This window comes from Rhodoblastus acidophilus (assembly GCF_009720655.1).
Classification (GTDB): domain Bacteria; phylum Pseudomonadota; class Alphaproteobacteria; order Rhizobiales; family Beijerinckiaceae; genus Rhodoblastus; species Rhodoblastus acidophilus_A.
The window spans coordinates 109,381-150,965 of sequence record NZ_WNKS01000008.1 but is presented as its reverse complement, the minus strand read 5'-3'; the positions used below and the strand labels follow the sequence as shown (position 1 = coordinate 150,965).

Annotated in this window: 42 protein-coding genes, 1 tRNA gene and 1 pseudogene (1 of these 44 running past the window's edge); 28 read left to right on the top strand and 16 right to left on the bottom strand. The window is 64.6% G+C overall.

What is annotated here, in order from left to right:
* The first annotated feature begins 11 nt into the window (after window positions 1-11).
* Entirely contained in the window at window positions 12-173 is a 162-nt protein-coding gene (locus tag GJ654_RS11335; protein WP_342394933.1) for a TonB family protein, read from the top strand.
* A gap of 412 nt (window positions 174-585) precedes the next feature.
* On the opposite strand, the gene GJ654_RS21210 is transcribed toward GJ654_RS11335, so the two are convergent.
* On the bottom strand, window positions 586-915 hold the full coding sequence (locus GJ654_RS21210; RefSeq protein ID WP_196305517.1) for a transposase: 330 nt from the start codon (window positions 913-915) through the stop codon (window positions 586-588).
* Between the two features lie 150 nt (window positions 916-1,065).
* On the opposite strand from GJ654_RS21210, the gene GJ654_RS11325 reads away from it, so the two are divergent.
* From GJ654_RS11325 to GJ654_RS11260, 14 genes are all read left to right on the top strand, one after another.
* Window positions 1,066-1,662: a MotA/TolQ/ExbB proton channel family protein gene (locus GJ654_RS11325; protein ID WP_155446260.1), complete on the top strand. Its 597-nt coding sequence runs from the start codon at window positions 1,066-1,068 to the stop codon at window positions 1,660-1,662.
* Window positions 1,631-1,966 (top strand): DUF2149 domain-containing protein, encoded by a 336-nt coding sequence (locus GJ654_RS11320; RefSeq protein WP_155446259.1) that lies wholly within the window; start codon window positions 1,631-1,633, stop codon window positions 1,964-1,966. Before GJ654_RS11325 ends, GJ654_RS11320 begins: the two co-directional genes overlap by 32 nt.
* Complete coding sequence (locus tag GJ654_RS11315; protein WP_155446258.1) at window positions 1,953-5,861, top strand: cobaltochelatase subunit CobN; 3,909 nt, start codon at window positions 1,953-1,955, stop codon at window positions 5,859-5,861. The genes GJ654_RS11320 and GJ654_RS11315 overlap by 14 nt, the downstream gene beginning before the upstream one ends.
* 91 nt (window positions 5,862-5,952) lie before the next feature.
* Window positions 5,953-8,250 (top strand): TonB-dependent receptor, encoded by a 2,298-nt coding sequence (locus tag GJ654_RS11310; protein ID WP_155446257.1) that lies wholly within the window; start codon window positions 5,953-5,955, stop codon window positions 8,248-8,250.
* A gap of 222 nt (window positions 8,251-8,472) precedes the next feature.
* Window positions 8,473-9,585: a phosphoribosyltransferase domain-containing protein gene (locus GJ654_RS11305; protein WP_210350824.1), complete on the top strand. Its 1,113-nt coding sequence runs from the start codon at window positions 8,473-8,475 to the stop codon at window positions 9,583-9,585.
* Window positions 9,582-10,340: a hypothetical protein gene (locus GJ654_RS11300; protein WP_155446255.1), complete on the top strand. Its 759-nt coding sequence runs from the start codon at window positions 9,582-9,584 to the stop codon at window positions 10,338-10,340. Before GJ654_RS11305 ends, GJ654_RS11300 begins: the two co-directional genes overlap by 4 nt.
* Window positions 10,341-10,344: 4 nt before the next feature.
* Window positions 10,345-11,436 (top strand): cysteine protease StiP family protein, encoded by a 1,092-nt coding sequence (locus GJ654_RS11295; protein ID WP_155446254.1) that lies wholly within the window; start codon window positions 10,345-10,347, stop codon window positions 11,434-11,436.
* 24 nt (window positions 11,437-11,460) lie between these two features.
* Window positions 11,461-12,399 carry an HpcH/HpaI aldolase/citrate lyase family protein gene (locus GJ654_RS11290; protein WP_155446253.1) on the top strand — a complete coding sequence of 313 codons (939 nt, stop codon included), beginning with the start codon at window positions 11,461-11,463 and terminating at the stop codon, window positions 12,397-12,399.
* 251 nt (window positions 12,400-12,650) lie between these two features.
* The gene (locus GJ654_RS11285; protein WP_155446252.1) at window positions 12,651-13,238 is read left to right on the top strand and encodes a TerD family protein; all 588 of its coding nucleotides are present in this window, start codon (window positions 12,651-12,653) and stop codon (window positions 13,236-13,238) included.
* Between the two features lie 13 nt (window positions 13,239-13,251).
* Window positions 13,252-14,424: a TerD family protein gene (locus tag GJ654_RS11280; protein ID WP_210350823.1), complete on the top strand. Its 1,173-nt coding sequence runs from the start codon at window positions 13,252-13,254 to the stop codon at window positions 14,422-14,424.
* Window positions 14,425-14,440: 16 nt separating this feature from the next.
* Complete coding sequence (locus tag GJ654_RS11275; protein WP_155446251.1) at window positions 14,441-14,902, top strand: tellurite resistance TerB family protein; 462 nt, start codon at window positions 14,441-14,443, stop codon at window positions 14,900-14,902.
* 99 nt (window positions 14,903-15,001) lie between these two features.
* A complete protein-coding gene (locus GJ654_RS11270) occupies window positions 15,002-15,580 on the top strand; it encodes a TerD family protein (RefSeq protein WP_155446250.1) in 579 nt (192 codons plus the stop codon).
* A 206-nt stretch (window positions 15,581-15,786) separates the two neighbouring features.
* Window positions 15,787-16,500 carry a TerC family protein gene (locus GJ654_RS11265; RefSeq protein ID WP_155446249.1) on the top strand — a complete coding sequence of 238 codons (714 nt, stop codon included), beginning with the start codon at window positions 15,787-15,789 and terminating at the stop codon, window positions 16,498-16,500.
* 241 nt (window positions 16,501-16,741) lie between these two features.
* Window positions 16,742-17,527, top strand: coding sequence for an undecaprenyl-diphosphate phosphatase (locus tag GJ654_RS11260; protein ID WP_264586215.1), 786 nt, complete (start codon window positions 16,742-16,744; stop codon window positions 17,525-17,527).
* Window positions 17,528-17,617: 90 nt separating this feature from the next.
* Here the strand turns inward: GJ654_RS11260 and GJ654_RS21460 are convergent.
* A pseudogene (locus GJ654_RS21460) lies at window positions 17,618-17,734 on the bottom strand (hypothetical protein); the annotation flags it as partial.
* A gap of 378 nt (window positions 17,735-18,112) precedes the next feature.
* On the opposite strand from GJ654_RS21460, the gene fldA reads away from it, so the two are divergent.
* Window positions 18,113-18,595, top strand: a complete 483-nt coding sequence (gene fldA / locus GJ654_RS11250; protein WP_155446247.1) for a flavodoxin FldA — start codon at window positions 18,113-18,115, stop codon at window positions 18,593-18,595.
* Window positions 18,574-18,999, top strand: a complete 426-nt coding sequence (locus GJ654_RS11245; protein ID WP_155446246.1) for a DUF2023 family protein — start codon at window positions 18,574-18,576, stop codon at window positions 18,997-18,999. The genes fldA and GJ654_RS11245 overlap by 22 nt, the downstream gene beginning before the upstream one ends.
* A 64-nt stretch (window positions 19,000-19,063) precedes the next feature.
* Here the strand turns inward: GJ654_RS11245 and GJ654_RS11240 are convergent, their stop codons facing one another.
* The 3 genes from GJ654_RS11240 to GJ654_RS11230 are packed head-to-tail and all read right to left on the bottom strand — an operon-like array spanning window position 19,064 to window position 21,885.
* The gene (locus GJ654_RS11240; protein ID WP_155446245.1) at window positions 19,064-19,285 is read right to left on the bottom strand and encodes a FeoC-like transcriptional regulator; all 222 of its coding nucleotides are present in this window, start codon (window positions 19,283-19,285) and stop codon (window positions 19,064-19,066) included.
* Window positions 19,286-19,291: 6 nt separating this feature from the next.
* Window positions 19,292-21,643, bottom strand: a complete 2,352-nt coding sequence (gene feoB / locus GJ654_RS11235; RefSeq protein WP_155446244.1) for a Fe(2+) transporter permease subunit FeoB — start codon at window positions 21,641-21,643, stop codon at window positions 19,292-19,294.
* Window positions 21,644-21,645: 2 nt separating this feature from the next.
* A complete protein-coding gene (locus tag GJ654_RS11230; protein WP_155446243.1) occupies window positions 21,646-21,885 on the bottom strand; it encodes a FeoA family protein in 240 nt (79 codons plus the stop codon).
* A 210-nt stretch (window positions 21,886-22,095) separates the two neighbouring features.
* Between GJ654_RS11230 and GJ654_RS11225 the strand changes: the two genes are divergently transcribed.
* Window positions 22,096-23,382 (top strand): DUF2325 domain-containing protein, encoded by a 1,287-nt coding sequence (locus GJ654_RS11225; protein ID WP_155446242.1) that lies wholly within the window; start codon window positions 22,096-22,098, stop codon window positions 23,380-23,382.
* A gap of 235 nt (window positions 23,383-23,617) precedes the next feature.
* Here GJ654_RS11225 and GJ654_RS11220 read toward each other — a convergent pair whose 3' ends face one another.
* The 7 genes from GJ654_RS11220 to GJ654_RS11190 all read right to left on the bottom strand — a co-directional run bounded on the left by GJ654_RS11220 (window position 23,618) and on the right by GJ654_RS11190 (window position 28,176).
* Complete coding sequence (locus GJ654_RS11220; RefSeq protein ID WP_155446241.1) at window positions 23,618-25,714, bottom strand: heavy metal translocating P-type ATPase; 2,097 nt, start codon at window positions 25,712-25,714, stop codon at window positions 23,618-23,620.
* Window positions 25,711-26,040, bottom strand: coding sequence for a YtxH domain-containing protein (locus GJ654_RS11215; RefSeq protein WP_155446240.1), 330 nt, complete (start codon window positions 26,038-26,040; stop codon window positions 25,711-25,713). Before GJ654_RS11215 ends, GJ654_RS11220 begins: the two co-directional genes overlap by 4 nt.
* The gene (locus GJ654_RS11210; RefSeq protein WP_155446239.1) at window positions 26,033-26,362 is read right to left on the bottom strand and encodes a hypothetical protein; all 330 of its coding nucleotides are present in this window, start codon (window positions 26,360-26,362) and stop codon (window positions 26,033-26,035) included. Before GJ654_RS11210 ends, GJ654_RS11215 begins: the two co-directional genes overlap by 8 nt.
* Window positions 26,349-26,642, bottom strand: a complete 294-nt coding sequence (locus tag GJ654_RS11205) for a hypothetical protein (RefSeq protein WP_196305516.1) — start codon at window positions 26,640-26,642, stop codon at window positions 26,349-26,351. Before GJ654_RS11205 ends, GJ654_RS11210 begins: the two co-directional genes overlap by 14 nt.
* A 20-nt stretch (window positions 26,643-26,662) precedes the next feature.
* On the bottom strand, window positions 26,663-26,980 hold the full coding sequence (locus GJ654_RS11200; RefSeq protein ID WP_264586206.1) for a heavy-metal-associated domain-containing protein: 318 nt from the start codon (window positions 26,978-26,980) through the stop codon (window positions 26,663-26,665).
* Window positions 26,981-26,989: 9 nt separating this feature from the next.
* Window positions 26,990-27,463, bottom strand: a complete 474-nt coding sequence (locus tag GJ654_RS11195; RefSeq protein ID WP_246664699.1) for a hypothetical protein — start codon at window positions 27,461-27,463, stop codon at window positions 26,990-26,992.
* Window positions 27,464-27,906: 443 nt separating this feature from the next.
* Window positions 27,907-28,176, bottom strand: coding sequence for a hypothetical protein (locus GJ654_RS11190; RefSeq protein WP_155446238.1), 270 nt, complete (start codon window positions 28,174-28,176; stop codon window positions 27,907-27,909).
* Between the two features lie 52 nt (window positions 28,177-28,228).
* Between GJ654_RS11190 and GJ654_RS11185 the strand changes: the two genes are divergently transcribed.
* The 8 genes from GJ654_RS11185 (at window position 28,229) to GJ654_RS11150 (ending at window position 37,016) form a co-directional block, all read left to right on the top strand.
* A complete protein-coding gene (locus GJ654_RS11185) occupies window positions 28,229-28,408 on the top strand; it encodes a TonB family protein (RefSeq protein ID WP_155446237.1) in 180 nt (59 codons plus the stop codon).
* Window positions 28,409-28,476: 68 nt separating this feature from the next.
* Window positions 28,477-30,111 carry a HAMP domain-containing sensor histidine kinase gene (locus tag GJ654_RS11180; protein WP_155446236.1) on the top strand — a complete coding sequence of 545 codons (1,635 nt, stop codon included), beginning with the start codon at window positions 28,477-28,479 and terminating at the stop codon, window positions 30,109-30,111.
* Entirely contained in the window at window positions 30,108-30,788 is a 681-nt protein-coding gene (locus GJ654_RS11175; protein ID WP_155446235.1) for a response regulator transcription factor, read from the top strand. The genes GJ654_RS11180 and GJ654_RS11175 overlap by 4 nt, the downstream gene beginning before the upstream one ends.
* A 194-nt stretch (window positions 30,789-30,982) precedes the next feature.
* Window positions 30,983-32,893 carry a methanol/ethanol family PQQ-dependent dehydrogenase gene (locus tag GJ654_RS11170; RefSeq protein WP_246664698.1) on the top strand — a complete coding sequence of 637 codons (1,911 nt, stop codon included), beginning with the start codon at window positions 30,983-30,985 and terminating at the stop codon, window positions 32,891-32,893.
* 150 nt (window positions 32,894-33,043) lie between these two features.
* Window positions 33,044-33,721 (top strand): pentapeptide repeat-containing protein, encoded by a 678-nt coding sequence (locus GJ654_RS11165; RefSeq protein WP_155446234.1) that lies wholly within the window; start codon window positions 33,044-33,046, stop codon window positions 33,719-33,721.
* Between the two features lie 65 nt (window positions 33,722-33,786).
* Complete coding sequence (locus GJ654_RS11160) at window positions 33,787-34,122, top strand: hypothetical protein (protein WP_155446233.1); 336 nt, start codon at window positions 33,787-33,789, stop codon at window positions 34,120-34,122.
* Window positions 34,095-34,913, top strand: coding sequence for a DUF1194 domain-containing protein (locus GJ654_RS11155; protein WP_155446232.1), 819 nt, complete (start codon window positions 34,095-34,097; stop codon window positions 34,911-34,913). The genes GJ654_RS11160 and GJ654_RS11155 overlap by 28 nt, the downstream gene beginning before the upstream one ends.
* Window positions 34,914-34,916: 3 nt before the next feature.
* Window positions 34,917-37,016: a 4Fe-4S binding protein gene (locus GJ654_RS11150; protein WP_155446231.1), complete on the top strand. Its 2,100-nt coding sequence runs from the start codon at window positions 34,917-34,919 to the stop codon at window positions 37,014-37,016.
* Window positions 37,017-37,421: 405 nt separating this feature from the next.
* On the opposite strand, the gene GJ654_RS11145 is transcribed toward GJ654_RS11150, so the two are convergent.
* Window positions 37,422-37,643 (bottom strand): hypothetical protein, encoded by a 222-nt coding sequence (locus GJ654_RS11145; protein WP_155446230.1) that lies wholly within the window; start codon window positions 37,641-37,643, stop codon window positions 37,422-37,424.
* Between the two features lie 96 nt (window positions 37,644-37,739).
* Window positions 37,740-37,816, bottom strand: a tRNA-Arg gene (locus GJ654_RS11140).
* A 105-nt stretch (window positions 37,817-37,921) separates the two neighbouring features.
* Between GJ654_RS11140 and GJ654_RS11135 the strand changes: the two genes are divergently transcribed.
* Window positions 37,922-38,713, top strand: coding sequence for a hypothetical protein (locus GJ654_RS11135; protein WP_155446229.1), 792 nt, complete (start codon window positions 37,922-37,924; stop codon window positions 38,711-38,713).
* A gap of 29 nt (window positions 38,714-38,742) precedes the next feature.
* Window positions 38,743-40,200, top strand: a complete 1,458-nt coding sequence (locus tag GJ654_RS11130; RefSeq protein WP_155446228.1) for a M48 family metalloprotease — start codon at window positions 38,743-38,745, stop codon at window positions 40,198-40,200.
* 45 nt (window positions 40,201-40,245) lie between these two features.
* Here GJ654_RS11130 and GJ654_RS11125 read toward each other — a convergent pair whose 3' ends face one another.
* Together GJ654_RS11125 and GJ654_RS11120 are read right to left on the bottom strand one after the other, a co-directional pair.
* Window positions 40,246-40,644, bottom strand: a complete 399-nt coding sequence (locus tag GJ654_RS11125) for a BLUF domain-containing protein (RefSeq protein ID WP_155446227.1) — start codon at window positions 40,642-40,644, stop codon at window positions 40,246-40,248.
* Between the two features lie 177 nt (window positions 40,645-40,821).
* A protein-coding gene (locus tag GJ654_RS11120; protein WP_155446226.1) for an ammonium transporter crosses the window boundary here: on the bottom strand, window positions 40,822-41,585 show its 3' portion. 781 nt of this gene lie beyond the right edge of the window; 764 of the gene's 1,545 nt are visible here — the last part of the coding sequence; its start codon lies off the right edge, out of view; it ends in the stop codon at window positions 40,822-40,824.

Sequence of the window (41,585 nt, the reverse complement as noted above, 5' to 3'; positions counted from 1 at the left end):
TGGCCTTCACCATTGGTCCGTCCGGTCGCGTCGTCAGCCAGGCGATCACGCGCTCGTCCGGCCACGCGGCGCTCGACGCCGCCGCGCGCGCCATCCTCAGCGCCGTCCAGGCGCCGCCGCCGCCGGGGGGGCGGTTCTCGACGAACACGATCATCAGGTTTCACCTGGACTGACCGCGACCGATCATTTGAACGGTTCTCGCGTCCGGCGACTGCGGCCACGGGCTTCCGGCGCGCTGTCGTCTTGACGGCCAAAGCCCTGTCCGGGTTGGTTGAGACGAGCCTTCATCTGCGGAAGACACACGCCCGCGGCTTTCTCTTTTCGCAGCGCTCAGCCTGAGCTCGGCGGCGTCTCCATCACCCACGCCTTGATCGTCGCGTCGCTGATCGGCGCGCTGTTCGCCGCGTCGCTCGCGGCGTCGGCCCTGCGGGATCTTTGGAAGGCTTCCGATTTCCTGGCGGCATGGAGATGAGCGGACCTAGCGCAAATCACTTAGGCGAGCTGTCGATCTCGATGCATGCTAATGCGTTTCCAGACCCAAATCTTTCGCACCAGCATGCGAGCGAGCCACGAACTCTCGGGGGCTCAATTTCGCGCCGCCCATCGGACAACGACCGTTGCGCCGAAGATCAAAAGCTTTCGGATGTCGCGCTGACCCATTTTGGATGTTTTTCCAAGACTCTGCTTGCCTCCGGTTGAATTCTGGCGGGGCGTCAACCCTGTCCACGCGGCGAAGTCCCGCCCATTCCTGAAGCTTTCCATCGGAGGGGCAAACGCCAAGATCGCCATTGCGCAGATGGGTCCAATGCCCGGCATGCTCATCAAGCGCGCATCATTCTCATTTTCCGCTGCATGCATATTGATTTCCTTCTCCAGGGCGTCAATTTTTTCTCGCAACTCGTCAATTTGTTTCACCTGCATCCGGCCCAAATTTCGGACAGCGCTTGGAAATGTCGTGTCGGGACCCGTCATCGTCGGAAAAGCGGAGCCTTGACATGATGAAAGTATGATGAAAGTCTCTAACCGTCATATCGCCGAGACGTGCCGGTCCGAGGGATATTCAGGATGAATTTGGTCCGCTGGCTTGAGGGGTTTTTGTTCCAAATCTCATCCGGCCTTTATGCCCCCGTCGTCGTGCTGGTGTCGGCGCTGGCGCTTTACACGACCTGGGCGTTTGGCGCCTTCATGGTCGATGCGCTGCTGCGCTGGCGGCGGGGCTCTGACGATCAGGCGGCTTTCGCCGCCGCGCTCGCGCGTGAACAGGAGGCGGGTGGCGCCGACCTTGAAGCGCGGGTCGAAAAGCTCTTGCGCCTGCATGAAATCCGGGCGGCTTCGTGTCTGGATCGCGTGCGCTTCATCATCAAGGTCGGGCCTGCGCTCGGCCTGATGGGCACGCTCATCCCGATGGGGGTCTCGCTCGCCTCGCTCGCCGAAGGCAATATTCCCAAAATGGCCGGCAGCATGGTCACCGCCTTCACCGCCACCGTGGCGGGACTGGCCTGCGGCGTCCTCGCCTATGTGATCGCGCTGCTGCGGGAGAAGTGGGTGCGGACCGACCTGCTCGAAATGGAGTTTTTGGCGGAAACCCGCATGAGCGCCGCGATCGAACACGTGCGACTGGAGAGGCGCCATGCGCTATCTGAAGCGCCGGCGGCGGCTTGAGGCCGAGGCGCCGCTGGAGGATCCGCTGTCCGGCGTCGCCAATCTGTTCGACGCCAGCGTTGTCTTCATCGTCTCGATGATGATCGCGCTGTTCGTCGCGCACAACATGCTCGACCTCATGAACCCCAAGGCGGAACTCACCATCACAAAGAAAACCGCCGATGGCGGCCTTGAGATCGTCTCGCGAAATGGCAAGGAAATAAAAGTCCAGAAGGTGACGGACCAGAAACTCGGCGGAACCGGGGAAAAGCTCGGCGCCGCCTATCGCCTTCAGGACGGCCGCGTGGTCTATGTTCCGGATTGACGGGTTGCGGCTGCTGCTCGCCGCGTTTTTCGTCAGCCTCGGCCTGAACTTGCCTCCGGTTGTCGCCGAACCCCTTCAGGTGCATGTCGCCCTGGTGGTCGGGGATACGGAGTCCGCCGCCGCCATCGAGGCCGTGCAGACCCTTCGCGCCGATCCCCATCTCAAGGGTTTCGCCTTTCACGTCGTCACGCCCCGGGCCTTGGCCAAGGGCGCGACTGAATCGCTGGCTTTGGCGCGCGTCGTTTTCGTCCAGACGGTCGGGCGCAATCTGTCAATGACGGTCGCGCCTTTCGTCCCCGACATCGTCGCTCGGGGCGGCGTGGTTTACGCGGTTGGCCCGAGTTGGGACGACGACATGGCGCGCGCGGGGTTCAGCCGCGACGAGGTTTTGAGCTATTTCATGCGCGCGGGCGGGCCTCAGAACATGGCCAATATGGCGCGCCTCGCGCTCAAGCAGCGCTTTGGCCTCGACCTTGCCGTCGCGCCGCCGCGCGACCTGCCGGAAATCGGTGGGCTCGATCTCGCTTCCGGCGACATCGTCGCGGATTTCGACGCCCTGCGCGCCCGCATGCCGGCCGACAAGCGCGACCGTCCCTGGATCGGCCTCGCCTTCTATCGCTCCAATGCGCTGTCTGGTCAGTTGGCGACGGTCCGCGCCCTGGCCGCCGCGCTGGACGCGCGCGGCTATAACGCGGCGCCGTTCTTCGGCTTTCCCAACGAGCCGACACTCGAAAAATTCGCCTTCGATCGCGCGGGACGCCCGGTTTTCGCGGCGATCGGCGCGCTGTCGCTGAAAATCTCCAACAATCCGGGGACCCTCGGCCCGTTGCTGGATCGGATCGACGCGCCGGTCGTCAATCTGATCACGCTGAATTCGCAATCTGAAGCGCAATGGCTGGCGTCGCCGCAGGGGCTCGATACGGTTGAGCGGGCCTGGCAGGTCGGCAATGCCGAATATGGCGGCTTGACCGCGCCGACCGTGGTCGCCGCCAAGGAGGTTTGGCGCGATCCGGAGACAGGCCTTGAGGGCGTGCGTGAAAAACCCATCGCCGAACGTTTTTTGCGCGCGGCCGATCGGCTGGCGGCGCTCGCCCGGCTGCGCGCCCTGCCGAACGCGGACAAGCGCATCGCTCTGCTCTATTACAATTACCCGCCGGGCAAGGCGACGATCGGCGCCTCCTATCTCAACGTTCTCCCGCAGTCGCTGCTCGCCCTCGCGGGCCATTTGCGCGACAACGGGTTTCGCATCGACGATTTGCCCGAAGCGGAAAAACTCATCGAACTGATCCGGGACGGCGGCGGCAATATCGCGCGCTGGTCGCCGGGAAGCCTCGACGCCCTGGTCCGCGCCGGCGTCAAATCTGGCTTCGTTCAGCTTCTGCCGGTCGAGACTTACGAAAAATGGTTGGAGCAGGAGGCGCCCAAAACCCTGCGCGATGCGATGAACGCCAAATGGGGCGAGCCGCAAAACTCCAAGGTGATGGTGTGGCGCGATCCCGAGGGCCGCGCCTTCTTCGTGTTCCCCGCCTTTCGCTTTGGCAATTTGCTGCTGGCGCCGCAGCCGTCGCGCGGCTGGGAGCAGAATGTCGAAAGCCTCTATCACGACGTCACCCTGCCGCCGCATCATCAATATCTGGCCTTCTATCTGTGGCTGCGGCGCGCGTTTCAGGCCGACGCCATGATCCATTTGGGAACGCACGCGACCCATGAATGGCTGAGCGGTAAGGAAGTCGGTCTTTCCGGTGGCGATCCCGGCGAAATCGTGGTCGGGGCGACGCCGCAATTCTATCCCTATATCGTCGACGATGTCGGCGAGGCCATCCAGGCCAAGCGGCGCGGCATGGCGACCATCGTCAGTCACATGATCCCGCCGCTCGACAAGGCCGGCGTCGCTCCGCAGCTCAAGGAAATCACGCAGCTTCTGTCCGATCATCGCGTGGCCCAGGAAAAAAGCCCCCTGGTCGCCGCCGGTTTGCTCGACCGCATTGAGGACCGAGCGCGCGCGCTGGGGCTCTTGAAAGACCTCGGCGTCGTGTCGCTTCGCGCGCAAAAAGATTCGGTGGAGAAACTCGACGATCACATCCGCGAAATCTCCGAACGCGCCACGCCGTTCGGCCTGCACACATTTGGCCGCGCCCCCGACGAGGCGGCGATGCGAAAGAGCGCCGAAGCCATCGCCGCGCCATTGCAAGACTCCGAAACCATTTCGCGGCTGATCGCCGCCATGCGGCAATCGGCCAAGGACGAGCTGGATCATCTGGTGAGAGGCCTGTCCGGGCGCCATGTCCCGGCTGGCCCCGGCAACGATCCCGCACGCACGCCGGAGTCGCTGCCGACCGGGCGCAATCTCTACGGCTTCGACCCGACGCGCTTGCCGACGCCGGCCGCCTGGGCGATCGGCGAAAAGCTCGCTTCCGACCTCGTCCGCGATTTTCATGCGCGCAAAAGCGCGTGGCCCGACAAATATGTCTTCAATCTCTGGGGCGTCGAAAGCTCCCGGCATGAGGGCGTGATGGAGGCGCAGATCATGACCCTGCTCGGCGTGCGCCCGCAGTGGGACGCGCGCGGCAAGATCAAGGGCTTGGAGCCGATCCCGCGCGCCGTCCTGGGGCGTCCGCGGGTCGATGTCGCCGTCATCCCGTCCGGCCTTTATCGCGACATGTTCCCGGTCGCGATGAAATGGCTCGACGAGGCCGTGACGCTTTCGCGCGTGCAGGACGAAGCCGACAATGCGATCCGCCGGCATTTTGAAACAACCCGCGCCGAACTTTTGGCGCAGGGCATTGGGTCGGAGCGTGCGGAAAAGCTCGCGGGGGTGCGGCTGTTTTCCGTGCCTTCCGGCGCCTATGGCGCCAATCTCGACAAGGCCATTCCTTTGTCGAACACCTATGGCGAGGGCAAGGAGGCCGACGCAAAACTGTCCGACCTCTATTTCCTGCGCATGCATCACGCCTTCGGTCAGGGGCTTTGGGGCGACAGCGTCGCGGATCGCCCCGATCTCGGCGTCGATCTGCTCAAAGGCGCGCTGCGCGGCGCGCAGGGCGTGATCCACAGCCGCTCTTCGAAGATTTACGGCGCCTTGGACGGCGACGACTTTTATCAATATCTCGGCGGAACCGCGCTGGCGGCGCGAGCCGTCAACGGCGCCACCCCCGAGGTGCTGGTCACCGACATGGCCGATCCCAAGGCGGCGCGCACCGAGACGCTGGAGCATTATCTCGGCCGCGAAATGCGGGCGCGCTATCTCAATCCAAAATGGATCGAGGCGATGATGAAGGAAGGCTACGCCGGCGCCGCCTTCGTCACCCGCATGGTTGAAAATCTCTACGGCTGGCAGGTCACCACGCCCGAGGCGGTGGGCGACGAGAAGTGGCAGGAAATTTACGAGACCTGGGTGAAGGACCGCAACAAGCTCGACATCGCCCAAAAATTTCGCGACGCCAAAAACCTGCCCGCCTACCAAGCGCTGGTCGATCGCATGCTGGTCGCGGTCAACAAGGGGTTCTGGCGCGCGTCTGTTGAAACCGTTGCGGACCTTGATCGGCTCAATCGCGCCTTGATCGCCGAGGCGGGCGCCGCTTGCGACAAAAACACCTGCTCGTCGCCCGAAATCACCGCGCTGGCGGAACAGCGGGATCGCAAGGCGGCGGAGCCGAAGGAGGCCGCGCCCTCCGCGACGCAGATCGCCGCCAATGTCGCGCGCGCCGCGGCTGAAGCGCCGGCGCCGAACGCGCCAACCGCCGCTGCGAAAGGCGAAATTTCCGGCTATCTCATGGAAGAGAAAACCGGCGCCGGTGAAGGCCAGACGCCGCCAGAAACGCCCCTGGCCGGCTGGATCCTGCTGATCGCGGCCTTGGGCGGCGGAGTGCGGCGTATCGTCGGCGCGCTGTTCTGAATCCTGACGCGGATCTATGCGAACGGAGAGCTTGACCCACGCCATGACGATATGATCATTTTATAAGGATATCATATTGTGGAGAGGCGTCGTGGTGTGTCGAGCTTTCATCCGGATCTGTCTGACGACCACCGCCTTGACCGCGCTGACGACCGTCGTCGCGGCGGAAACCGTGCAGCTCGAAGAGGTCACCGTCACCGCAACGCGAGAAGAGGTTCCGCAAAACCGGGCGCCGGCGGCGATGACCGTGATCACGCGCGAAAAGATGCAGAACCGGCCGGAGGGACGCATTGGCGACGTTCTCTCGGGGACGCCCGGCCTGTTCATGCGCGGCAGCGCCTTCGAGGGCAACCGGCCCGGCAATTCCGTGGGCACGATCAACATGCGCGGCATTCCCGGGTCGGCGCGCACCTTGTTCCTGGTCGATGGCGTCCCCTTCAATTCTCCACTCTCCGGCACGCTGGACTATGCGTTGCTGCCGATCACAAGCGTGGAGCGGATCGAAGTCGCGCCGGGACCGTTTTCATCCCTCTACGGATCGCAAGCGATTGGCGGCGTCATCAACCTGATCACGGTGGCGCCGACCAAGCGCGAAATATCCGCCTCGGGCGCTTTCGGCGCCGGCAGCGCCCGTTCGGAGCGCGTCACCCTGTCCTACCGCGATCATTTCAACAGCGGCCTTGGCGTCGCCTTTGACGGCGCCGCCACCAATTCCTCCGGTTTTCGCGACGAGGGCGCGACGATCACGACCTCGCAGGCGACCGCGCCCGTGGGCAAGACCGTCACGCCCGTCACGGGCGTCACCGCCGTCCAGACGTCGACGGGCTCCAAAGCCTATTTGCTGGGCGATCGCGGCGAGAGGCCCTGGTGGACCAGCAACGCCGGACTTCGGCTCTATTATGACGTCTCCGCCGACACACGCGTGTCCGCGGGCCTCGTTTATGGCGAGAGCGCCAACGGCTATGGCGATCCGCGCAGCGCCGCCGTGAACGCGGCGGGCGCTCCCATCTATAACGGCTGGATCAAATATGCGGTCAATGGCGCGACGCGCTATTCCAACCTCAACGGTGCGACCAACCCCTTCCTCAATTTTGCTCCCGGCGGCGAAAGACAGATCATGACTTTTCTGCGCGGCGAGACGCGGGTCGAAGACGTCAAGATCAATGCCGGCGTCAGCTACACCTACACCAACGCCTGGTATCTCTCGCCGACCGCCGCCTCGGTCATGACGCCGACAGGAACCGGCTTCGTCTATGCCGGCGGGGGAACCTACACCCCCGGTCCCGCCAATCGCCTGCTGGCGACGCTTCAGGGCGAGCGCGCCTTGACGTCCTGGGATTCGCTCATTGTCGGCTTGCAGGCGCAACGCGACTGGTTTGATCGCAACGTGGAGGACGTCGCCAATTACAAGGATGTCGACAGCGGCACGGGCGCGATCAGCTATCATTCGCAGGGATGGGCCAACACTTTGTCCGCCTTCGCGCAGAACAAGACCGATTTCGGCGACAAGGTCAGCCTCTATCTTGGCGCGCGTTACGATTATTGGACCACGGCCGGATCGACCTGGCAGGCGGCGACCGCCGTTCAGTCGAGCCTGCCGTCATTTGCGATTTCATATGCGCCGCGGAGCGCCGGCGCGCTGTCGCCCAAGGCGTCGCTCGTCTATCTGCCGGTCGAGGACATCACGCTGCGCGCCTCCGCCGGGCGCGCCTTCCGCGCGCCCGATCTGTTGCAGCTCTATTCCCGCTCGCAGACCACGCTGGTCAGCTACACCGACGCTGCGCCCAATCTCATGCCCGAACGCTCCGCCTCCTGGGAATCGGGCGGCGACTGGCGGATTCCCGCCTTCGGCACAAAACTGCGCGCGACCTATTTCGAGAATTATCTCACCGATTTCATCTACACCCAGGCGGTCTCGGTGAACCAGAATTTGCGCCGAAACGCCGGCGCGGCGACCGTGCGCGGCGTCGAGTTCGGGTTCGAACAGAAAGTGCTCGAAAGCTGGGGCGTCTACGGCAATGTCACCCGCAACGTCTCGAAAATGACCGCCAACAGCGCCGTGGCCGCAGATGTCGGCAAGCAGCTCACCTTCACCCCCAATTGGATGACCGGTTTCGGCGTCACCTATGCCGACGGACCCGTCAAGGGCTACCTCGGCGGGCGCTATATGTCGAAGGTTTACGCCGACGATCAGAATCGCGACACGGCGGTCGGCATTTTCGGCGCCTATGATCCCTATCTGGTTTTCGACGCCAAGGTCTCCTACGCCTTCAAGGACCAGGGGCTGACCGTCAGCCTGACCGGGACGAACCTGACGGATCAGCGCTATTACGCCTATTATCTCCAGCCGGGACGAACCATCTGGGCCGAGGTCGCCTGTCGTTATTGAAGGCGATGAGGCCCGCTCCTTGCCGTTCGAAACCGCCCGGTCCAAGCCGCCACCGCGCATTCCCGATAAGGACGCCGTTTGCTTAAGGTCTTCCTTGTTGCATGATGCGGCGCTCCGGCGCCTCCTCCGAGCGGTCGATCCATGTCCCATGTCGTAAACCAAATGACTCCGCATGATTGTGTCAGCAGCCGTTCCCTGAAACTCGGGGACAGTAACCCGATCATGACTGCCGACTTGCCCACGGGTCGCATCGAGGCTTTCATTTCGCGCTCAACCCGGCGGCCGGAGGATCTCTTTGGCTTCGCGCAGCGGCGGAACCCCAAACGCGCATTCCTGTTCGTTTCGCGCGTGCTCGGCCGCCACATTCCCGTGGCGCCGTCCCTGATGCGGAAGACCTACGAGGCATTGGCGAAACAAATTCCCGCCGACCTGCCCGGCCCAATTCTCGTTGTCGGCATGGCTGAAACAGCCGTCGGTCTCGGCGGAGGCGTCCACGACGCTTATGTCGCCGCCACTGGGCGCGGCGACGTCGTTTTCCTCGCGACAACGCGATGCCAGCTCGAAAGCCCCGTTCTCGCGCGTTTCAGCGAAGACCACAGCCACGCCACAAGCCACCTGATTCACCGGCCGACATCGCCAGGGATCGCGGATCTCATGAAAAAAGCGCGCTCGCTCATTCTGGTTGACGATGAGATCACGACGGGGCGCACCATCGTCAACCTGCGCGCGGCGCTGATTGAAGCGGGTCTCGCCCGGGTGGAGCGGATCATATTGGCGACGCTGACGGACTGGTCGGATGGCGATGCGGCGCGCTCAACGCCTGAACCATGCATGAGCGTGTCGCTGCTCTCCGGCAGCTACAAGTGGACGCCCGATCCTGCGGCGCCGCTCCCCGAGATGCCGCATGTCGACGTCACAGGGCGTAGCCCGCACACGCCCGATCCCGGGCGCGATTGGGGTCGCCTCGGCGTCCTGAAGCAATCGTTCGCGATCGACGCGCGAACCCGTGCGCAAGAACGCATCCTCGTGCTGGGAACAGGCGAATATGTCTTGCCGCCGTTTTTCCTGGCCGAGGCGCTGGAAAGGGCGGGAGCGTGCGTGCGATTTTCCGCCGTCACGCGATCGCCGATCGCGGTCGGCCATGCCATCGAGTCCGCCTTCGCCCTCCGGGACAATTACGGCCTCGGCATTCCCAACTTTCTCTACAATGTCGACCCAAGCCGTTACGACCGAATCATCTTGTGCGCCGAGACGCCCCGCGCCAGCATCGACCCGGGCCTGGTGCGGTTCCTGGGCGCCCGGCTGGAAATCCGCGCCGAAGGGCGATTGCAATGACGCGCCCCCTTGTCTTCGTCGACCTCGACGACACGCTGTTCCAGACCCGCCAAAAATGCCCGGACGGAGAAGCCCCGCATCTCACGCGGGCCACGACGGCGCGCAACGACAACCATTCTTTCATGACCCGCCCGCAAAAAGCTTTTGTCGAATGGTTGCTGCGCGGCGCCGATGTGGTTCCGGTCACCGCGCGCGGCTCGGAGGCGTTTAAGGCGGTTCATCTTCCCTTCCGATGCGGCGCCGTCCTGGCCAATGGCGGCGTCCTGCTCACCCCCAATGGCGCGCCGGACCCGGAATGGCGCGCCGAGATCGCGCGCGACCTCGCCTCGATGACATCCGGATTGCAGGACCTTCTCGAACGCGGCCGGGACGCGGCTCGCGCGCTCGGACTCGATGTCCGCTCCTGGCTTGTCGTCGAGAATGAACTGCCGATCTACGCCGTCTTCAAGGACAACGCGGACCCGTTTGGCGCCGGGCTCGCCGGCCTCGAAAACGTCCTGCGGGCTGAGCCGGGATGGACCGTCCACCGCAACGCCAACAATCTCGCCTTCATTCCCGGCGTCGTCTCCAAGGCGCGCGCGGTCGCCCACCTGATCGCAAGAGCCAGGCGCGACGCGCCCGGGCGGCCGATTCTCGGTTTCGGCGACAGCGACACCGATTTCGCCTTTCTGTCGCTCTGCGACCTCTGGGGGGCGCCGCCGAACAGCCAAATCGCGAAAACGCTTGGCAAATCACTCAATCTCGCGCCAAAATGAACCTATGATAACCGCCACGTCGCCCGTTGCGCTGCATGGCACCTTTGATGCGGCGGACATCACATTCCTGCTCAAGCCCGTCCTGGTCGACTCGACGGACGTGATGGAGAAGGAGCGTTTGATTCAATCCGGCGCGCGTCACTATTCGGAGATGATCAGCTTCGAAAAGCCGCCGACCCTTGCCTACGAGGCCATTTTCGCGGACGCTCTCGACCGGGGCGCTGAACGCATGGGGCGCGAGATCGCCTCTCTCGCCGTCGCCCTTCAGAGGATTTCGCCAAAAATCGTCACGCTGGTGAGCCTCGTGCGCGCCGGCGCGCCGATCGGCGTGCTTCTCGCCCGAGCGCTGAAGCGTATCGGAGTCGATGTCGCCCATTTCGGCGTGTCGATCGTCCGCGACCGTGGTCTCGATCACAACGCGCTCGACTTCATCCTTGCGCGACGTCCCGCCTCCAGCGTCTTTTTCGTCGATGGCTGGACCGGCAAGGGCGCCATTGCCAGCGAACTTGAACGCACGCTGGCTCGCCGGGCCGAGGTCGAACCGCGCCTCGTCGTGCTCGCCGATCCCTGCGGCGGCGCTTGGCTGGCCGCCAGCGGGGAGGACTGGCTGATCCCCTCTGGCATCCTCGGCGCGACCGTGTCCGGCCTCATCAGCCGATCGATCCTGAACGACGATGTCGTTGGGCCAGGCGATTTCCACGGCTGCATAGTCTGGAGCCATTTGCGCGGATACGACCGAACGCGCCCCTTCATCGAAACCGTGGAGACGCATGTCGAAGCGGCGTTGGCGACCACGCCAGCCGCCGAATGGACAAGCGCGCATCGGCAAGAACGCGCGGCCGCGTCCAGCGACGTGATCGACGCGATAGCGGCGCGTCACGGCGTCACAAATCGCAACCGCATCAAACCCGGCATCGCCGAAGCGACACGCGCCATCCTGCGCCGTGTTCCAGAGCGCATTTTCGTCGACGACCCGGCGGACCCCGACCTCGCCGCTCTGGTCCATCTGGCGCGCTCTGCTAAGGTCCCGCTGGACCGACTGCCCGGCGACGTCGCGCCCTATCGCGCGGTCACCCTCATCAGGCCAATCGCCTGAATTCGCAATTTCTGGGAATTCGACGTGACCCCTTCGCCCCATGCCCTCGGCGCCACGCTCTACATGCCGGTCACCCGGCCCGACATCTTCGATATCGCCGTCGGCCGCAAAATTCCCGAGTTGCGCTCCCTCGTGCTTTGCCTGGAGGATGCGCTCGCCGAACATGACATCGCCAGGGGATTGCGCAACCTCGCCGACCTGCTCGCGCGGCTCGACAGCCATGGCCGCACGCGCGGCGACCGCCCCCTCCTGTTCGTAAGGCCGCGCTCCGTGGCGATGGCGGCCGAAATCGCCGCCGCGCCGCACATTGAACGAGTCGACGGCTTCGTGGCGGCGAAATGCCGACCCGGCCATCTCGACCCGTGGTTTCGCGCCGTGGATCACACCGAACTCCTTCTCATGCCAACGCTGGAAACGGACGAATTCTTCGACGTCCAGGAAACGAAGTTTTTTTTGCGCGAGCTTCGGGCGATCGCGCGCGACCGCGTCCTGGCCTTGCGCATCGGCGGCAACGACCTTATGGCGCGGCTCGGACTGCGCCGCGCGCGCGGCCTCACGCTCTATGACAGCGCGCTCGGTCCCGTCCTCTCAAGCCTCGCCATCCGCGGCGTCGCCGAGGGGTTTGCGCTCACCGCGCCGGTCTTCGACATCCTCGACGATCCCGACTCATTCGCCGCGGAGTTGCGCCGGGACGCCTGCCACGGCTTCGTCGGCAAGACCGCCATTCACCCTTGCCAGATCGCGGCCATCCATCGCGCCTTCCAGCCTGAGCAAAGCGAAGTCGAGATCGCGCGCGCGATTCTCTCGCCCGGAGCGCCAGCGGTCTTTCGAATGAATGGCGCGATGTGCGAACCTGCCACGCACGCCCGTTGGGCGCGCAACGTTCTTGCGCGTTTCGATACTCTTGGCGCGCGCGACGCGGGGACCGCCCCCGACTGCGAGATTTTGCGCCTTGACGGATGACGCTTTCCGAGAGAAGCCTCTTGAAAATGAAGAAGAAAATTAGGAGTTCGCTCACCTGCGCCCGCGGGCCCGCCTTGTCCTGCGCCGCAACCATCCGATTGGTTCCCGCGGGCTCTCGCAAAACTGCCGACACAACTCTATCTTAATGTCCCGGGACGATTACTGCCGTCGAACAGTCCATGCGTTTCAAGGAAGCCGCCGAAGCGCCGCATCTTGGCGGTCGCGAAAGCGACAAAAATCAAAGGGCGCCTATGTCTATTTCGCTTGCCAAAGGCCAGAGTGTCGATCTGCGCAAACAAACCAACAGCCTCACCCGGGTCAAGATGGGCCTGGGCTGGGACGCCGCGAAATCCGGCGGCGGCTTTCTCAAGAGCCTGTTCGGCGGCGCGCCGGAGGGCATCGACCTCGACGCCTCCTGCATCGTGTTCGACGCCGGCAAGCAACCCGTTGACCTCGTGTGGTTTCGCAACCTCCGTTCCAAGGACGGCGCCATCCAGCACTCCGGCGACAATCTCACCGGTGAGGGAGAGGGCGACGATGAAACCATTTCGGTCGATCTCGCCTCTCTGCCCGCCGAAGTCGTTTCACTTGTGTTCACCGTGAACAGCTTTCGCGGCCAGACGTTCAACGAGGTCGAAAACGCGTTCTGCCGTCTCGTCGACGCCGCCAATGGCAAGGAGTTGGTCCGCTTCAACCTGGCGGAAAAGGGCGCGCACTCCGGCGTCGTCATGGCTGTGTTGAGTCGCAGCGCCGACTCCTGGACCATGAAAGCGGTGGGGACGCCGGCCAACGGCCAGACGGCTCAGCAATTGTTGCCGTTCGCCGCCGCCGCACTCTGAGCGGGCGACTTTCGTGCCAAACCTGCAAAAAGGGGAAAACGCGCCCCTGCCCACGACGACGCCGATCGTGCGCATTCAGATCGGTAGAGGGTCGATCGTCGGAGACATCGACATCTCAGCCTATCTGCTTGGCGAAACCGGAAAAGTGTCGGGCGACCCCGACATGGTGTTTTACGGCCAGCGCCAGTCGGGCGACGGCGCGGTCCGTTTGACCTCGTCGAACGACAGCGAGACCGTGTTTTCACTGAACCTCGCCTCGGCCGCCGCCCGGGTTCAGCGAATCGCCTTCGCCGCGACCCTGCCGGGCGAAGGCGTTGCGCGCCCGACCTTCGCCAACGCCGCCTCTGTCGCCTTCGAAATCGAGGGCGCCGATCCCATCCGTTTCCCGGTTCCGACCGAGGGCGCCATCGAAACCTCGATGATCCTCGGCGAGATTTACCGTCGCAACGGCGTCTGGAAGGTTCGCGCGGTCGGACAGGGGTTTTCGGGCGGATTGAAACCGCTCGCGGAAAGTTTTGGCGTCGTCGTCGCCGAGGATCCGGCTCCGACACCCGCGCCGCCCCCACCGCCGCCGCCTTCAGCCGTTTCGTTGTCGAAGGTCACGTTGACGAAGGCGCAGCCGAAAATCGACCTGACCAAGAAAGGCGACAGTTTCGGCGAGATCAGGATCAACCTCAACTGGAGCGCGGCGCCGGTCAAGACCGGGTTTTTCGGCCGCCCCCGGTCGGTGGATCTCGATCTCGGCTGCCTCTACGAATTGCGGGACGGACACAGGGGAGGGATCCAGGCGCTGGGCGACAGTTTCGGCGCCTTCAATTTCGAACCCTACATCGAATTGTCCGGCGACGACCGCTCCGGCGCGGTCGCGGAGGGCGAATGGCTTCGCATCAATGGCGCGCGCTGGGGCGAAATCCGCCGCCTTTTGATCTACGCCTTTATTTACGAAGGCGCGCCGAACTGGGCGGCGACGGACGGTCGGATCACGCTTTACACGCCCGGCGCCGCGCCGGTCGAAGTCCCGCTTGAGGAAGGCGATTCGCGCAAGAACATGTGCGCGGTGGCGCTGATCGAAAATGTCGACGGCCAGATGCGGGTGTCACGCGAGGTCAGATATTTCAACGGCCATGCCGAAATGGACAGAAGCTTTCATTGGGGCCTGCGATGGGTCGCTGGCGCGAAAGACTAACAGGAAGGACCATCAAATGTTTGAAGACTGGATCAAGGCCGCCAAGGACAAGGCTTCCGAGGCGAGCAATGCGCTCAAGACCGAGATCGGCAAGTTCAAGAACCGGGAGTTCATGGAGGCGACCGTGGCCGGTTGCGCGCTGGTCGCCGCCGCCGACGGAACCATTTCTTCGGACGAAAAGAAGAAGATGGTCGGGTTCATCCAGACCTCCGACGAACTGAAGGTCTTCAAGCTTGAGGACGTCATCGGCTTTTTCAATCAGGTGACGTCGAAATTCGACTTCGACGCCGACATCGGCAAGGTCGAGGCGATGAAGATCGTCGGCCGCCTCAGGAACAATCCGGCGGCGGCTCGCACCATGGTGCGCGTCTGCTGCATCATCGGCGCGTCCGACGGCAATTTCGACGAGGGCGAGAAAGCGGTCGTGCGCGCGATCTGCGGCGAACTCGGCCTCACCGCGAGCGAATTCGGCTTGTGACTCCCTAATCCGGAGTCAGGTCCGCACGATTCCGGTCCTCCATACGCACACTCCATCGGGCCCGAGCGGACGGGTTCGACTCTGAAGGAATTGACACCCATGGCCATCAGCCTTTCGAAGGGCGGCAACGTCTCCCTCACCAAGACCGATCCCAATCTCAAAAAAGTTCTGTTCGGCCTCGGCTGGGATCCGCGCGCGACGGACGGCGCCGAATTCGATCTGGACGCCTCCGTCTTCCTGCTCGGCGAAAGCGGAAAAGTCCGTTCCGAAAAGGATTTTATTTTCTACAACAACAAGGTGTCGGCGGATGGCTCGGTCGAGCACGCCGGCGACAACCTTTCCGGCGCGGGCGAAGGCGACGACGAGGTGGTCAAGGTCAACCTGCCCGCCATTCCCGCCGACGTTTCCAAGGTCGTGTTCACGGTGACGATTCACGAGGCGCCCGCCCGCAAGCAGAGTTTTGGTCAGGTCGGCGGCGCCTTCATCCGTCTGGTCAACCAGGACACGAACGTCGAAGTCGCCCGCTACGACCTGTCCGAAGATTATTCGACGGAGACGGCCATGATTTTTGGCGAACTCTATCGCAACGGCGCGGAATGGAAGTTTCGCGCGGTGGGCCAGGGTTACGCCGGTGGCCTCGCGGCGATGTGCAGTCAGTTCGGCATTAACGTCGCCTGAACCACCAATCGTTTCTCCGGGCGGCGCGAGCCGCCCGGGCTTTTGTCGAAATTGACCCGAGAAGGCGGAGCAAAGCGCCGGCGGGAGCCCACGCGCGACGTTAAACTGGTAGCGTCGCCATCGAGCAAAGCTCAATGCTGTTCCCGCAGGGTTATATCACAGCCAGCCCATCTGGCATGGCTCCCGCCGACGTCTAAGGACACCACATGGACTATTTCAGCACCGCGTTCCTGATCTCGCTCCTGCAGATTATCTGGATCGATATTCTGCTTTCGGGCGACAACGCCGTGGTGATCGCCATGGCGTGCCGCTCGCTTCCGCCCAAGCAGCAAAAAACGGGCATCGCTCTCGGCGCCGCGACGGCCGTGATCCTGCGCATCGTCTTCGCGTCGATCATCACCTATCTGCTCGCGGTCCCGTATCTTCGCATCGTCGGCGGTCTGATGCTGCTCTGGATCGCCATCAAGCTGGTCAAGGCCGAGGAAGACGACGAAAACCACATCCAGTCGAAGGAAACACTGTTCGGAGCCGTGCGCACGATTGCGCTGGCCGACATTGTGATGAGCCTCGACAACGTCGTCGCCATCGCCGGCGCGGCCAAAGGGAACATCCCCCTGTTCGCGATCGGCCTCCTGATATCGATCCCCTTTGTCGTCGTCGGCGCCTCGCTGATTACGAACTTGATCCAGCGTTTCCCCGTCCTCATCTGGTTCGGCGGCGGATTGCTCGGCTGGATCGCCGGCGAGATGATCATCACAGACCCCTATGTCGCCAATCTCGCGCACACATTCCTCGACGCGCACGCCCATGGCGACGCCGTTCATTACGCCGCCGCGGGCGTCGGAGCGGTGATCGTCGTCGCCGCCGGCTTCATCCTGACGAAAATGGGCGCCGCCGCGAAGGCGCCCGACTCCGCCTGAACCCGCCAGGCGATCCGAACAACGCCACGAAGGACGGCTCCTTGAGAGCCGTCCCTTGCTCAGAGCCAAAAGTCTCGGTCTTCCGGTGGGCGGTCCGCCGGGCTCCCGTCGACGCATCCATCCGCGTCGAAAAGCACGCGTTCGCAAGGTTAATGCTCATTCGGCTCATGAATTTTCGCTGGGCGCGCGGCGGTTCACTGGCGTGGCCAGGCCCACTCACCCATGAAAGCCTCACACCTTGATCGAAATCCTCAACGTCGTCCTCCTCGGCCTCATCGAGGGCATCACGGAATTTCTGCCGATTTCCAGCACGGGCCACCTCCTGATCGCCGAACACTGGCTCGGCCATCGGTCGGATCTTTTCAACATTGTCATCCAGGCCGGCGCGATGATCGCCGTGACCCTGGTGTACCGCCAGCGCCTTTTCGCGCTCGCCACCCACCTCCGACAACCGGAAAACCGCGCTTATGCCTTGAAACTGTCGGTCGCCTTCCTGATCACGGCCTTGCTCGGTCTCGTCGCCAAAAAACTCGGTTTTTCCCTACCGGAATCGACAGCGCCGGTCGCGTGGGCGCTGATCATCGGCGGCGTCTGGATCCTGGGCGCGGAATGGTGGGCGGGGCGTCAGCCCCCGCGCGCAAAGGTCACCTGGGCGGCGGCCGTGATCGTTGGCGTCGCCCAGGTCGTCGCCGGTATTTTTCCGGGTACGTCGCGATCCGGCGCGACGATCTTCGCCGCGATGGTCGCGGGAACGACCGATCGCGCCGCCGCCACGGAATTCGCGTTTCTGGTCGGCATTCCCACCATGTTCGCCGCGAGCGCTTACGAGCTTTACGGCCAGCGCGCGCATGGCGCGGGCGGCGAGGACTGGACGCTGCTCGCCATAGCCTTCTTGGCGTCGACCGTCGTGGCGTTCGTAGCGATCAAGTGGCTGCTCGGCTTCATCCAATCGCACAGCTTCACGGTGTTCGCGTGGTATCGCATCGCACTGGGCGGGGCGCTCCTGGCGCTTCCAGCCAACTGGTGATCGAGAGGGCGCAGCGCACACGCGTGTCGCGACGCCTCCCCACGTCACTCCGTTTTGTCCCGCGGCAAGACGCCGCGCCTTGCGCCTCAGCCATCGATCAGCCTTGTCGGCGGCCGAAAAATCCAGCGCCAGGATCGACAGTCCGAGGGGAACCATCCAGAACCCGAGCACGGGCAGAAACCCGAAAATTCCGAAAATCACCGGAATGACGCCGATCGGAGCGCGCAGCCATCGCCAGCGCCATGTTGGTCTTGGTGAAGATGCGGAAGGCGGGCAGGGCGATCAGGCCCCTTTTCGAGACCGTCCTGATTTCCGAGGGGTTGCGGACCCGCATGACGACCTCGGTGAGGACTGCTGCTCAAATCTAGAATATTTCTAAATTGACGGTTTCAATTTGTACGATGAAGCAGGATTGGTATTTTCTGCGGAATAGCGTCGCACTCGATCGTATTCTGTCCATGTATCGAGCGATAAAGACTACGCTACGCTCACCCTAAGCTGCTTCTGCAATCCAGGGCGGCGAGCACATTTCTGATCATGATCTTGGACTAGCTTCTAGAAAAGCTAGAATACAAGGAAGGCGACATGAAAATAAATATCGTTTTTGGTTCCGACGGCGGCGCGACGCGTGGCGTCGCGTCAAAAATCGCCGCCAAGTGTCAGGGGCGGACCATCGACATCAAGAAGGCCTCCGTCACCGATTTCGAAAACTGCGACTTGCTGGTGCTGGGTTCGCCCACCTATGGCGACGGAACCCTGCAAACGGATTGGGAAGACAATATCGACAAGCTGCGCGCCGCCAATCTCAAGGGCAAGAAGGTCGCCCTGTTCGGAACCGGCGACCAGCAGAACTATCCGACCTCCTTCCTCGACGCCGTGGGCATTCTCTACGATGAGGTCTCGGCGCTCGGCGCCCATGTCGTCGGCTTCACCGACACCAAGGGCTTCGACTATGTCCAGTCCACCGCCGAACGCGACGGCCAGTTCGTCGGTCTGGCCCTCGACCTCGACACCCAATCCGGCATGACCGAAAAGCGAGTGACCGCATGGCTGAACCAGTTGCTCTGATCGCGGCGGCCGAAGCGCCCCAGCCGTTCGCGCCGCCCTGCGCGGTCGAGGGAGACGCGTTCCTGCGTCTTCTGCATCATCATGTCTACGAATATGGGCGCGGAGTCCGCGCCCTGTTTCTGATGACGCTGACCCGCACGGAATTGACGCGCGCGCTCGATCGGATGGCGAAACTCGGCATCGACCATTTCGTCCAGGAGGTGTGCCCCGCCAAGGCCAACCTGTTCTTCGGCCGGCGCGCTTTCGTCGATGTGGCGCGGTCGCTGGCGACGCGCTCGCTCAATCTGCTGACGCCGGAAGAGGATTTTATGCTCGGCGCGCTGCTCGGCTATGATCGCGAGCAGCAATGTTTGCGCTATCTCGCGCGCCGTCAACGCGTCGCGCTGGCGACCGCCGCGGAGTGACTTTACCCCCGCGCGACGGCGTCGGGCGCGCGGGGTCGCGACAAAATCGACGCGACCCCGATCATTACGTCACCCATTCATAGACGTCGTCGGACCGGCTAGCGCAGCTGCAGCCGGCCTTGCACGCCTTTCCTTGCAGCAGCGTCACCCGCCCCTTGGCGACCCAATGCTGCATGACCTGCCGCGCCGCGTCGGGTGTGGATTCAAAATGCCGCGCAATGTCGCAGAGTGTGGCGCGCCGCCTGTCCATCAGATAGGCCTTGGCGGCGGTCAGCGTCATCGTCATGGGACCTCACTCCGCCGGAGCCGCCGCGAGCGCGCGCATGCGCTTGCGCCCCGCCACGATCATCAAGCCGATCGCGAGACCTGCGAACCCGACGCAGGCCGCAAGCGTGTTCGACGAAGACGCGGGATCGCGCGCGAAGGTCGCGATCTGGAAGAACGCCACCGCCGACGTGTAGCCGAGCAGCGTGCTCCAGCCCGCCGCGAAGGCTGTCCAGGCGAGCCCCGCCTCGTGCCGGATCGCGCCCAAAGCCGCCACGCAAGGCGTGTAGAGCAGGATGAACAGCATGTAGGCGAAGGCGCCGGCGAGGCCGTCGAACCGGTTGGTCATCGCGCCGAATACGCCTCCCTGCACCTTCAGTTCCGCGGCGGCCGCCTCCGCGTCGCCGGTGTAGGAGACGTTCAGCCCCAGCGGATCGGTGAGCGAAGAGCCGATCTCGCCGAATTTGGCGGGAATGGTGGCGACGGCTTCCCAAAGCTTGGCGACAACGCCGCCGCTCTCCTTCGGAGCCTCGGCGGACGCGCCCTCGGCCTGCGCCTTGGCGGCCGCGTCTGCCGCGCCCATTTCGGCGTAGAGCGAGTTCAGCGTTCCGACCACGGCCTCCTTGGCGAAAATGCCGGTGAACAGGCCAACGGCGGCCGGCCAGTTCTCGTCGGTGACGCCCAGCGGCCGGAAAATCGGCGTGACGGCTTGGCTCGCAACCGCGAGCACGGAATCGCGCGTGTTTTCCTTGCCGAACGAGCCGTCCGTTCCCAACGCGTTGAAGAAGCTGAGCGCGGCGACGATGGGCACGATCACCTGTCCCGCGCGGAAAATGAATTCGCGCAGCCGTCGCCACGCTTGCAGCAGCACGGTGTGCGGCGTGGGCAGGTGATAGGGCGGCAATTCCATCACGAAGGGGGAGGTTGCGCCCTTCAGCACGGTGGCCTTCAGCAACAAGCCGGTCGCCACCGCGAAGCCGATGCCCAGCATGTAAAGCGCGAACACCACATTCTGGCCGTTCTGGGTGAAAAACGCGGCGGCGAACAGGGCGTAAACCGGCAGGCGCGCGCCGCACGACATGAACGGCGCCATCATCATGGTGAGAATGCGATCGCGACGATTTTCCAGCGTCCGCGTCGCCATGATCGCCGGCACGTTGCAGCCGAAGCCGACGATCAGCGGCACGAAGCTCTTTCCGGGAAGGCCGATGGCGCGCATGGCGCGGTCCATCACAAAAGCCGCGCGCGCCATGTAGCCGGAGTCCTCAAGGAAGGAGAGGAACAGGAACAGCGAGCCGATGATGGGAATGAAGGTCGCGACCGTTTTAATGCCGCCGCCGATGCCGGTGGCGACGAAAACGGTCAGCCATTCCGGCGCGTTGACGCTTTTCAGCCCCTCGCCGACGCCGTCCACGAACAAAGCCTCCGCCGTCAGGCCGAAAAACTCGATGAAGGCGCCGCCCACCTTGATGGTGAACAGGAACATCAGATACATGGCGAACAGGAAGACGGGCACGCCGAGAAAGCGGTTCAAGACCACCCTGTCGATGCGCCGGGTCAGTTTCAGCGAAATCTTGCGGGGCTGGTGGAAGCAGGCGGCGATGATGTCGCCGATGAAGCGATAGCGGCCGTCGGCGATGATGATGTCGGCCTCGTCGCCGCAGGCGGTCTCAATCTCATGCCCATGCCGCTCGATCTCGCCCTTCAGGCCGCGACCGGCCAAGGCTTCGGCAAAACCGTCGCCTTCCAGAAGTTTCAGCGCCACCCAGCCGGGATCGACGCCGCGGGCGGCCGCGGCCTCCGCGACCATGGGCAGGAGCGCCGCCCGCGCCGCCTCCACCGCCGGGGCGTGGGTCAAATGAACCGAGGGAACCGCCGGCTTGTGGCAGGCGCTGGCGATGGTGGCCTTCAGTTCGGCCATGCCCCTGCGCCGGCTGGCGACAATCGAAACCACCGGGCAGTCCAGCATCCGCGACAGCGCCTTGACGTCGATGCGGATGCCGGTCTTTTCCGCGATGTCCACCATGTTGACGGCGACCACGACGGGAACCCGCATCTCCAGCAGTTGCGTGGTCAGATAGAGGTTGCGTTCGAGATTGGCGGCGTCGAGGATGTTGACGACGACCTTCGCCTCGCCCGACAGGATGAAGTCGCGCGCAACGCGCTCGTCCTCTGAGCCTTTCGACAGGCCGCCGATCATGTAGATGCCGGGCAGGTCCACCAGGTCGAACTTTTCGTCGCCCAGCGCGTAGGAGCCGACCTTCTTCTCGACAGTGACGCCGGGCCAGTTGCCAACCTGCTGCGTGGAGCCGGTGAGCGCGTTGAACAAGGTGGTCTTCCCGCAATTGGGATTGCCGACGACGGCGACGACATGCGTCATGCTCAGAGCCTTTCCGCCAGCAGGATCGCCGCTTCGCGTCGGCGCAGCGTCAGGGTGAAATTGCGAACGGAAAGCTCAAGGGGATCGCCCAACGGCGCCACGCGGGTCACGGCGAACACGGTTCCCGGCGTCAGCCCCATCGCCAACAGGCGCTGGCGGTACTCGCGTTCGCCCTTCACGAAACCGGTGATGCGGGCGGAGTCGCCGGGCTTCATCGTCTGCAAGCAAATATCGTTCTGCATTTTCAGTCCGCCGGAAATGGTTGGAAGTAGCGGGACAAGGACCCGCGCATGAAATCCATAAGGCCTGACTATTCATTGGGGAGTCGCGCCGGTCAATACGAGCGCGCGGAATTTAGATTGATTCCAACCATGGCCGTTTGCCTTGCAACGAATCGCGGCCCGAAGTGTCGTTTCGTCATCGCGCCAATGAATTGAGGAGACATCACGGCCATGCGGAAGGATGTGACGATCGCGCCGGCGGCGCTGGCGCTGGCCACCTCCGCGATGACGCCGATCCTGGCCAATCTGATCCGCCCGCCCGCCGAAAGCCCCGCCGCCGACCATCGCGCCGAGGGACGGCGTCTCGCCATCTGGGAGGTGCGCGGCGCTTCTTGGTGCTCGATTGTGGGGACGTGCATGTCGCTTGGCGAATTGCGGCGCATTGCGAAAAAATGCCGCGTGGTCGACAACCCCTGGCGCATGAGCGATTACGACATCCACGGCACGCTCACCGCGCGAATGAGCACGGACAATGCGGCGGCCCGCGCGGTAACCAAACACCTCGACGCCAAGTTCGAAGGCGCGATCCGCAAGGCGCACGCGCTGGAAAAAGCCGAGGATTTCGTCGCCTATTGGGAGGCCGCCGTCGACGCGGGCCTCGCGCCCGGCGCCTACTGGGCGATGGTCACCCATCCCAAGTTGCCGCTCGAGGTCGAATCCCGCGTCTACGGCGAAATCCACATGATGTCGCACATGTCCGGCGCGTCCAATCGCGGCGACGCCCGCGCCATCGCGGAGGCGCGCCGAGAGAAGGGCGAACTGGCCCGGCGGCTGTCGGCGCGGATCGGCGAGCGCGACGCGCGCCTGCGCGAAGCCGAGGTGGAGATTGCGCGACTGCGCGCGCGCCTCGCCACAATGGAGACATTGGAACGCGAAAGCGCCCGTTTGCGGCGGCTGGCCGACCACGACGGCCTGGCCTCCGAATTGCGCGACCAAGCGAGCGAACTTGACCTTCTCCGGCAGGAGAATGCGCTGCTGAAGCGCGAGGCCACAGGTTTCGAACTGCAGTGCGAACATTTGCGCGCTCGGCTGCATGTCGCGCAGAGCATGGCGCGCGCCGACCCTCCGCCGGAATCGACCGCGGATGACGCAAGGGACGGCGCCCTGGACGATGCGGCGGGCGCCGACGAGCCGACCGATCTGTGCGGACGTTGCCTGCTGTACGTCGGCGGGCGTCCGCGAACGGTGTGCAAATTGCGTCAGCTTATCGCCGGCCGCAATGGGCAGCTCCTGCATCACGACGGTGGGTTGGAAAACGCCTCCGCCCGGCTCGGCGAACTTGTGCGCCAGGCGGACGCCGTGTTCTTCCCCGTCGATTGCGTCAGCCACAGCGCGGCGGAGGCGGTGAAGAAAATCTGCCAGACCGAGGGCAAGCCCATGCGTCCCTTGCGCACGGCGAGCGCCACCGCTTTTCTGCGCGCCCTGGACGCCGCCGTCGCCCAGACAAACGCGCCATAAGCGAAGGTTCGCTCTGGAACCTTCGCGGGTTTCCGCGAGATCGCTTCGCGATCCGCGCAAACAAATCGTATTCCGCTCGCGCGGAAATCCGCCCTTTGCCTGGAGGATTTCCGCGCTGTTCCGTTGTCGCTGATCGCGAAGCGATCGTGCGTAAACCGTATCACCCGGAAATCTTTGAAGCGCTTGCGGATTGGCCGCCGTCTGGCGAGCCGTTCGCGGGCGAACCGGCGCGGAATCAGGCGCGCCGCTTGCCCGCTTTCGGCCCCGACCCGCGAAACGCGTTGAGCAATATGCCAATGGTCGTTCCATTGTGCAGCACGGCGGTGGCCACCGGAGACAACGCGCCGAGCGCGGCCAGCCCGAGAATGGCGGTGTTGAGCCCGACCGTCAGCTTGTAGTTGGTCGCGATCCGCGCCATCGCCGCATTGGCGAGATCGCGCGCGTCGGCCACGCGGGCGATCGAATCCTCCAGCAACACCACGTCGGCGGTGAGCCGCGCGATGTCGGCGCCTTTCTGCATGGCGACGCCGACATGGGCGCCGGCCAAGGCGGGCGCGTCGTTGATGCCGTCGCCGACAAAGGCGATTTTTGCCCCCTTCGCGTTGAGATCGGCGACGATCCCGGCCTTGTCCTCGGGCGTCAGTTCGGCGTGGAACCCGTCGAGGCCGAGCTGTTCCGCCAGCTCCGCCGCGCGGTCGCGGTGATCGCCGCTCAGCATCAGCACGCGCTTGACGCCCGCGCGCCGCAGCCGCGCGATCGTCGCCGCCGCGCTCGCGCGCAAAGAATCCTTCAGCGCCAGAATGCCCAGCAGTCGCCCGCCAAAGCCGATGAACAGCAGCGTCTTGCCGCCGAGATAAAGCCGCTCCACCACCTCGGCATGCGCGGAAACGTCGATGCCCTCGTGGTCCTCAACGAAATGGCGCGAGCCCACCACGATGCGCTGGCCGTTGACCTCGCTGGCCACGCCATGCGCGACGATGAACTGGACTTCCGTGTGGTCGAAATGGTGGTTCTTGTCCGTCGCCTGCGCGGCGTTGACCACTGCCAGCGCCAGCGGATGGAAATAGTGCTCCTCGACCGAAGCGGCCAGACAAATCAGGTCTTCGGCGCTATAGGCGGAATCGAAGGCGATGGAGTCGGTGACCTCCAGATGCCCGGTGGTCAGCGTCCCGGTCTTGTCGAAAATGAACGTGTCGGCCTGGGCGAGGCGCTCCAGCGCGGTCGCGCCCTTGACCAGAATGCCGGATTGTCCGGCATTGTACATGGCCGACTTGAACGCCACGGGCGTCGCCAGTTTGAGCGCGCAAGAGTAATCGGCTTGCAGCACGGAAGCCGCCGAACGCCAGTCGCCCGTCAGCACGGCGGAGACGCCGGCGAGTTTCAGCACGGTCGGCACCAGCCGGTCGGCGAGGCGGGCCGCGTCGAGTTGCGCCTCGCTCTTGGCGGTCAGCGATTGCTCGACATAATCGGCGATGCGCGCCGCCGCCGTGTGCCGCCCGACCTGCTCGGCATAGATGGTGAGGCGGCCATCCTCCATGCTCGTGCCAGACAGGACTTTCGCGCCGCGCGTCTTGATCACCGACACGCTCTCGCCGGTCATGGCGGCTTCGTTGATGACGCCCTCGCCGGACATCACCGTGCCGTCGACGGGAATGACCGCGCCCGCGCCGACCACGACGGAATCGCCCACGCAAACGTCGCCGGCGGGAATTTGAACCTCATCGCCGCCGCGCAGGACCCAAATAAGATCGCTGCTCGGGCGCAAAAGATGTTTCAACAGATCGTCGGAGCGGCGCGCGATCGAATGCTCCATATATTCGCCGAGCGCGAGCATGAAGGTGGTGGCGTTGGCGGCGAGAAAGTCCGAGCGCGTCAGCGAAATGGCGACCGCCATGGACTCCAGCACATGGCTGGTGACGCCGTTGTCGCGGTAATCGGCCACGCCCGCGCGCAGCATCGGCGCCGCCGCCGCGAGGCTGATGGGCAGGCGCGCGGGCATGGGCAGCACGCTGGCGCCGACCAGCACGGCGAGCGAGGAGGCCACGGCGCCCGCGCCGTCGTCGGCCCGCGGCTTGGCCTCGACCTCGTCCCAGCGCATGTCGGCCAGCGTCGCGACAATGGTCATGACGCTGGTGCGGCTGGCGTCGAAGGCGATGACCAGCGAGGCCGCGCGCGCATTGACCCGGACCGAGGTCACGCCGTCGATCAACCGCGCCATGCTCTCCAGCGCGACGGGGTCGGGCGCGTGGAGATTGCGCGGATAGCTCAGGCGGACGCGACCGGGCAGCCGGTGAACGACTTTTAACGCGCGAAGCCAGGGCTGCGCGATCATGCCGCGCCCTGTTCCGCCTCGACTTCCGCGGCGAGATCGGCCATCTGCTCCTTCATCTCGGCCAACCCGCCCATCACGCTGGAATAGGCCTGGATCGCGCCCTTGAACAACTTGCCGCGGATTTGCTCGTCCGACAGCACATAGGCCGCGATCCCGCCCACCGCGAGGCCGAGCAGGAACTGCTCGTTGCGGCCCTTGGGCAGCAGGTTGTTCAGGCTGTTGAAAACGCCCTGGTTGGCCGGAGGCGCCATATTGGCCTGGCCCGCCAGCAGATTTTCCAGCCGGCGGCGCTTGAGGCCTTTGCTCTTCTTCTTTTTCTTAGCCAATTTCAGCCTCCTGTTGCATTTGCGGGGGTTCGGCCGCGAGCAGGGTCTCGACCGCCATCACGCCAGCGACGCCGCCGGCGATGGCGAGCGCGGCGCTCAAATAATCCTGCCGGCGCAGACTGTCGGCGGTGGCGACGCCGGCGGCGAGGGCGAAGCCGCCCTGCAACGCCAGCCGCGCGACCGCGCGATTGGGCGGCGCCCCGGCGGCGCGATTCTGGATCGCGGTGAGCAAACCCGTGGCGACCAGGCCGCGCGTAAAATTATTGGAGAGTTCCGCTGGCGCGAGCGGACTGCCGCGCCCTTTCAGCTTACGCTTCTTCATTCTTGCTTGTCCCGTTGGAGGAGGTGGGCGCGGTGGCGGCGCCATCCTCGGGCGGCGCGGCTTCGCCGGTGAGTTTCGCGCGCAGGCTGGCGCTGGATTTTTCTACCGCGCTCAGTCCGGACACGGTCGCGTCGCGCAAGCCCTCGCCGGCCTTGTCAAGGCCGCTGCGGGCCTTGTGCGCCAGGTCGGTCAGCTTTTCGGGCGCCTCGGCCTTCTTGAGCGCCCTGACGCCCACGGCCCCGGCCACGATGCCGGCGGCGAAAGTGAGAAGCCTCCACATGATCAACTCCTTTTAGAAATTTACGCGCCCGCCGCATCGAGCAGGAGGCGCCGCAAATGTTGGCTTTCAGCCGTGATTTCCCCCGAAAGGAAACCGCTCCAGGCGGAGGGCGGGATCGCGCGGGCGTCGTATTCGATGGTGCACGACCGGGCCAGGGCGTTGACGCCGATCGACCGAATGCCTTCGACCGCGCCGAGCGCCTCGCCGAAACGCTTGGCCTCCGCGATCAATTCATGAGGAAGCGGCCCGCTCATTTTCAGACGGATGCGGCCCGGGATGTGATGGGCCATGCTGAGCTGGCGGAGGAAGCCGAGCAGCGGCGACGCGACGTCGGACACGGGCGCCCCCTATCGGAACGCACGCCGCCAGTGAAAGGCGGCGTGCGTCAGCATCAGGAAGACGGACAGATAGCCCGCCTGCGCATGGAGCTTTCGGCTGGAGCGCAACGCGGCGATCGAAACCGCCATGGCCGCGAGCGAGCCGACCTTGGCGACGCGATTGATCTCCCGTTTCGCCCGCGCGTTCAGCACGGGCGCGCTCTCGCGACGCGCCGACGTCGCGGTGGGCGCGTGCGGTTCGGCGGACGGAGGCGTGATGGCGGCGACAATCGCGGCGACCGCCGCGCGGATGCGCGACTCCATCTCCGTGTCGGCGGGATCGAAGCGCAACAGCAGAGAGCCGGTCGCCGGATTGCTTTCGACATCGACGAACGCGCGCAAGCTTTCTTGCATGCGCGCATGCAACTCAAGATTGCGCAGCATGGGGTGGCGCAGCCGCATCCGTCCGGGCAGGACGGATGCAAACAAACTTGCCTGTTTCAATGGAGAGCTTCCCGAAACGCGACTTCAAAATAACAGTCGATCTTTAAAGTTAGAACGATTCTGTCGTCTTGAAGTTTGATCCAAGTCAATTGCGGCGGCGTATCCTTGCGTAACCGATTGTTTCTGAATTCATGTCTGTCCAAGGCGTCGCCGTTGCCAAGCATCGTGCTACAATCCCAGTTGCCGCCGCGTCGAACAGTCGTCGCGACCCGCGAGATCATGGGCCATGCGGAAACTTGACCACAAGCGGATCAATGCAGTTTAGACTCTTTCGAAGATGCAACGGCGGATCTTCGCCATATCGCTTTCATCGCCTCGAATGCCACAACCTGAACGCGATCTAGGCCCGGCATCATGTCTTGCCGGACGCGGACGCTGAACGGATCGAAGAGGCCCCGGCCCGCCCATCCCAGAGCTGCGCTGCGGAACGGGAAGCGACGCGCTCAGGACAGATGCGAAATCAGGATTTTGGCTCCGATGGCGAACAAGCCGGCGCCGCCCTTCGACGCGGCGAGGCCGTAATAGAGGTTGACGGCGGTCCAGAGCTGATCCTGGATGATTTCCTTGTCTTCCAGTAGCGCGAATTCGCCGCCATAGCCTTCGACCTTCAGCGCGGTCGTCTCGTCGATACGGTTCCAGCCAGGCTGGGCGTGCAGCGTCATGCCGAACGGTATGGTGTTGCGGTCGAGCAGCTTGCAACGGAACTCCGCCACGACGCCCGGAAACGCGCCCTGACTTCGTGACTCTTAGGCCAGCACATTCAAGATGGAGTTGGCCTTCACCATTGGTCCGTCCGGTCGCGTCGTCAGCCAGGCGATCACGCGCTCGTCCGGCCACGCGGCGCTCGACGCCGCCGCGCGCGCCATCCTCAGCGCCGTCCAGGCGCCGCCGCCGCCGGGGGGGCGGTTCTCGACGTACACGATCATCAGGTTTCACCTGGACTGACGGCGATCGCTTCGGCCTCTGCGTCCCCGGTCTTGACAGCGCAGTTCCTATGCGGGCTGTTGACGGCCATGGCCTCCAAGCTCAAGTCTCATCAGGCGGCGCCCTCCTGGTCCAGCGAAGCCCGGCATGATCTCGGCGGCATCTCGCTCACCCATGCAGTGATCCTCGCGTCTCTCATCGGCGCGGCGTTTGCCTCGGCGCTCGCCTATTCGACGTTCCAGGACCTGTGGAAGGCCGCCAATTTCCTGGCGCGGGCGGAGCGGTCTTACGAACAATTGTCCGTCGTCACGCTGATCGAAGCGGATGTGAACGCCTTGCTTCTCAATGAAGCCGCGCGCGAAAACCTGCCGGAATGGACAGTTCTGTCGCAGGCCAGCGCCGAGAAGGTCGAAAGGACGCTCACGCTCTATCTTGCCGGCATCAACCAGGAAACCGAACTCCTCGACGAAAAGGGGAGGCAGGCGGAGGAGGTCGCCCGCGCTCTCGAATTGCGCGATTTGTTCCAGTCCGTTCAGGCCAATCTGGCCTTCCTCGCCAATCAGCCGGCGGACCCGCGCCTCGCCCGCGACGGCAGGAATTTGGTTGCCCGGCGCATCGCCGCCGATGTCGTCGCCTTGAGGAGCCGCGCCGCCGCGATCGTCGAAGAGGAGCGCAAGGAGGTGGCCGCGACGAACGCCGAAATGGGCGCGCTGCGCGGCGCGTTTCTGCGCCATGCGGGAACCGCCGCCCTGCTGCTGCTTGCCGGCGTGCTCGCTGCGTTCCGCGCGGTGCGCAACGGCTTTTCCACCCCCTTGCTGGCGCTTGCCCGCGGCGCCGAGACGCTCGCCGAAGGCGACCGCGCGGTGCAGGTCGCGCCGCGCGGCATTCGCGAATTGGGCCAGTTGGCGCGGCAGTTCAACAAGATGGCGGCTCGCATCCTGTCCCAGCAGAGCGAGCTGGAGGACGCCAACAGGCGACTGGAAGCCACGGTCGCCCGGCGCACCCGCGAGTTGGAGGCCAAGACGGACCAACTCGCGCAGGTCGACCGCTCCCGAAAACTGTTTTTCGCCAAGGTCAGTCATGAATTGCGCACGCCCGCCACCGTCCTGCTCGGCGAGGCCGGCCTGGCGCTGCGCCATCGTTCGCCCGATGTCCAGATGCTGCGCGAGGCGTTGCGCCAAATCCGCGCCAACGGCGAGGTCATGCAGCGGCGGCTCGACGACATGCTGCTTTTGGCTCAATCCGAGGAGGGCCGTCTGGCGCTGCGTATCGCGCCGTTTGACCTTGCGCGCGCGTTGCGCGAGGCGCTTGACCTCGCCGGCGCTTTTGCCCGCGCGTGCGGCGTGGTTTTGAAAGCCGCGGGGCTGGACGACGATCTGAGTGTTTCGGGGGATGAGAGCTGGCTGCGGCAAGGGGTTCTCGCCCTGATCGACAATGCCGTGAAATTTTCGCCCGAACGCGGTGAAGTGACGGTGGCGCTGGCGCGGGAAGGGGGGCGCGCACTGCTGAGCGTGAGCGACCAGGGGCCGGGCGCGCCCGGCGCCGCGCTTGAGCGCCTGTTCGATCCCTATTATCAAAGCGAGGAGGGGCTGCGGCGCGGCGGCTCGGGCCTTGGCCTCGCGGTGGCGCGCTGGATCGCCGAACAGCATGGCGGCGCCATAGCCGCGGAAAATCGTCCGGAGGGCGGATTGAAGGTGACGCTGATTCTGCCGGCCTCGGCATGAAGGTTCTGCTGATCGAGGATGACGCGGGCGTCGGACGCCTGCTGGTGAAATCACTGGAAAGCGAGGGGCTTCAGGTCGACTGGCGCCGGGTGGGCCGCAACGCCGTGGATGCCCTGCGCGAGGGCGGCTACGCCCTAACCATCCTCGACCTCATGCTGCCCGACATGGACGGCGTGGCGGTGGCGCGGCAAATCCGCATCGCCGGCCACGACCTCCCCGTGCTGATGCTCACCGCGCGCGCCAGCCTGGACGACAAGCTCGAAGGCTTTCGCTCCGGCGCCGACGATTTTCTCACCAAACCGTTTCACGTCGAGGAATTGATCGCCCGCATCCGTGTTCTTCTGCGGCGAAATATTCCGGCGCGGGGGCCGTCGCCGGTGCTCGCCTTCGGCACGCTGACCGTGGACGAGCGGGCGCGAGAAGCTTGCGTCGATGGACGCGCGCTGGCCTTGACCCGCCGCGAGTTCGACCTGCTCGAATGTCTGGCGCGCAACGCCAACCGCGCCCTGTCGCGCGAGGCGATCATCGCCCAGACGTGGGGCGATTCCAGCGATGTCACGCCCAACGCTGTCGACGTCTATATCGGCTATCTCCGCAAGAAATTGGCGGAAAAGCCGGGCGCGCCGAAAATCGCAACCCTGCGTGGGGTCGGCTATCGCCTCGCGCGGGAAGCCTGATACGATTTCCGCGCGATTTCGTTTTCGCGGATCGCGAAGCGATCTTGCGGAAACCGTATGAGACGGCGCCAAAGTACAGGCGTTTCTGAGAGCGCTCTCATCCTCCTCTCAGGACATTCTCATCCGAACCGCCCTAGCCTGATTTCAACACGGTCCAACGAAACCGGCGTTGAAATCGCAAGGGAGGAAATTTCATGGATTCAAGGCTCCACGCGTTTGGAGCGCGTCGTCGCGCGCGCCTGCTGGCGACCGCCTCGATGCTTGCGCTCGGCCTGACCTTCGCCTTCTCCGGCCCCGCCGCGCGGGCGGAGCGCGGCGAAAAGCCGGTGACCTGGGAGGACATAGCCAACGACGACAAATCCACCTCCGACGTGTTGAGCTATGGTCTCGGCCTCCACGCCAACCGCTTTTCGACGCTGGACAAGATCAATGTCGACACGGTCGGCAAGCTCAAGGCGAAATGGGCGTTTTCCTTCGGCGATGAGCGCCAGCGCGGCCAGGAGGGCCAAGCGCTCGTTCATGACGGCGTGATCTACATCACCGGCTCCTATTCGCGCATGTTCGCGCTGGACGCCAAAACCGGCAAGCGGCTGTGGGCCTATTCGCATCGCCTCGCCGAGGACATCCGGCCCTGCTGCGACGTGGTCAACCGCGGCGCCGCCATCTATGGCGACAAGATCTACATGGGCACGCTCGACGCCGGTATCGTCGCGCTCAACCGCAAGACCGGCAAGGTCGCCTGGCAGAAGAAGTTCGAGGACCACACCGCCGGCTACACCATGACCGGCGCCCCCGCTATCATCAAGGACCAGAAAACCGGCCGGGTCATGCTGATCCACGGCTCCTCGGGCGACGAATTCGGCGTGGTCGGCCGCCTTTACGCGCGCGATCCCGACACCGGCGAGGAAATCTGGATGCGTCCGCTGGTCGAAGGCCATATGGGCCGGCTGAATGGTCAGGAGTCGACGCCGACCGGCGATCCCAAGGCGCCGTCTTGGCCCAACAATCCCGACGGAACCAAGAAGGACAGCTGGAACCACGGCGGCGGCGCGCCTTGGCAGACCGCGACCTTCGACGTCAAGTCCAACACGATCGTTATCGGCACCGGCAATCCCGCGCCGTGGAACTATCACTACCGCTCTGGTCCGAACGGCGACTGGAAGCCCTATGACAGCCTGTACACATCGGGCCAGGTCTACATTGAGCCCTCGACCGGCGAGCCCGTGGGTTTCTTCCAGCACACGCCGAACGACGCCTGGGATTTCTCCGGCAACAATTCGGTGCTGCTGTTCGATCTGGAAAAGAACGGCAAGAAGACCCGCGCCGCTGCGCATGCCGACCGTAACGGCTTCTTTTTCGTCACCGATCTCGACAAGCTGACGGCGCGCGACGGCCGCATTTCCAAACAGGCGGGCGGCGCCATCGGTATCTATCCTTTCGTGCGCGACATTTCCTGGGCTTCGGGCTGGGACCTCGCGACGGGACGGCCGAAGGAGAATAACGACCGCCCGCCGGCGCCAGCCGAGGGCGAAAAGCAGGGAACGCCCGTCCATGTGACGCCGAACTTCCTTGGCGGCACCAACTGGATGCCCATGTCCTACAATCCCAACACCAAGCTGTTCTACATTCCGTCGAACGACTGGACCGAGGATTACTGGACCGAGAACATCACCTACAAGAAGGGCGCGGCCTATCTCGGCCAGGGTTTTCGCATCAAGCGCAAGTTCGAGGATCACGTCGGCGCCCTGCGCGCCATAGACCCGGCCACCGGAAAGATCGTCTGGGAAGCGCTGGAGCAATTCCCGCTCTGGGCGGGGACGCTGACCACCAAGGGCAATCTGGTGTTCACTGGCACGTCCGACGGTTTCGTCAAAGCTTTTGACGCACGTAATGGCAAGGAGTTGTGGAAGTTCCAGACCGGTTCGGGCGTGGTGTCGATCCCGGTCACCTGGGAAGAGGACGGCAAGCAATATCTTGGCATCGCCTCCGGGTACGGCGGCGCGGTGCCGCTGTGGGGCGGCGACATGGCCGATCTAACCAAGCAGGTCAGCCAGGGCGGTTCGTTCTGGGTGTTCGAACTGCCGCCCGAGATGGCCGCCAAGTAAATCATCGCAGATGGACCGGCTCACGTTCCTTCAGAGCCGGTCTTTGCTCCCGTCGCCTCCCATCCCATTCCGGGCGGCGGCGAGAGTGGGCCAGCGAGACGTCCATGCGCCCTGGGCGCGCCATCCTTACTCCCAAGAAGGACCTCGTTCATGTCACATGGCGGTCAAACCTGCAGAGCGACCGGTTCTCGCTGGCCCCTTTTTTTCTCGCTGTTCGCCGCGGCGCTGACCTCCGGGTTCGGCGCTCCGGCGCACGCTTATGATGTCATCGTCAACAAGGATCCCCGGCCCGATCCCTGGGTGGAGAACGGCTGCGCGATCGCGCCGAAAACTCAATGTCCCGGCGTCGACCTGCGCCATGTCGATTTGAAGGACGCCAATCTGTCCGGCGCCAATCTGGCGCGCGCCAATCTGGCGCGCGCCGACCTGCGCCACGCCAATCTCACCGGCGCCAATCTCGAAGGGGCCAATCTCGAAGGCGCGAAGCTCTGGACCGCCTTCATGCAAGCGTCGAAAGCGAAGGGCGCCAATCTGCGCGGCGCCGATCTGTCGTTCGCGCGGATCGCGCGCGCCGATTTCACCGGCGCCGATCTGACTGCGGCCTCGCTCGAACACGCGCGCGCGAATACAGCCAATTTCTTCCAGGCCCGGCTCGTCAACGCCGACTTGCAGGAAGCGCAGCTCTATGATGCCAATCTCGCGGAGGTCGACATGACCGGCGCTCTGAAGCGCTACGCCATTTTCCAGGACGCGGTGATGGATGGCTGCATCGGCTGCCCGCAGGACTGGCAGCGCGGCCCGCGCGCCTGGGAGCTCGGCAAGAAGTGAGGCCGGCGCGGTCGGTCCTGGCGCTGGCCTTGTGCTGCGCCGCTGGCTCGGGCCTCGCGTAGACGGTGACGGACACACTGCTCGCTTGCCGCGCCGTCGTCTCGATCGTCGAGCGACTGGCGTGCTACGACGCGCTCGCGCTCAAACAGGCGCCGCCGCGTTTCCAGGGCAGCCACAATGCGGTCACTGAGCTTTTTACCCTCGACCGCCCGCACCGTCTGCGCTTCCGCTCCGATGGCGTGATCTTTGTCCTCTATCTGATGAACGCCGCCGGCGAGGTCATCCAGAACCTGCACATCGGCGGCGCCGGAGAGGACGATTATCTGATCGACAAGCCCGGCGCCTATCAACTGAGAATCAATGGAGCGGAAGCATGGCGCATCTGGCTCGATCCCGAATGATCGGCGGACTGGCGTTGGCCACGGCTTTGGTCTTGGCCGCCTCGGCGCGGGCCGAAAAGTTCGACACGGCGCTGATCCTCGCCGTCGATGTCTCCGGCTCGATGGACGACGCCCGCTATCGCGTGCAGTTCGAGGGCGTCGCACGCGCGCTGGAGGACCCTTCGGTCGTGCAGTCGCTGCTCGGCGGTCCGCATCATCGCGCGGCGGTTTCCATGCTGGCCTGGTCCGACAGCGCCCATGAGGTGATGGCGTGGCAGGTCATCGCCGACACACGGGACGCGCGCCGCGTCGCCGGGCTGATCCGCGCCATGCCCCGCGTCTCCGGCGAATTCACCTGCCTCGCCACCATGCTGCGGGAGGCGCGCGAGGGGCTGGTCCGCAGCGTTCCCGGGGAGGCTTCGGCAATCGTCATCGACGTGTCCGGCGACGGTCCCGACAACTGCGCCGGTGCGCGCGCAACCGAGGACGAGCGCGACAAGACCGTCGCGGGCGGGGTGACCATCAACGGTCTACCCATTCGCACCGAGAACGAATTCATTGGGACCGGCGCCTATCGGGCGCCGGGTTTCGGCATGGAAGAGTTGCGCAACGAGCCGCATATGGCGGGAGCCACCATCGAGGATTGGTACAAGCAGCATGTGATCGGCGGCCCCGGCGCCTTCCATGTCGTCGCCAATGGCTATGCCGATTTCGAGCGCGCGTTCCGGCGTAAATTCCTGCGGGAGATCGCCTCCCGGCGCGACGGCGCGCATCGGCTTTCGATGAAGGCCGAGAGCCTGCGGCGCGACTGAGACATGGCGAAGAGCTGGATTTTGCGCGCGGCGATGCTTGTGACCCTGGCGATGGTCCTCGTCGCTCCGGGGCGCGCCGCGACGCTCGACCGCGCGGGCGTCGCAAAACTGTTTCCGCCGCCGTTCCAGGTCGGCGAACGCGATCCCGTCCTGCCGATCTGGCCGATTTACCGCAGGATGGCGACGCGGGACGAACTGGTCGCCCATGTTTTCGAATCCGTCGATTTCCAGCCGATCCCGGGGTTTTCCGGCACGCCGGTCAATCTGCTCGTGGCGTTGCGGCCGGACGGCTCCTTCCTCGACGTGCGCGTGCTGTCGCAACACGAACCGGTCTTCGTCGACGGATTGGGGCCGGAGCCCCTGCATGAGTTCGTTCGGCAATACGCGGATTTGTCGCTGCATCAGTCGATCAAGATCGTGCGTCCCGGCGCGCGGACGGCGGCGGCCCCGGACAGCCTCGCGGTGGAGATCGACGGGATTTCCAAGGCCACGGCTTCGGTTCGGATCGTCAACGAGACGCTGATCGCCTCGGCCTTGCAGGTCGCGCGCGCAAAACTCGGCTTTTCCGCCGGCCGCGACCCGAACCGCGTCGCGCGCGTGCGCAAAAATGTTTTCGCGCCGCTGAGTTTCGAGCAATTGCTGGCGCGCGGCTATGTCCGCAAGTTGACGCTGAGCAATGCCGAGGTCGAGCGTGCCTTCGCCGGCTCGGAGGCGGCCGGTCTCGACGCCGAGGCCTTGCGGGCGCCCGGGGCCACATTCACCGAAGTCTATGTGGCGCAGTTCGATGTGCCGATCATTGGCCGCAACCTGCTCGGCGAGGCCGCCTGGCGCAAGCTGATGGGGCTGCTCGACGGCGGCTCAGCCATGTTTGTCGCCGCGCTCGGGCGCTGGACCTTCATGCCGGACAATTTCACGCCGGGGGGAACGCCGGATTACATCGCGCTGGCGCAAGCCGGCGCGCCGGTGATCTGGCGCGATTTCGTCTGGAGCGAAACGCGCGACCCGCCCAAGCCCGAACTCGCGACGGCCGATGTCGCCATCCTGCGTATCCCGCCGGAGGCCGCCTTCGATCCGGCCGGCGCCTCCGAAATCTCCGTGCGCGTCCTTCGCCAGAAGGGCTTGGTCTATCCGGAGAAATACACCGCCGATTTCAAGCTGGGCTACAGCCTGCCGCCAGCGCTGTTCGACTTGCCGCCCGAGGACAAGGGCGTAGGCCTCGCCTCGATCTGGGACAGTCGGGCGCGCGACATCTCCATTCTCGCCGTCGGTCTGGCCGTGCTGGCGGTTGCCCTGTCGCGGCAAAAGGCGTTGGTGCGTTCGCCGCGCCGGCTGAAAATCTTCCGGCTGGGCTTTCTCGCCTTCACGCTCATTTTCATCGGCTGGATCGCCCAGGCGCAATTGTCGATCGTCTGGCTGATTGGCGCGATCAAGGCGCTGAAGGGCGAGGGGAATTTCCAGTTCCTGCTTTGGGACCCGCCGACGCTGATGGTGGCGGCGTTCGCTCTCGTCGCGCTGTTCGCCTGGGGGCGCGGCACCTTCTGCGGCTGGCTGTGTCCGTTCGGGGCGTTGCAGGAATTCGTCGGCGCATTGGCGCGCGCGACGCGGATCAGGCAGTTCGCCCTGCCGCCACGCTATGAACGTCTGGCCCGCCTGCCGAAGTTCATCGTGCTGGCGGTCGTTCTGGTCACCGCGGTGTTGTTCGCGTCGCAGGCGGAGGGGATCGCCGAGATCGAGCCGTTCAAGACCGCGATCACCCTGACCTTCCTCCGCTCTGCGCCCTTCGTTCTTTATGCCGCCGCGCTGGTGCTGATCGGCGTGTTCCATTACAAATTCTTCTGCCGCTATCTGTGCCCGCTCGGTGCGGCCTTCTCGGCGCTGAGTTTTGTGAGGCTCTGGAACTGGATCGCGCGCCGAAGGGAATGCGGAACGCCCTGTCAATTGTGCCGGGTGAAATGCCGCTATGGCGCGATCGCGCGCAGCGGGTCCGTGATCTATTCCGATTGTTTCCAATGCCTGGATTGCGTGGCGATCCATGACAATCCGAAACGTTGTGCGCCCTTGATGTTGAAGGCGAAAACATCGCGTAAAGCGCTGGCGAAATGATCGGCAGCTTGGTCATTGCGAAGGCCGCCAATCATTGGGCGGATTGCAGCGCGGCTATAGATTTCAAACCGTTCGACGGCTTTCCGCCCTCTTTCAGGGGTTCCCGAAGAAGCCTCGACGACCGCAACGAGCCGGACTCGGTCGTAGGGCCGTTCGTGCGTTCACCCGTTGCGACATCTGCGATTGTTAGGCGCCACACCTCGGTGCTACAATTTGAAACGTCGCAGCAGTTTTCACCTGACTTCACAAGGGCTTGAGAGCGGTCGTCGCGCCAGCTGGGGATCCTGCCGCCCCAGCCAATTCATGAAGGATGAAATAAATCAACGGGTTAGAGCAGATCGTCCGACATGAGTCGTAACAGGCGCTCGTTGCAACGAGCTGTGGATAAGTCGGCGCCCCGGAGAATCATTGATCCTTGCTCGCCGCCTCCTGCTCCTTGGCGACAACCCACTTCTCCAGGCCGGCAAGAAACTCTCCGTCCAAAGGCGCTTCGCCCCGCAGACCAGGGATAATGGATTCGTCAAGGCGATTGCGCCCGGTCGCGTTCATCGGCTTGCCGGAGGCTTCCCACTTCATCTTGTTCGCCGCCATCGCCGCTCGCACGCGCTTCACGCCCTCTGGCGTCAAGAAGCCATCGGCAGAGTGAAGGCGCGCGCGGAGTGCCCCGGTGGTGCCCCGCGGCTAGAACGCTGCTTATCAAGCTTACCAACTCATTGAAATTATTGGCGTCCCGGAAGGGATTCGAACCCCTGACCTACGGTTTAGGAAACCGTTGCTCTATCCTGCTGAGCTACCGGGACGCGCGAGAGCGCCGGAACGCCGACGACCGCACGTTTCACGCTCTAGCACAAAATTGTTCGGTGAAAAACATTTCCCATGGCGGCGACCGGATATCCTCGCCCCCCATGCGTCTTGCCCTCGCCGCCTGTCTGATCGTCGCTCGCCTCTCTCCCGCACTGGGCGCCGAATGCCCCGCCGGACCGCGGGAACCCGTCGAAGTGGCGTCTGTCGACCATCGGCTGGACATCCGCCTCGCCGATGGACGCCTGATCTATTTTCCAGCCTTGGAGCCGCCGCGCGCCAGCTCTGCGCAACCTGACCGCGTTGCGACGATCGCCGCCGAGACTCAGGCTTTTCTGCACGGGAAAACCCTGTTCCTGGAAAAGCTCGGCGTTGTTGACCGATGGGGGCGGATGCCGGCGCTCCTGTTCCTGCCCGATCAGGACGAATCGGTCGACGAAATCCTTGTTGGCGCGGGCCTGGCGATGCGCGGGGCCGGCGCTGCGCCTTGCGACCGGGGCGTTCGCCTCGCCGAGGCCGCAGCGCGTGCCGCCGGGGCCGGCCTGTGGTCCGATCCGGCCTTTGCCGTGCTCGTGGCGGATCGCACGCAGGATTTCGTTGGCCGAGACGGCGCGCTGACGCTGGTCGAGGGACGAGTCGCCTCGGTTGGCCGCACGTCGGCGCGGCTTTACCTGAATTTCGGAGGGTTTGGCGGCTTCTACGCCACCATCGCCAAACGCCACATGCAGGCCTTTGAACGCGCAGGATTTTCCGAAGCGGCTCTGCGCAGGAGCGAGCTTCGCCTGCGCGGTGTTGTCGAATTGACGCGCGGACCCCACATGGAATTGTTCCATCCTGAGCAAATCGAGTTTATGGATGAGCCGCGGGACGCCAATCCGTCCGGCCAAAAATTTTGACGGCGCGAGCCGAAACGGGCGAAGAGGACATGGCGGCGAAGCGAAGGCAGGCGTGGCGGTTTTCCGGCTTAGGACCGGCCCTCGCAACGCTCCTGCTGGTCACCGGCTGTTCGACGCTCGAACACCAGGGTGGGCTGAACGTCGAAACGCCCGCGCCCGCGCCGCCCAAGCCGGCGGTCGCGGATACCGCCGAACGCAAAAAACTGATCGCCATGTTCGGAGGTGAATATCGCTGGCCCCGGGCGGAAAACTATCTGAACGACGTTCTGAACAAGCTGGCGCGCGTCAGCGACACGCCGAATCAGCCCTATCGCGTCACCATCCTCAATTCGGGCGCGATCAACGCCTTCGCGCTGCCGACGGGCGACCTGTTCGTCACCCGCGGCCTGCTGGCCTTGGCCAATGACACGGCGGAAATCTCCGCCGTCATGGCCCACGAGATCGGGCATGTCACCGCCCGCCACGCTTTTTTGCGCGCCGAGCAGGAAAAGACCGCGCAGGTGATCACGCGCGCCGCCACGGTGATTCAGAGTCGGCAAAAGGGCGAGCAGCTCGAATCCACGTCCGCCCTGTCGCTGGCGGGCTTTTCTCGCCAGCAGGAGCTGGAGGCCGACAAGATCGGCATACGCGCGGCGGCGCGCGCCGGCTACGATCCGTTCGGCGCTTCGCGTTTCCTCACCGCGCTGGGGCGCGCCTCGGAGTTGCGCAACGAAATGACCGGCCAGAAGAGCGACAAGCCCGATCTGCTCTCCAGCCATCCCTCCACGCCCGAGCGGATCGCCGGTGCGCTTTCGGAGGCGCGGCAGATCGGCGCGCCCGGCGTGGGCGACGTCGCCCGCGCGCCCTATCTCGCCGCCATCGACGGGATGGCGTTCGGTGACGATCCCAAGGACGGGGCCATCATCGGGCGCCAGTTTTTGCATCCGCGCCTGGGCTTCGCCTTCGAAGCGCCCGAAGGGTTTGTGCTGGAAAACTCCCATGCGGCGGTGCTGGGCGTCGCCGACGGCGGAGCGGAAGCCTTGCGGCTCGATAGCGTGCGCGCGCCCGCCGGCAAGAGCCTGACCGCATATCTCACCTCCGGCTGGATCGACGGCTTGCTGCCGTCTTCGGTCGAGACGGGGCAAGTCAACGGCCTGCCCGCCGTGTTCGCCGACGCCCGCGCGGGCGAATGGAATTTTCGGGTGGCGGTGATCGCCTGGCGCGACGAATTTTACCGCATCATCTTCGCGGTGAAGTCGCTGACGCCTGAGATGCGCCAAAAATTCGCCGCCTCGATCGGAAGTTTTCGCGCGCTCGCGCCGGAGGAGGCGAAGGTCGCGGCGACCCTGCGTCTGCGCATCGTGGCCGCGGGCAAGCAGGACACCATCGCCACGCTGGCGGCGCGGATGGCGACGGGCGACCACGCGACCGAGCAATTCATGATGCTCAACGGGATTGGCGAGGACGGGGTGAAGCCCGGAGAGAGCTATAAAATCGTCAGCAATTGAGCGGCGCGCATTCGGGGTGTTCTCCGAATGCGCTCGCGCCAGACGTCAGGCGAGTTCGCGGGCCAGACGCTCAAAGATCGCGACCGCCTCGTCCGGGGTGGCGCGATCGACTGCGCCGGCGTTGACCTCGTCCTGAGTCCACATCCAGGACTGCACGGGGTCGTCGCGCATCGCCCATTTCGGGAACAGTCTTTCGGTGACCTCGCGCCGGCTCAGCACCTTGACCCCGACATGCCGACGATCCCTGGAAATGCGCTGAAAGGTCGCCTCGACCGCCTCTTGCGGTCCTTCAAGCAATTGCAGGTAAATATCGGCGCGGCAGATCAGCGCCCCGGTGACGTCGTCGCGCTCGTTGCGCTGGCGCGAGGTCACGAGGATGGCGCGGAGGTCGCTGACGTCGAAGCCCAGCGGCTGCGAGGCGTAGATCAGTTGGATCATCGGCATATGCGTACTCCTTGGCCAGCGCGCCGGATTTTGTGGCTATGGCGTTGCGATATGCCACGCGTTCGACGGTCCTGTCGAGTTCTTCGGCGCCGCAGCGCGATGATCGATGGCATCGCACGGACCGCCAACAAAAAAGCGGCGGGTCGCCCCGCCGCTTCGATGATCCCTGGGGGGGGATCAGTAGTTGTAGGCGCGCTCGCCGTGGTCGGTGACGTCGAGGCCTTCGCGCTCCTGGTCCGGCGCCGGACGCAGGCCGACGGTCCAGTCCACGAGCTTGTAGAGGATCGCCGAGCCAATGCCCGACCACGCCAGGGTCGTGCCCACGGCCTTGGCCTGGATGAGCACCTGACCCCACATGTCGAAGGCGGCGGTCGGGGCGTTGCCGTTGGCGAAGTTGGTGTAGTCGGTCAGGCCGACGCCGCCGAGGGCCGGGTTCACCAGAATTCCGGTGGCCAGCGCGCCGGTGATGCCGCCGATGCAGTGCACACCGAACACGTCGAGCGCGTCGTCGTAGCCCAGCGCGTTCTTCACGGTGGAGACGAAGAACAGGCAGATCGGCGAGACCGCGAGGCCGAGCACGAGCGAGCCGATCGGACCGGCATAGCCGGAAGCCGGGGTCACGGCGACGAGGCCGGCGACTGCGCCCGAAACCAGGCCGAGCAGCGAGGGCTTGCCCTTGATCGCCCATTCGACCAGCAGCCACGACAGCGCGGCGCCGGCGGTGGCGACCATGGTGTTGACGAAGGCCATGGCGGTCACGCCATTGGCTTCCAGGTTGGAGCCGGCGTTGAAGCCGAACCAGCCGACCCACAGCAGCGAGGCGCCGATCATGGTCATGGTCAGCGAGTGCGGCGGCAGGGCTTCGCGGCCGTAGCCGATGCGCTTGCCGATGATGAGCGCGCCGACGAGGCCGGCGATGCCCGCGTTGATGTGCACCACGG

What these genes read in the sequence shown, in the direction of transcription:
- GJ654_RS11210 (WP_155446239.1), bottom strand. Translation starts at nt 26,362, where the DNA reads ATGAAGAAGCGTAAGCTGAAAGGGCGCGGCAGTCCGCTCGCGCCAGCG.
- GJ654_RS11315 (WP_155446258.1), top strand. Translation starts at nt 1,953, where the DNA reads ATGTTCCGGATTGACGGGTTGCGGCTGCTGCTCGCCGCGTTTTTCGTC.
- GJ654_RS11305 (WP_210350824.1), top strand. Translation starts at nt 8,473, where the DNA reads ATGACTGCCGACTTGCCCACGGGTCGCATCGAGGCTTTCATTTCGCGC.
- GJ654_RS11275 (WP_155446251.1), top strand. Translation starts at nt 14,441, where the DNA reads ATGTTTGAAGACTGGATCAAGGCCGCCAAGGACAAGGCTTCCGAGGCG.
- GJ654_RS11180 (WP_155446236.1), top strand. Translation starts at nt 28,477, where the DNA reads ATGGCCTCCAAGCTCAAGTCTCATCAGGCGGCGCCCTCCTGGTCCAGC.
- GJ654_RS11170 (WP_246664698.1), top strand. Translation starts at nt 30,983, where the DNA reads ATGGATTCAAGGCTCCACGCGTTTGGAGCGCGTCGTCGCGCGCGCCTG.
- GJ654_RS11150 (WP_155446231.1), top strand. Translation starts at nt 34,917, where the DNA reads ATGGCGAAGAGCTGGATTTTGCGCGCGGCGATGCTTGTGACCCTGGCG.
- GJ654_RS11225 (WP_155446242.1), top strand. Translation starts at nt 22,096, where the DNA reads ATGCGGAAGGATGTGACGATCGCGCCGGCGGCGCTGGCGCTGGCCACC.
- GJ654_RS11155 (WP_155446232.1), top strand. Translation starts at nt 34,095, where the DNA reads ATGGCGCATCTGGCTCGATCCCGAATGATCGGCGGACTGGCGTTGGCC.
- GJ654_RS11320 (WP_155446259.1), top strand. Translation starts at nt 1,631, where the DNA reads ATGCGCTATCTGAAGCGCCGGCGGCGGCTTGAGGCCGAGGCGCCGCTG.
- GJ654_RS11300 (WP_155446255.1), top strand. Translation starts at nt 9,582, where the DNA reads ATGACGCGCCCCCTTGTCTTCGTCGACCTCGACGACACGCTGTTCCAG.
- GJ654_RS11230 (WP_155446243.1), bottom strand. Translation starts at nt 21,885, where the DNA reads ATGCAGAACGATATTTGCTTGCAGACGATGAAGCCCGGCGACTCCGCC.
- GJ654_RS11240 (WP_155446245.1), bottom strand. Translation starts at nt 19,285, where the DNA reads ATGACGATGACGCTGACCGCCGCCAAGGCCTATCTGATGGACAGGCGG.
- feoB (WP_155446244.1), bottom strand. Translation starts at nt 21,643, where the DNA reads ATGACGCATGTCGTCGCCGTCGTCGGCAATCCCAATTGCGGGAAGACC.
- GJ654_RS11325 (WP_155446260.1), top strand. Translation starts at nt 1,066, where the DNA reads ATGAATTTGGTCCGCTGGCTTGAGGGGTTTTTGTTCCAAATCTCATCC.
- GJ654_RS11130 (WP_155446228.1), top strand. Translation starts at nt 38,743, where the DNA reads ATGGCGGCGAAGCGAAGGCAGGCGTGGCGGTTTTCCGGCTTAGGACCG.
- GJ654_RS11125 (WP_155446227.1), bottom strand. Translation starts at nt 40,644, where the DNA reads ATGCCGATGATCCAACTGATCTACGCCTCGCAGCCGCTGGGCTTCGAC.
- GJ654_RS11285 (WP_155446252.1), top strand. Translation starts at nt 12,651, where the DNA reads ATGTCTATTTCGCTTGCCAAAGGCCAGAGTGTCGATCTGCGCAAACAA.
- GJ654_RS11295 (WP_155446254.1), top strand. Translation starts at nt 10,345, where the DNA reads ATGATAACCGCCACGTCGCCCGTTGCGCTGCATGGCACCTTTGATGCG.
- GJ654_RS11185 (WP_155446237.1), top strand. Translation starts at nt 28,229, where the DNA reads ATGGAGTTGGCCTTCACCATTGGTCCGTCCGGTCGCGTCGTCAGCCAG.
- fldA (WP_155446247.1), top strand. Translation starts at nt 18,113, where the DNA reads ATGAAAATAAATATCGTTTTTGGTTCCGACGGCGGCGCGACGCGTGGC.
- GJ654_RS11135 (WP_155446229.1), top strand. Translation starts at nt 37,922, where the DNA reads ATGCGTCTTGCCCTCGCCGCCTGTCTGATCGTCGCTCGCCTCTCTCCC.
- GJ654_RS11265 (WP_155446249.1), top strand. Translation starts at nt 15,787, where the DNA reads ATGGACTATTTCAGCACCGCGTTCCTGATCTCGCTCCTGCAGATTATC.
- GJ654_RS11270 (WP_155446250.1), top strand. Translation starts at nt 15,002, where the DNA reads ATGGCCATCAGCCTTTCGAAGGGCGGCAACGTCTCCCTCACCAAGACC.
- GJ654_RS11205 (WP_196305516.1), bottom strand. Translation starts at nt 26,642, where the DNA reads ATGTGGAGGCTTCTCACTTTCGCCGCCGGCATCGTGGCCGGGGCCGTG.
- GJ654_RS11175 (WP_155446235.1), top strand. Translation starts at nt 30,108, where the DNA reads ATGAAGGTTCTGCTGATCGAGGATGACGCGGGCGTCGGACGCCTGCTG.
- GJ654_RS11220 (WP_155446241.1), bottom strand. Translation starts at nt 25,714, where the DNA reads ATGATCGCGCAGCCCTGGCTTCGCGCGTTAAAAGTCGTTCACCGGCTG.
- GJ654_RS11165 (WP_155446234.1), top strand. Translation starts at nt 33,044, where the DNA reads ATGTCACATGGCGGTCAAACCTGCAGAGCGACCGGTTCTCGCTGGCCC.
- GJ654_RS11245 (WP_155446246.1), top strand. Translation starts at nt 18,574, where the DNA reads ATGGCTGAACCAGTTGCTCTGATCGCGGCGGCCGAAGCGCCCCAGCCG.